Source organism: Methyloglobulus sp. (assembly GCF_040079455.1).
GTDB lineage: Bacteria > Pseudomonadota > Gammaproteobacteria > Methylococcales > Methylomonadaceae > Methyloglobulus.
Genome location: NZ_JBEBKJ010000020.1, coordinates 1 through 44,546, shown reverse-complemented (window position 1 = coordinate 44,546; position 44,546 = coordinate 1). Strand labels below are relative to the sequence as shown.

Here is a 44,546-nt window from a genome sequence, read left to right as displayed (position 1 = left end):
GTCATTAGGGGGCCAGGCTCCATGCTTTATGGTGGCGATGCCACCACGGGGGTCATTAATATTATCCTTAAAACCGGCAAAGAGCTTAAAGGCGGCAGCGTCGGTAGCTTTTTGGGTAGCGATGACACCTACGAAGGCTGGGCGCAAGTTGGCCAGAAAACAGACGATTGGGAATATTCATTTTCCGCGCAAGGCGGCACAACCAATGGCAGCCGAGGATTGATTGAGCGCGATGCCCAGTCATTCTTGGATAATCAGTTTGGAACACAAGTCTCCAATGCACCTGGATTTACCAACAATGGCCGGGATGACATTGATGCCAGAATGGACGTGGCCTATAAGGACTGGCTTCGGCTAAGGCTTGGCTACCAACGCTTTAATGATGTCCATACTGGGCAAGGTGCGGCACTCGCACTCGATAAATCAGGCACGACCAACGAAGATGTTTACAACATTGATTTATCGGCTAACCATAAATTCACCAATGACTTGGCGTTAGAATCAAAAGCTTATTTCGTAGGCCAAGATACAAGTTGGAATTGGGGCTTATTGCCGCCAGGGACATTAGGCGGGTTGTTGCCCCAAGGCGCAAAAGTACAAACCACGAATTTCCAGGGAACCACGGGCGTAACCACCCAATTTAATTACACTGGCGTAAAAGATCACAACGTCACCTTGGGAACCGGTATCATTTACAATTGGATCAACAATATCAGCGATAAGCTCAACTATCTCATTACGCCTGGTTTTATCCAACAAATTCCCTTTACAGAACTGTCTGCAATAACGATTGACCCAAACTTAAAATCAAGAAACCGCACCAATTTTTACGCACTATTCCAAGACGAATGGAATTTTGCAACCGATTTTTATCTGACGACAGGGTTACGATACGATTTTTACTCGGATACGGCTGATGGTTTCAGCCCACGAATTTCGTTAGTGTGGAATGCTACCAATAACCTGACCACCAAGCTGCTCTATAGCCGTGCATTTCGGCCACCCTCATTTTTAGAAAAAAACCTGACCGCCACCTCAACGACCATTCTTAAACCGGAAATCATGGATACCGTTGAGTTTCAGGTCGAAAATAAATGGTCAGCACAACTGACTACCTCTGCGAATGCCTATTGGTTTCAATTGGACAACCTGATAACCTCAGCCAGCCAATCCATAGTGACGACAGTGCAACCATTCCCTACCGCGTTTTCTAACGCAAGCAAGATTAACGGGGTTGGCGTTGAATTGGAAGGGCGATTTACCTACAATGACAATTTAAATATATCCTTGAACTACAGCTATCATGGCGTAAGTAACAGTAATAATACCGGCCTCTTGCCGGAACACATGGCAAAAGCACTCATCGACTGGGAGTTTGCCAAAGACTGGGTGATTGGTAGCCAACTGAGTTGGGTGGGCGAAAGGAAACGCCCAGCCAATGACCCAAGGCCAAACCTTGGCAATTACTTTATTGCGGGAGTTACCCTGTCAACCAAGATTGCCAAGCCAGTTGAGTTCACCTTAAGGGTTAACAACATATTCGGAACAAACGCCAAAGAACCCAGTGTTGCACCAACACTTTTGCCGGGTGACTTACCGGTCAATGACCGTTCAGTATTAGGGCAAATCAAGTGGTCGTTTTAAGTACCCACCTCAAACAGCTTAAGGAACAATCCATTATTGTTCCTTTTCTGGAATCAATCAGAAGACCGCACGAAGCATTAATTAACATACACCAAACGCACGGCGATTTAGTCTTAGCCAGTTTTTTCGGCAAAAAAATTCTGTGTGTTTGCCACCCAGATTACATAGAAGAGATTTTTATTCAGGAAGCTAAAGGCTTACTCAACAGAGATTTTCTTTATGAGGCAAAAAGATCGTTCTTTGCCGATAGCTTGTTCAATAGCAAGGCTGATACCTGGGTTAAGCAAAGGCGGATAATGCAACATTTGTTCACCAAGGAAGCGGTGAGCCAATGGCAAGCTATTTTTAAAAGCGAGGCTGAAACCACTAGAGAAAGGCTTAAAGCTACAGTGCCTGCCGAAATTAACCTTTCTTATGAAATTAAAAGATTGGTGCAACGGATCGTAATCAAGGCACTCATGGGGCGTTCCGCCGATACGATCCCCAATAGCGAAGAGATGATACGCACGGTCGAAACCATTAGCCAAAACCTATTGCCGCAACTGGTTACCCAGATAATAAGCGGCGGGAAATTAATGTGGTTGATGCCCATCAAAAAAAGGCGTTACGAAGCTGCCGTTGCAAAACTGGCTGATTTTGTCAGCCAAGAAATAGTGCAAAAGCGCGGGAATCTTGGCCACGATCTTATTTCACAGATGATGCAAGCCACCGACAGTAAGTCTGGCTACACCATGACCCAAGCATTGCTGCACGATGAAGCGGTTAATTTATTTTTCGCTGGTCAAGACACCACGATTAACACATTGGCCTGGTTTTTTTATTTGTTGGGTAAACATGAGGATGTGCATAAGCAAGTGACTGCCGAAATCATAAAATTTAAGGATGATGCATTAACCCCGTCCAACCTTGAAAAGCTCATTGTCACCAAAGCAGCTCTCAACGAAACGCTACGCCTTTATCCGCCATCAGGGGGCATTACAACCCAAGCTGTCGACGATATTTTTGTAGGCGGATATAACATAAGAAAAGGTACAACAATCATTCTCAGCTTATACGTCACCCATCGCCATGCCGAGTTCTGGGAACGCCCCAACGAATTTTACCCGGAGCATTTTTTAAACTCACAAGCAAATGTAGGACGCAGCAAATATGCTTTTTTTCCGTTCGGCAGCGGCTTACATAATTGTCTTGGTCGTCATTTTGCCGAACTTGAAATGATGAGTGTTATTGTCACCCTATTACGAGAATTTGCTTTTAAAACCGATGCCGACATTAATGAAGCCATCAGTGTCACCCTTAAACCGGCGCGTGATCTGGTTATGTCAATAACGCCGTTATGCCAAATTCATCAATAATGTTCGATATGATCATCTTCCTAAATGCTAGACCCATATTGTTAATCAAAAGCAGAATTTAACCCATCATGGAGTAAAGACAATGAAATTACTCGTCGCATCCAGTTTTTCAAGAACTACAAAAGCCATACAAAAAAGTTTATCCAAATTGGGCATCAACAGCGATGACATAACCGTTGTCAGCACCGTTGATGATCTCCTCAACGAACTGAAAACCGATAGCTATCATTTTATTATTACCCAATACTGTATTGATGGCGCGGACATCTGGCAATTGTCCAAACTGGTCAACTCAGCACAATTTTCCGCGCACAGCTTGCCGATTTATTTACTGGAGGAAAGCTGCGAGACCGATATTCCACCGATCTTGGCCAAGGAGCATTCATTTAAAGTCGTTGCATTGGAACATCTTGGAGAGACCTTAACAGCCGCCCATGCCCAGAATGAAATAGCCGGATACCGGCGTGGACGCGAAAATTCTTGTAAAAACAGATTGCTGATTATTGATGATGACGAAGATGCCGCCTTTTTTGCCTGTCACTCACTTAAAGACGAGTATGAAGTTGAGATTGCGTATGACGGACTAACCGGTTACAAGCTTTGGGAAAATAAACGCCATGAACTGGTTTTATTGGACTTGATGTTGCCTGTCATGATGGGTGACATCGTACTTGAAAAAATCATGGAGATTGATGAAAACCAACCGATTATCATCATTACCGGACACGATAAACCCGACAATCACAAAGAATTTTTACTGAATGGCGCAAGCGAATACCTTTGTAAACCCTATACGATGGCCGACCTAAAAGTACATTGCCGGACTATTCTGAACCGGGCAAAACTAATTTACCAAACCCATTACTTAAGAGCTAAATTAGAATCATTAGGGACTTTATTTTGGCAGCTTGACAAAGCCATTACGCATAATGATGATGAAAAAACTGAACAAATCATGACAGCTATAAAGGCAGTCCATCCTTGCAATCTATCCGATGACTATATGCTTAAGTTACAAGTTACGGATGAATATAGAGCTCAAAACAGCCACAGTTGCGATTAAAATCCACGATTGATTGCTGATTTTGAAACTGCATTGACCGTGTTCATCGTATGTAATATATCTTGTATACAGCCATATTTTGTTACGTACGATAGCGTCGGATAGACAAAAGTCAACTAGATTAATAGGTTGCTACTGAACACAATACAATTTCTTTACTCAAAAAACTGAAAACCTTGGAAATACCGAGTTACGGTTAAAATCAATTCATGCGTTCTAAATAGAAAGCAGTTACCAGTTAGTTTTAAATGAGTTAAAGTGGTTCTCCTATATTTAATGTTTGTCCTCGGTCGAATACTGTCGATCCCGATTAAGATCGGCTTTGATTATTGCGGTTACTATATATGTGAAATCAGCTAAAATTTAACGTGGATATTATTTATAGCTGAAATAACTTGAGGATAATGGTGGGGATATGGCTTCAGGTGCATTGTTAAGACAACTTATAAAGTCTGGTTCTGAGGGTGATTCAGAATCTTTTCGTCGTGTTTCGGAAAAAGTTATTCAGGAAGAGCGGGATAAGCAACACCATTTACTTGCCAATGATTTGGAAAAAATTCTGTATGGTCGGCGTAACGCTTTGGAACAACCAAAGCGTCTTATATTTTCGAAATTGCCTGAAGACAAAGAGCGTGGTTTGGCTCTTTTACAGATAAAAGAACCCCTACGCAGTATTGACGATGTTATTTTGTCCGATGAAAATCGCTCGTTACTTGATGAGATTTTGGAAGAGCATCATCGTTTAGAAATTCTTAAATCTAATGGCTTATTTCCTGCCGACAGGCTGCTTTTCTGTGGGCCTCCTGGGTGCGGCAAAACCTTATCTGCGGAAGTTGTTGCAAGCGAATTAGGCTTACCTTTGGCAATTGTCCGGATTGATAGCGTTGTGTCTTCCTTTTTGGGGGAAACTGCGGCAAATCTGCGTAAAGTTTTCGATTTTATAGCATCCGTCCCTATGGTTGTCTTATTCGACGAATTTGATGCTTTAGCAAAAGAGCGAGCTGACAGTGCTGAACATGGTGAGTTAAAACGTGTTGTTAATGCATTTCTACAAATGTTGGATGCTTATGATGGTAAAAGCTTGCTAATCGCTGCCACCAATCACGAAGGGATGCTCGATTCCGCAATTTGGCGACGCTTTGACGAAGTGTTAGTGTTTGAAGCCCCTAATTTGGAACAGCTTAAACGCTTACTTACTATCAAACTTAAAGGTGTACGCAGAGAGTTCGACATCGATAGCAGTAAAATTTCTGGATTGTTTAAAGGCATGTCACATGCTGATGTCGAACGAGTTTTACGTCGTGCTATCAAAGAAAAAGTCTTATCGGGTAAAGAGTTTTTGACCGAGCGGCATATTCAATCCGCTATCCGCCGTGAGGATGCAAGAAGGAATCGGGTTGCTAAACAGGAATAGGTTTTCATGACATCGAGTTATCCACATTTACCATTACAGCGTGAAGAACCAATAACCGAGAAAAGACCAGGAAATTATTTTCCACCTCAACCACCAGCAGATCCGTCAGCTCATGGCAGGGATCTGGGTTTGAAGCTTAAGGAAACTATACGACAAACCGATCAGGATATTGGTGGTTTCGATGACCGCAGGTTATTACGTTTCCTAGTGGATAAAGGCTTTAATCCCGACGAATTAAAAAAAATTTCACGAGAAATAGAATTTGTTAGTCAAGAGGACGACGAAGTTGTGGTGGCGTTTGTTAGCCAATCAGCTTTACAGTCGTTTGAAGCCATTTTGGCATCAATGGGAAAAGGTGAGAGCATCACCAACAAGCAAGTCTATTATGCCTTAAAGGGCATGAGCGGTTGGACTTCTGACGATAGGACTGGTTGGTCATTAAGGCAGGAAGGGTTTCCTGAAACAGACACATTCTATCTCGACATTGAACTGTGGCCGATTGAGGACAATCCCCAAGAACGCCAGCAGCTTTGGAGTAAGTTTGAGTCTTGGCTGAAAGAAAATGGTATCGAATTTCCTGACAGCGTTAAACAGTCTGGGCTGACTATCTATCGTGTCCGTTGTGACCGTGCTCAGGCTGAAAAGCTACTTCGACATCGGGATGTACGGCTTATTGATTTACCTCCGCGTTTTGGCATTAATATAGAACATCTCGCCCCAGATATTCAACAATTCCCAATTATTCAGTCACCGCCACCTTCGGCATCTGGTGTTGTGGTTCTTGATAGTGGGCTTGCGAGTGGACATCCATTGCTGGGGTCTGCGGTAGGTGATGCCCAAAGTTTTTTACCGGGTCATATGGCTGCTGATGAAAGTGGTCATGGTACGCACGTCGCTGGTATTGCACTCTACGGTGATTTGGAAAAATCTATAGAAACTGGCTCATTCATTCCTGAATTGCGTCTTTTTAGTGGGCGTATTTTAGATAGCAATAACGAAAATGACGGCCTGATTGAAAACCATATAGACGCTGCTGTCCGTTATTTTGTCTCCGAATACAGTTGCCGTGTTTTTAATCTATCTTTTGGTGATAGCAGAAAACCTTATCGTAGTGGACATGTTCGCGGCTTGGCATTTACATTGGATAGGCTGTCGCGTGAATTGGGTGTTTTATTTGTCGTTTCGGCTGGCAATGTATTGCCTAGCCAGCTTGATGGCCTAGCTTGGAGACAAGACTATCCAAAGTATTTAATTCATGATGATTGGTCGATAATCGATCCCGCCACAGCGATTAACGCAATAACTGTGGGTAGTTTAGCGCGTTGGGAGGCCAGTTTTAATGCTCTGCGTTATACTTATGACCCTGCTGAATTACCTATAGCTAAAATAAACCAGCCTTCTCCATTTACGAGGCATGGCCCAACTGTTGGTGGGGCTATAAAGCCTGAACTGGTAGCCTTTGGTGGAAATTGGGTATTAAATGTAAGGAACGGTGCAAATCATATTCACGATCAAGGTCTCGGCGAGCTATCGACCAATCTCAATTTCGCTCAAGGTTATCTGTTGGGACTAAAATGCGGTACTAGTTTTGCTGCGCCACATATTACTCATTTGGCTGGAAAAATCTTATCAGAACATCCTGATGCCAGCTCTAATTTAATACGGGCTTTGCTAGTAGCCCATGCAACAATACCGAATTCGTCATCAGAAATTTTTGAAGATGATGATTCAGTAAGAAAAGTATTGGGGTACGGTTTTGTTGATGTGCGAGCATTGCTTAAATCATTGGAAAATGAAGTTACCTTGATTGCCGAAGGAAAAATTGAAAACAAGCGTCACCACTTTTACGAATTGTTGTTACCTGATGATTTTATTTCGTCAGGCAGAAGAAACCGCGAAATAGCTGTCAGTCTAGCACATACCCCTCCGGTAAGGTCAACGCGTGTCACTTACAAAGCTATGCGTTTGGATTACCGTTTAGTCACAGCTCCCGACCTTAGCCATGCGGTCAAAATGTTCAACAAAGCAACTAGCAAAGAAAATTTTGAAAATATCCCTGAATTATCAGGTGCTAGTATTAGCAGAAGTCTTAGAAGTAAAGGCACAGTTCAGGCTGCCAATTGGCAATTCAAACAGTTCAACAGTAATTCCAAATTAAAAAACGAAAAGTTGTTTGTTGTCGTTACCAGAAATGATTACCCCTGGGGTGAGACTGAAACAAAAACCACCGAGGAGTACTCGCTTGTAGTTTGCTTACGTGACCGTGAGAATCAACAAGCTAAACTATACAGCCAAATTCAAAACCGTTTGCAACAGCGTCAACGGGCTAGAGCAAAAGTGTAGTAGAGCCTTTCAAAAGAAATGGTCGGTTGTTTATGGCTAGAAAAGCTTAAGCGAGATGCGTCGTTTATCGGTCAAAGGACTTAGGAATATCCATTTGGTGGACAAGTTTAACAGTAATGATGCAATAATATAAAAATAGTCGCACAGTGAGTATTCAAGTGCTCCTTAACTAGTTGAAATCTAATTGCAATACGCAGGTTTTTAGCTGTTAAAAAATTTTCATGAACTTACACAAATGTTACACATTGTATATATTAATTAAATATATGTTTTATTTCAATTATATATACTAACGGTAGCTATTGAATGGGTGTAGTTACAACATAGCTGCCAAAGTACCACTTTTGCAGAATACGGTACATTGTGATGCAAAACGATGTTAAGTACCGTCCCATTGCGATTGGTTCAAACTACTGTCACTTTCTGAACATGCAATTCGGAATTTTGACCATAAAAACACTGCCTTTCCCCTCACAAGAAGCAACTGAAATATCGCCTCCTAATAATTCGACAAACTGCTTAGTAACCGTAAGCCCAAGTCCTGTCCCACCATATTTGCGACTCATGCTCATATCGACCTGCCAGAACGAATCAAATATCTTGTCGTGGAACTGTTCAGGTATCCCGCAGCCGGTATCGGCCACCTGTAGGGTCAGCCCAGATTCGTCCAGCCACCAATCCAAAGTGATTTCACCATCAACAGTAAACTTGCAGGCATTACTTAACAGGTTATTGACGATGTGGCTTAACAATTCCGCATCAGAGATAATCGAACATTCCTTGTCTCTTAGCTTAAGCCCATTGTTTTTACGTAGCAAGTAGGGGCTTATCTTATCCGCACACGCTTGCATTAACGGAAGTATATCCAAAGGCATGAGTTTAACCGCAACGCTTTTCGCTTCCAATTTACCCTGGAGTAGAATGTTGTTGATCAGGTTATTCAAATCGGCAGTCCTCATCAATGCCCGTTGATGAAATTCCCGCATCAGTTCATTTTCGGAGGTTTCTGGTAACGCCTCTAATGATGTCGCCAAACAATTTTGAATGATGTGCAGTGGCGTTTTCATTTCATGGGAGACGGTCGCCACGATTTGGGTTTTGTATTGGTTGGCGGCCTCGCTGTTTGCGAGGGCAACCTTAAGCTCACTGGTACGGTCGGCAATTTTCTGTTCCAAAATCCGCTCGTTCATCTCGATACGAGATAGCATGTCGTTAAAAGTTTCGCCCATCGCTGTGAGTTCGCTCGAACCGGAGAATGAAACACGACCTCCTGGATTGCCATGAGCAAAACTGTCCAGCTCCCTTATAATTTCAACCAAGGGTTGAGTGAATGTTCCGGAAAATCGCTTCACGCCATTGAATATAATGACCAAAAACACGAAAACGATTATGCCGGACACTGCCAGGATTTGATGTAACAAGGTCGTCAATTCGGTTTTGGATACCACCAATTCGACATAGCCTAAGTACAGGGGCGGTGTTGATTTTGTATCTGCCGATTTTTGTTCATAGCCTCCGGTTGGGCTATCTTGGTAAACAGGCTCATAAAAACACCAATGGTTGTTTGCTTCAACTACAAATGGCCGGGTGAATGCTTGCTTGCTGGTTTTACAATCAACATTGTTGCCAGAGTCGGCTAATAAAGCTTGTTGGTTGGTGTAAATAGCCGCTTTTAGCACGTTCTTGTCGGCAGCAAAGCTATTGGCAATGGCCTCAGACTTTGTTTTTGCGCCCAAGGTGACACTGTATTCAACCGAATGAGCAAAGATGCCGGTATGCTCCTGCCAATAGTGGTTGGTGTACTCGTTGGCATAGTTTTCAATGGCAAGATATAAACATAACATTAACAGGCAACCGGCAACGCCTAAGGTAATAAAAACGATCAGGTTATAGCGTTGCCGTAAGTCAAGCTGGTTGAGTGCATTCATTTTAACTTTACCGAAAATTGATTCAGCACGGATGCTTCAATCCCAATATTAAGATGCTGGGCAACCCGCTGGTTTAAGCCTGCATTGACCGATTGAAGGTTTTCGAAACCGGGTTTGCTGCAAGTGGCTAGGCTGCCAAGTTGCTCACCTAACTTTTCTTCGTCAGGATAAAACACCATCAACACACCACTTTCCAGGTGCGATAAATTGGTGGAGAGCAGGATGATTTTTCGATCCCAGGCAATTTTGGTTATTTCGAACAGAATGTTGCCCGGTAAATTTGCCGGAACAAGGATGGCATCGCTGTTCGTGGCATCCTGTTCCACTAACTGACCAAGCAATCGGATAGTGCTGACCATATCGCCGCCTTCCTTGATGATGATCGGCGGGGTAGTGATTGGCATATCAGCAGAATGAAGTGTTATTGCCGGATGGCTGCTTTCTTGGACGGCATAGACTTTTTTTATAAAGGGGGCTAATTGGGATAATCGTTTAGCTAACCCTTGGCTATCTAAAGCTAAGCTAACACCGGGAGATTCGTCAGGATTGGAATACACCATGCCGACCAAGGTTTGTTTCCGGTAGGTGGTTTTTAGGGTGGCATCGGCGACCCGCTTGCCGAGTGCAATTATTTTATCGGGGTGGTTTCGTTCAAGGTCGCCTTGAAGGTTTTTGGTGCCCTCCGGCACTTCAAGGTGTTCGGTGTGGCTGACTTTTTTTTCAATGCCTTTGATGACTGAAGCGTAAATGCTGTGCAGCGGTTCTTCGACCGCAGGGTAGGCGATCAGGACAAGCGGTTCTTTGGCATGAGCGATGAAACAAATACCAAATAAGAAAAGTAAGAAGAGTTTATAAATCCCTTTGGCCATCAATATGCTTTGCCCGTTTCATTTCCCGGATATAAGGCATATGGTCTATTCCTGTCACCAATTTCCTGCGCCAAAACAAAGGCGAATCATAGCCTTCTTCCCAAAGGGTGATGGATTGGATGGTTTTCCGGCATAGTTCAATCGACAACAATGACGGCATCGCCCGGTCATCAATACGATGGCGTTCAATTGTCCTTATCAACCCGGCAACGGGGTCTTCCACTCCGGGTTTGCGTTCACCTTGCCGGTTATTTACACGGGTAAAATACTCCTTTAAGTCCCGATGTGTTCCCAACATAATTAACGCACCCGCCAACACGCCAGTGACAAAAATATCGGGCTTTGGGTTTAAGCTATCAATGAACATTAATTCGTTACTGAACAGCTTGATGGCTTTCTTGAGATCGATGTCTTCCCGTTCATGGCTCAACCGTTTGTCCTGCAAGGCTCGCGGCCTTCCTCGTAAGGCAATGTTGAGTGCTTCATAGATAAAGCCGCTCTTGATGCGTTCGGAGGTAAACTCCAAGCCCAATTCCTGATAAATCCCTTGGATGATTTCATTGATTGGTAGGGTCTGAAGTCGGTTAGCCTGTGCCTCGGTATTTAAGGCAGTAAAATCAGCCGAAGTTATTACGAATATTTGGGCTTTTAAGGTTTCTGGTGCTTGCAACCTACCGGATTGCCATAGGGCTTTTCGGGTTTTACCGTCATATTTATACAATTCATCGTCCACCTTCATTAATGAAACCAGGTGTGAATAGGGTGATAGGCAAGTCGTTTGTTGTAGGAACAACCAATGGTTGTCATCCTGGTCTGCTATCTGCTCAAAAAATAAAGGTTCTTTGGCTTCAACCCACTCGGTATAGGTCATCTCAACTAAAGAATAATCCGTATCAGGGGAATAATAAAGTGTTTTCATATTACGCATTAATTTTACGTTTACTTATGATTATATCCAATTGATTATATTGTTATTATTAATATATTATTATTTGTTATTGTAACTTAATGTAAATAATGCTTTATTTTTACAAACTGTTGTGGTATTTTAACAGCTAAGCATTCAACTTTAGCAATTTTTACCCGAAGTGAGCAACTTCACGGCGCTAATTGGGAGTTTACACCATGACTGAACTTTCCCTTGTAGGATCAGAACCGGGATATAAAGACAGGGTCATTGTCAAACTGGAGCGGGACTTGGGCCCGGTCATCCTGAAAGCCTTGCGCGAACCCAAAACCATCGAGGTGATGGTGAACGCCGACGGCAACATCTGGCAAGAGCAACTGGGCTTGCCGATGGCCTGCATCGGCACACTTGCCCCCTCCCAGACTGAAGCTATTATCAAGACCGTCTCTGGTTACCATAGCAAAGAAGTCACCCGACTGAAACCCGTCATCGAAGGCGAACTCCCCATCCAAACTGCCTCCCGGTCGCTGCCGCGTTTTGCAGGCTCCTTACCGCCGGTTGTCCCCGAACCGGTCTTTGCCATCCGCATCGGCGCATCGGCCATTTTTTCGTTGGCGGATTATGTTGCTCAGGACATCATGACGCAGCAACAGGCGGAGGGTATTCAAACTGCCATTAAAGATCATCGCAATATTCTGGTCACGGGCGGTACGGGGTCTGGCAAGACCACCCTCATTAATGCCATCATCCAGGCGATGGTGGTTCATGACCCGTCAGAACGCATCGTCATCATCGAAGATACCGGCGAAATACAATGTTCGGCAACCAACTTTGTACAGTTCCACACCACTTTCGATGTCAACATGGCGATGTTGTTAAAAACCACGCTCAGGATGCGGCCTGACCGTATTTTAGTTGGCGAGGTGCGCGGGGCTGAGGCGTTAGACCTGTTGATGGCCTGGAACACCGGCCATGAAGGTGGGGCGGCAACCCTACATGCCAATAATGCCAGAGCCGGGTTGATCCGGTTGGCGATGCTGATCAGCATGAACCCGGATTCGCCTAGGCCAATAGAACCCTTGATCGGCGAGGCCATGCACCTGATTATCCATATTGCCAAGACCCCGAAAGGACGCAAAATCACGGAAATCATTGAAATCTCAGGCTACGACGGTAGCCAGTACCGGATCAGAACCCTATGTGAGCCTTAAATCCTTCAGGAGGTAAGCAGAATATGCTATTCCTATCGTTAAACATAAAGCTGGTTGTCTTGTTAATCTTACTGGTATTTTCAGTATCGTATTTACCGGAAGCCCTCGCCAGTACTGCTGGTGGCGCAAAACCCATGCCCTATGTGGCTTGGTTGGATAATTTACGGGCATCAACCTCTGGTCCTGTTGCCTATACCCTTTCATTGATCGGCATTATCGTCTCCGGCGGCATTCTGATCTTCGGTGGGGATTTGAATGGTTTTTTCCGAACGCTAATCTTTATTGTTTTGGTCACTGCACTGATTGTTGCCGCCGACAATACCTTACGTACCTTACAAGCCGGTGCAGAAATTACCCCACCACCCCTTTTAAGCAGGCCAGTGCTACCTCAGGCGTTGTTGTCCCGTCCCCCTGGTGACGCAACGCCGCTTTTTTGCCCTGGTTTTGAAGGTAAGGTGTCATGGCTCTAAATCCTATCCCAATCCGAAAAAGCGGCAACCGCGATAACTTATTTCTTGGCGGTGACCGGGAAATGGTGATGTTTTCCGGCTTATGCGCCTTTGCTCTCATCATCACCGCCCAAGAATGGACGGCATTTTTTGTGGGGACGTTTATCTGGTTCGGGGCGATCTTTGCACTTCGGCTCATGGCTAAGGCTGATCCCAAGCTGCGCTGGGTGTATTTGCGACATCGCCTGTACAAACGCTTTTACCCGCCCCAAAGCACCCCGTTCCGTGACAACACCGACAGCCAGGGGAGATGTTACCGATGATCCCGCTCATTATTGGCATCGCGGCATTAGGGTTAGTATTCCTGGCAACCTTGGGCAAGCAAGTCTTCGACTTGAACAACCAAGCCAGCTTAAAACGGCACCGTTCCAAGGAAGCCGGACTTGCCGACCTGTTAATGTACTCGGCCTTGGTCGCTGACGACGTAGTAGTTTGTAAAAACGGCTCGTTTATGATGGCCTGGATTTTCCAATGCGCCGATGCGGGCAGCAGCACGGACGAACAAAAAGAGTCTGTTAGGCTTCGTATTAATACCGCGTTAGCCAAGCTCGGCAACGGTTGGGTGTTACATATTGATGCCGTCCGTCGTGTCGCAACTAACTATTCGGACAAAGCGGCCTCGCATTTCCCGGATCTTATAACCGAAGCCATCGATGAAGAACGCCGCCGCCTGTTTGAAAGCATCGGCACAATGTATGAAGGTTACTTTGTGCTGACGGCAACCTATTTTCCGCCTTTATTGGCGCAACAGAAGTTTGTCGAACTGATGTTTGACGACGACAACAAAAAAACCGATAAATCCGCATTAACCCAGGATTTAATCAAGTCCTTCCGGCATGAGTGCGAAAGCCTGGAATCGCGGTTGTCCCTGGCATTTTCATTAGATCGGCTCAAAGGCAGGTCGCAAGTGCAAGAGGATGGCAGTATTAGTATTGAACATGATTTCCTGCGCTGGCTGCACTATTGCGTGACCGGACTCAGCCACCCGATCCAATTGCCCAAAAACCCAATTTACCTGGACAAGCTGATTGGCGGCAAGGAGTGCTGGATGGGGGTCATCCCCAAAATCGGCATACACTTTATAGGCGTTGTCGCGATTGACGGTTTTCCCTTTGATTCCACCCCCGGCATGTTGAATGCCCTGACCGAAATCAACTCCGAATACCGCTGGTCGAGCCGGTTTATCTTTATGGATGGCCATGAAGCCGTCGCCCACCTGGAAAAATACCGCAAGAAATGGCGGCAGAAGGTGCGTGGCTTTTTTGACCAGGTGTTTAACCTCAATTCCGGCCATATTGACCAGGATGCCGCCGCGATGGTGGCCGATGCCGAAGCCGCCATCGGCGAGACCAACAGCGGCTTGGTAGGGCAAGGCTACTATACCAGTGTGGTGGTCTTGATGAACGAAGACCGTGGGCAACTGCTAAAAGACCAGCGCATCGTCGAAAAACTCATCAATAAATTGGGCTTTTCGGCACGGATCGAAAGCATCAATGCGATGGATGCCTTTTTCGGCAGTTTGCCCGGTCATGCCGTGGAAAATGTCCGCAGACCCATCGTCAATTCCCTGAACCTCGCCGACTTGATGCCGAGCAGTTCAATCTGGACGGGGCTTAATACGTGCCCCTGCCCGCTGTACCCGCCCAGTTCACCGCCGTTGATGTCCTGTGTCACCCACGGTTCAACCCCGTTCAGGTTAAACCTCCATGTCAGGGATGTCGGCCACACCATCATGTTCGGCCCTACCGGTTCAGGCAAATCGACCCATTTGGCCTTGTTGGTGGCGCAATTGCGCCGTTATCAAGGCATGACGATCTATGCCTTCGATAAGAGTATGTCGTTGTATCCGCTTACAGCGGCTATCCGGGCGGTCACCCGTGGCAATAGCGGCAAGCATTTCGATATCGCCTCCGATGACGAGTCATTATCCTTCTGCCCCCTGCAATTCCTCGACAGCAAAAGTGACCGGGCGTGGGCGATGGAATGGATAGACAATTTATTAGCGTTAAACGGTGTCGATACCACCCCCGACCAACGTAACGAAATTGCCCTGGCGATCCTCAACATGCACCAGAGCGGCTCTAAAACCCTGTCCGAATTTACGGTGACGATCCAGGATGAGAAAATCCGCTCTGCCATGGCGCAATATATGGTCGACGGCAGCATGGGAACTCTCCTGGATGCCGAATCTGATGGGCTGGAGTTGTCTGACCTCACTGTTTTTGAAATAGAAACCTTGCTGAGTTTAGGTGACCGCACTGCCTTGCCTGTGTTGCTGTATCTATTCCGCCGTATTGAAAAAAGCCTGACCGGTCAGCCTGCCGTTATACTCCTGGATGAAGCCTGGATCATGTTGGGACATCCAGTCTTCCGGAACAAAATCCAGGAATGGCTTAAAGTCATGCGGAAAGCCAACTGTCTGGTGTTGATGGCAACGCAGAGTTTAAGCGATGCCGCCAACTCTGGCATCCTCGATAATATCCTGGAAGCGACGGCAACTAAGCTATTTTTGCCTAACCTCTATGCCAGGGACGAGGATACCAGCGCCTTATACCGGCGCATGGGCTTGAACAACCGCCAAATTGAAATCCTGGCAACAGCTATCCCCAAAAGGCAGTATTACTATGTTTCAGAATCAGGTCGTCGCCTTTATGACTTGGCTCTGGGTTCATTCGCCTTGGCGTTTGTGGGTTCATCCGATAAAGAATCCGTGGCTACGATCAAGCAACTGGAAGCCAAACATGGCGACCAATGGATTGATGAGTGGTTGGCGCGTAAAAACGTAAGCCATCAACAGTTGTTATCTATCCGGGAGGTTACCCCATGAACTATTTTACAAAAAAACCGTTAACCTCACCCACCATCACCAGGGAAAAGCTGACCGACAACCCTTATTTCAATGCCCGACGATCTTGGAACGATAACCTTATATCCCTTGCTGTCGAACGGCAAACTATTATCCTGCTGGCATTATTGGCCTTGTTGGTGGGTTTGGCGGGGGTGGGCGGGATTATTTATATCGGTAGCCAGACCAAATTTGTGCCGCATATTATCGAGGTCGATAAACTGGGGCAACCATTGGCTATCGGGTCTGCCGAAGGCCTGAACGATGCTAATAAGCAATTGGTCATCCGGTCAAGGCTGGCATCCCTGGTCAGCGATGCCCGGATGGTGACCCCGGATGCCCAGCTCCAGACCGATGCCATTTATCGTGTCTATGCCTCGATCACCCGAAGCGATCCCGCCATGGAAAAGATGAACCAGTGGTACAACGGCACTGACAAGTCCACGCCCTTTGTGCGGGCGCAAAAGGAAACGGTGTCGGTACAAATTGATTCGGCGCTCCCCTTGAGCGAAGAAACCTGGCAACTCGATTGGACGGAAACCACCCGTGACCGCCAAGGTTCTGAAGCCAAACCGCCGGAAAAATGGCGGGCGCTCATTACCGTCTACCTGGTCGCACCGACACCTGAAACGACTGAGGAACAGCTCTTTAAGAATCCATTAGGGATTTATATCAAGGATTTTTCCTGGAGCAAACAATTAGGAGGGCAATCTTAATGGTCAAAATGCCTTTCTTTATGGCTTTGTATGCACTTTCGTTAACTGCTCAAGCCCAAAGCCCAGGACTACCGCCACTACCATCGGACATTGTTAACGACTACGGCAACCTGCCTGATGTCTATCTAGGGGAGAAAAACCCGGTGCTGTCGCCCCTGGAAAAACAAGCCTTAGAGATAGGTAATCAATGGCGAAATCCTGGCAAACACCACGGTGTCGCCCCAAGCCAGGGAAAACAGGGTTTTATCCAGTTTGTGTTCGGGGCAAGCCAACCCCGGGTCGTTTGCGCGGTACTCCAGGTTTGTGATATTGCCTTACAACCGGGCGAACAGATTTCCGGGGTGAATATGGGCGATACCGCAAGATGGTTATTAGAACCAGCCGTAGCTGGTCATGGAATCAATGAAATCCAGCATATTATTGTTAAACCCTTGGCCATAAATCTCAATACCAACATGGTCGTCACCACTGACCGCAGGACTTATAACATCCAGCTACGCTCACACCGGAGCGAATACATGGCACAAATATCGTTTATTTACCCGGAAGAGGCCCTGGAGAAATGGAAACATTTGCACCAAAGGGCAGAAAAAACAAAAGATCAGCAAACCCTGCCAGAAACCGGCGAATACCTGGGCAACCTTAACTTTGGCTACAGCGTTAGCGGCGATACGGCTTGGAAACCGGTTCGGGTTTTTAACGATGGCGTAAAAACGGTCATCCAAATGCCGGAAACGATGGCACAAACCGAAGCCCCGACGTTATTGGCGATCCGTGAGAAAAGTGGCCTGTTTACCGATGATGAGCAAGTCCTGGTCAATTACCGGGTGCAGTCGAACCGTTATATCGTCGATGGCCTGCCCGATAAGGTTATCTTGGTGGCTGGCGTAGGCAGCGACCAGGATAAGATCACTATTGAACGGGAGCATTAGCCATGAAGCCTATGTTAATAACCGCGAATGCTTTGTACCTATTGTTGCTCTCGGCCTGTGCTAATCAATCTCTCGTGCTACCCTTGCCTGAAACCGCATTCACAACCATAGCCAAAGACGCTACCGGACAACTGGCAACTTTATATCCCCCCGCACAAACCCATTTTGTGCTGGAATCGGGTGAGGGGAATGTATTTAACAAACGGTTTAAAACCCAACTTCGTAACAGTGGTTATGCGTTGCATGAAACCGAGGATGCCGCTAACCATAATTCTGGTGGCAAACAACTATCCTACGTCCTGGATGCCCTAACGGATGTCTCGCAGTACGGCTATTACCGCTTGACGCTGAATATTGGCGATGAACAACTGAGCCGCCTGTACGATGCGAATGATTTAGGCAAACCTAACTATTGGTCTTATCGCAGATGAACGACAACCTTTCTGATGATTTCGGGCTGGACGACGACCTTGAAGTAGGGGCTGGCGTTCGCCGAGTCAATAACGTGCCTTTATACATTATTATTGCGGTTTCGGTTGTGTTTGTTTTAACGATGATGTTGGTTATGTACCATCGCAGCCAGAATCAATTACGGCAGGAAAAAGTTGACCAAGAACATCCCAGCGAATCCACTGAGCAAGCAAGCCAAATAATTGGCAATCATCGAGCCGGTTTTATCCCCTCCGCCAAGCCGACGCTCGTCATGCCGGAACAACTGCCGCTGCCAAAATCAAAGGGAAACCAAGCCCAACCTTTTCCGCCCACACCTAATGACGTTCCTTTCAAAGATGAAAAACAGGCAGCATTGGAAGCTGAACTGCAAGGGCTTCGTAGCGCCAAACTTGAGCAAACCAAGACGGCAATTAGTTCAAAATCAGTCGTACCAATAGCTTCCGTTGAAACTCATAAAGTTGAGAATACCTTAGCAGAACAACTCGACGGTTTGAAAAACGAGATAGACAATAACAGCGTTTTATCACGAGACCCCATCGAACGTTATAAACAAACCATTGCCAACTTAAAGTCCGCTGGAATCATCCCAACGGTAACCGGACAAGGACTTGCTAATAATGATAGCTATCGAACTTTCGACAATGTAGATGGTTTTAATCGTTGGAAGTCGTCGTCGCAACTCGAACCACCCGAATCACGCTATGAAGTACGCGCCGGTTTTGTGATCCCTGGTACTTTAATAGGCGGCATTAATTCCGACAGTCCCGGCCAAATCGTGGCGCAAGTAGGGCAAAATGTCTATGACACGGCTACTGGACGCTTTTTATTGATCCCTTTGGGTTCAAGGTTAGTGGGCAGCTATGACAGTGATGTCACCTATGGTCAAGAAAGGTTGATGGTTGCTTGGCAACGTATTATTTTTCCAGACGGCAAAGCCCTCGATATTGGTGCGATGCCGGGGGCTGACAGTTCAGGCTATTCAGGCTTTAACGACCAAACCAACCATCATTTTGTCCGCACTTTCGGTTCGGCCTTCCTAATGTCTGCGGTTATTGCGGCTACTTCCCTGTCACAGTTAAACGGCAACAACGCTGGTGGCAATAATGGCCAATATTACAATCAACAAACCACCGCTGGTGCTTTGAACCAAGCCTTAGGCCAGCAATTGGGGCAAGTCACCGCACAAATGATCGCCAAAAACCTGGATATTGCCCCAACCCTTCAAATCCGCCCTGGCTTCCGCTTTAACGTGGTGGTCACCAAAGACCTCAACTTCACCAAGCCATACCAGGCTTTTGATTATTCGTTACAGGAGTGAACTGATGAAAACCTTACAGCTATTGCTATTCCTGATTACTGTCACCCTGACAATGCCGGTACGCGCTATTTTTGGTGTGGGCGATATTGTCTACGACCCGAGCAACTTTGCCCAAAACATTACTGCCGCAATATCGGAGGTGACCCAGGAACTCAAGCAGGTCGAGCAATACACCACCCAGCTACGCGAATTGATGACTGCAAAGCAGCAACTTGACGACATGGTGCAAAACACCAAGCAACTTACCCATTTTAATTGGGACGATGCCCAAGGTACGCTGTCGCAATTATTGGGCGTGACCAATACCATTGACACTTATAAAAACCAACTGGGCAGTTTCGATAGCTTCCTAGGTAAATTCCAGACAATTGACTATTACCGGAACTTGCCCTGTATTGGCAGCAACACCTGCACGGCTACCGACCGTGCCAGCCTAGCTGAAAGCGATCGCTTAAGCTCGGATTCGAGAAAAAAGGCGAACGATGCGCTCTTCAGGGGTATTGACTTGCAACAACAAACCCTGCAAAAAGACTCTGAACATTTGCAGGAATTGCAACAAGCCGCCCAATCATCGACAGGCCGTTTACAAGTCCTGCAAGCCGCCAACGAACTGGCCAGCGAACAAACTAACCAATTGCTCCAAATTCGGGGACTATTGTTAGCACAACAAAATGCCTTGGCTACCCAAATGGAAGTCCAGAACGACAAGGAAGCCAGGGCGATGGCCTTGGAGGAAAAGTTTAAGAGCGGCAAATACATGCCTGCCAAAGAAACGGGGTATTAATGTTATGAAAACTATCATCCTATTATTTCGTCAAAACCGAATGGCCAGCATTGTTGTGCTGCTGGTTTTAATTCTAGCCGTCTTGGTGATTGTGATTAACCAGAAAGGTGAACAAAACCTTTTGCAACACCATGTAGCTACAGAACAAAAAACCAAGATGGATAAATTCAAAAGCGGGACTTACAAACCCGCAAAGGAAATTGGTTATTAGTGCCATGAACTTCTTATCCATCATCATCCAGCATAAATTGAAAGCCGCCATTATTGTCTTGTTAAGCCTGGTTATGTGCGGGCTAGCCGTCGTTTATCGTCAACAGGCAGAAACCCAAATAGTTTTGAACCAGTTAGTAAGCAATGAAGTAAACAAGCATCAGACAGGTCAGGAGATAGAACAGCTTATCTCTATTCTAAAAAGCATCCAGGCCACGCAAGCAGAGCAAAGTACATTGCTTGCTAAATTGGCCGCTACCCACCCTGAGCCCAATAAAATACCCGCCTCCAAAATGAAAAAGTTTAAACAAGGTGCTTACAAACCCGCAAAGGCGACCGGGTACTAGGTGAAAACATGCCAAGCAGAAAAAACGTCGGTATTATTTTGGTGTTATGCCTATCGCTAATGGTAGCCAATGAGGTGTCTGCCGCTGCACTGGATGCCGATGCTTTTAATCAAGTGATGGCCAAATACCAAACGGCGGCAACTGGCTGGGAAAGCACGATCAAAAAACACGCCTACCAATTATTTTGGGGTTTGACGCTCATCAGTATGGTATGGACATTTGGCATATTGGCCCTTAAAAAAGCCGACATTTCAGATTTCTTTGTTGAATTGATCCGCTTTTTGGGTTTCACCGGGTTTTATTTATGGTTGCTGGACAACGGCCCACAGATGGCAATGGCATTTATCGATTCCTTGAAAGGGATTGCTGGTGAAGCCGCACATGTTTCCAGTGTGGTAACACCGGGAACAGTCATCAATATGGCACTGGATTTTTTTACCAAAATAATCGATGCCACGGATTTCTCAATCGGGTCGATGGCGCAGGCCATCGTCGCCACCGGGATTGCCTTGGTCATTTTGGCGTTGTTCGGCTTGATTGCTGTCAACATGATGTTGCTCACAATCGCAGGCTGGATTTTGGCGTATGCCGGAATATTCTTTTTAGGCTTTGGCGGTTCACGGTGGACTTCCGATATTGCCATTGCTTTCTATAAGAATGTGTTGATGGTGGGTACGCAGTTGATGGTCATGATCTTAATTGTCGGCATTGGTCAAACTTTCTTGAGTGATTTAATCAATACCTTATCTGCTGAGGTAGTATTAAAAGAACTGGGCGTTATCCTGCTGGCCACCATTGCCTTGTATAGCTTGGCGAATAAAGTGCCAACGATGGTGTCTTCCATCGTCACTGGGCATATCAATACTGGCCATATTGGGCAAGCAGGAACGGGCGCATTGCTGGCCGGTGCCGCAACAGCCGCAGCGGTTGCAAACCAAGCCGCCCAAGCAGCTATTTCAACAGCACAATCGATGTCAGGTGGCGTTATGGCAATTCAAGCAGCCATGAAGAGTTCAAGCGGAGATAACCAAACTGCTTCCAACACGTCATCCATGTTAGGAAATAGCGGAAGCAATACCAATAATTCAGGCAGCAACTCACTCGCATCGGCGATGGGGGATGCGGTCGGCAGCATCGGTGGTATTGGAAACACAAGCCCATTAACTTCCAGTGAAAACCAGACTGAACAACAAGCCAGTAGTTCAAGCCCGTCTTCATCAGTTTCCAGCCAAAAAGGCGGCGGTGAATCGATGGGCAAAGCCCTGGCCAGGGGTATTGGCGAGTTGGCGAAAGATAAAATCGCCCAAACAAAGCAGAATATCCGTGAAAACACCTTTGGCGGCAAATTGGCGACGGCGATTGTCAATCCGGGGGCATTAGCACAACAACGTGGAGGCATGAAAACCAGCAAAGAAATTCCTGACTTTAATGCTGAAGTCGCTACTTTCCGGGATAAAAAGACGAAAATTGGGTAAACAAGCCATGCAAGCGGATATTCCAGCACATTACCAAGAAGAACGGATTGAATGTTCAATCCAAGCGGCGAACCATTACCAAATCCCTCCCTTGGTCTTGCTGGCAGTGGCAGAACAGGAAGGCGGAAAGCCGGGACAAAAAGTACGCAACAACAATGGTACGTATGATTATGGGACAATGCAAATCAACACGGTTTCACTAATGGATTTACGGAAATACGGCATCCGCGAACACCATGTCTTGGCCAAAGGCTGTTACCCCTATTTATTGGCTGCATGGCGGCTTGCTGGCCATCTCCAATATGACAAGGGCGACATCTGGCAACGCGCCGCAAATTACCACTCCAGGACACCTTACTACAATAGCACCTATCGCTTAAAACTCATTCGACGGGCGGCCAAAATTGCCGACCGTTCAGACGCCAAGCAAACTGCGCCTGAATTATTAGTTCATTTGCCACCACAATCGGCAAAGCCGTTTAAACAAGGGAAATCCACCCAATACCGACAACAATTCTCGGCCTATTCTGCACCGATAAGGGTCAAAGGCTTCGACAAGCTTAATGCCTATCCGCTCCAATTCAAACAACGTGGCTGGTTTGGGGAAACACCAGCCACTGCAGGATGGTAACCGGATGGCAGTGCAATACATCATTCAGGGCAAGAAAATATCTTTGGACGACAAAGACTTCCAAGCATCCTTGAAAACGGCCTATCCCCAAAAGGTACGACCATTATGCACCTGTAAACAACCACCCGTTGCGATGTATATCGCCCAGGTGAACGGCCATTTGATTGTCAAGCGTATGCCCAACACGGGCAGCGACCACGACCTTGAGTGCGGCTCTTACGAAATACCAGTAGGCTTGTCGGGCTTAGGCCAAGTGTTGGGATCGGCCATTAAGGAAAATAGCGCGGATGGCCTGACAGCGCTCAAGTTCGGGTTCTCCTTGTCGAAAGGCCCGACTCGGACAATCCCCACCGGCAATGGCGAGGAAAAGGGCAGCGTCAAGACCGACGGCAACAAACTGAGCTTGCGGGGCACGTTGCATTACCTGTGGGAACAGGCCGGATTCAATAAATGGTCATCCGGTATGGCTGGTAAACGGAATTGGTATGTCATCCGTAAATACCTTTATGAAGCAGCCAAGGATAAAACAGCCAAAAATGTTTCGCTAGATACCCTACTTTATATCCCTGAAACTTTTAAGCTTGACCAGAAAGACGAACTAACCCAAAGACGGCTTGCCGGCATCCATTCGTTAAGAAACGGTGACAATAAATATAAGCAGCTTATGCTTATGGTGGGCGAGGTGAAAGAAATCACTTCGGCTCGATTTGGCTACAAAATGGTTGTCAAGCACTTGCCGGATTTTCCTATTATGTTGAACGATGACATTTATCACCGCGTGTGTAAGCGATTCAATGTTGAACTTGAGTTATGGTCGGCCAATGAAAACGGGCATTTGATGGTTATCGGGACGTTTGGGATCAATGATTCTGGCATTCCTTCCTTTGAAGAAATCGCCTTGATGATGGTGACTGAAAACTGGATACCCTATGACAATGCCGATGAACTTAGGTTGATCAATTCATTGACGCAAGCCAACCAGCGCTTTATCAAATGTTTGCGGTATAACTTGCCGTCAACTGTTCCTACGGCAAGCGTACTCTTGTCCGGTAAGGACAAGAGTATAACCGCATTGTTTATCTGCCCTGCATCAGCCACTGAAATTTATAGGCATGATCTAAGTGAGTTAATCGGCAACAGCGACATTAATACTTGGCTCTGGGATGCTGGGCATGATGTGTTGCCCAAGTTTCCATTTCAACTAAATTCATTGAATTGAAATTGACGTTTGACAGTCAGGTCGATAGGTCAACTACAGATTGTAAGCGAGAAATATTGGATTTGAATAAAAGGATAAGTTTTATTCTAACTCAGCTTTTGTGATTCGAGGGCAGAGGGGGCAAACAAACTATGATTCTGACTAAAAAGCTTATCTCAGACATTCTGCGAGGATATGATATGAAACTACAGGAACTGTCCTTAGATCTAGACACGCTAACCGACACCGAAGGTGCATCGAACTTGCTAGCCATTCCGACGGCAACTTTGATTAAATGGCGTTCAACTGGTGAAGTACGTATTCCCTACGTTCGGATTGGGCGACAAATTAAATACCGTACCAGCGACCTAAAAGCGTTTATTGAAACCAGTACTATCAAATAATTATTTCATTTGAACTTTTACAAAAAATGTTTTTAAGCATGTTTTTCTGATCATTCATCGAACAATTTAGACTGTGGCTTATTAATCAATAACGAAAAATTTAAGACTTTTCTGGTTGGACATGCACATGAATATAATCTGCAATTTTGTATGTTGCCGCCCTTAATGTTTTAGCCTCAGCATTGATATAGCCACCCGTCACATCGATGTCGGTTTTGTGGTTTGCTAGGGCTTTAAGTAACGAGAAGGGAACCATGGTCGCTTCACCAATAGTTAAGAAGGTCCTCTTTAGATCATGACTGCTAAACACAATCCCAGTTTCCTTAGTTACCTGTGCTATGGGTTTACGCGGTATTCCCATCACGCCGTCTTTGTGTTCACCGGGAAAAACATAACAGCTTTCTCCAGTTATTTTTTGCAAACTTTTCAGGTAATGTATTATTTGTGGGGCAATGTAAGCTGTAAAATCAGTATGGTTTTTAGTGTCTCGCGCAATAAAACAGTTATTCTTCAAATCCACGTCTTGCCATTCCAGATAACGGATATCTTGATCCCTAAGACCAGTATGCAATAACAGTAATAAATACACCATGGCTTTTTCATTGTTCAAATTCAATACGGCTTGAAACCAGTCCTTCAAGTTGTCACTTTGTATCATGCGGGTTTTACGTTTAGGCCGTGCCCATAAGCCACCGTCACGGATCACATCAACTGGATTTTCGTCTAACGCTTTGAGCGTTACTACGGCATAACGCATCAACAGGCGCAATACCCGCATTTTATTGTCACGTGCACCGGTGAATTGTTTTCGACGTGCCAACACCATCTCACGGGAAATACTGTTAATCGGCTTATCAAGCCAGTCCGAAAAGCCGGTCTTTAACTGTTGCCGGTAATCTTTAATGGATGCTTCCCTGAGATCGGACTTATCCGAGATATAACGATCAAGCAATTCTTGCAAAGTCAGGCTGCGGTGTCGCTGCTTGCGCTTTTCCTCGGTGGGATTGATGCCAGTTACCAGGTCACCCAGAATTTTATCATGCTGTTTTCGCGCTTCGCTGACGGTCACATCAGGAAAACGGCCTATGGTAACTCGCTGCGCCGATTTTCCGTTCCATTTCAGCACAACAAATGACTTTACCCCGGTAGAGCTTACCCGACATGTTAAGCGGGTTTTGTCGGTGTCGTAATAATCCAACCGGCCTGATTTCGGTATGGGTAAGTTTTCAATCTTGGTTTGGGTGAAGTTGAGTTTTTCGGGCATAGGTACTACCGCCACTTGTGCAAATACAAAATCAGATGTTCTTTGGGGTCAATTCTGGGTCAATGCCGGGTCAAGGATTGAGTGCTGTTTTGGGTATTCTAACGAAAGCTGGAGAAATGTAAAGAAATGTATAATCGCAATAATATCAATATATTAATATATAAGTGCTATGAGATTCAAATGCTTAAAAACCTAGGGACAACTAATTTGTAATCAGTAGGTCGTGGGTTCGACTCCCATCATTGTCTCCATGTTATCAATAACTTAAAAAACAAGTTCTTTCTGCGTTGAGTTTTAATAAGCACATAATAAGCAGTTGGGATAAAACCGCCTCAAAATAAGCAACGATCAGGCACAAAAAAACCGCATGGCTGGCGGTAACGGTCGGTTGTTTTCAAGAAATAATCGCCCCTTAATTAAGGGCATTGGGCACGGAAAGAAAACGGGCCAACCTTGGCGTTCATAAACATCCTTGGGGCATTGCTTGCACCAGTTTGGGCGACAAGTTCTCGTCGAACAATAACTTCATCCGCCGATTATACGGGTATGACGATCCCTGTCCGCCGCGAAGGCAAAGCAGGCCAAGATGTCCTCGTGGGTCAAATAGTCGAAGTCATCCAGAATCTCTTGCTCTGTCATACCCGCCGCGAAATACCAAAGGACATCATCGACAGTGATTCGCTAGCCCCTGATGCAAGGCTTGCCGCCCCGTTCCCCGGGTTCAATGGTGATAATTTGTTGGTAGCCCATCTTTATGCAGCACTCCACGCATTGCTTGTCGTTAAGCCAATATTATAACCCCAGTGTCTTTTAACGTCTTTTACGGTGTTTTATCCAGCACGGGACTGTGGTAATATCTTATCCCCCTTCGATTTGCGGACTGTGGCTCTGCCCCTTTTTGGGATGCGGCAAGTATTTTGAACGCTGCCGTGGGGGAATGCCCTTGTGGAGCGGGTCAGAAGTCAGCCAAGCGTGGCCTGCTTGGTGTTGGAGCTACCAACGGTGCGCGAGCATTTGGGAAGCAAGGGCGTTATTGGCTACACTGGCTCTACGGGTTCGTAGCCCGGAAACTGAGAGGTGTTGCAGTAAGCCTGACCGTGGCGGAGTGCTGTTTCGCACATATCCAAGAGCTTTCGAGCCGTCCGCGTACACGGCAGGTTGCAATAAGCCCACGTCCCAGCGTAGGGGCAGGAAAGACTTCGAGTTTATGCGGCTGAAAAGTGACGCGCCTGTTGAGTTGGGGTGTAGGTGTTTTAAGCCCCGAAAGGAGTGGGACGAGGCGCTTTTAGATGCCGACTCCATACACATCGGGTGTTTTAACCCGATTCTGAATTGAACCACACGCGGTTTTCAGATTCGCACCAAACTCAGGTTTACCTGAGCCGTCGTAATTAGGAATTGGGTGTTTTAACCATTGGCAGCGTTGAGGCTTGCCCGGTCTTGGCTTATTCCGGGCAAGCAGTAAAGCCGCTATGCCGCCAAGGGCATTTGAAACGGGTTCGCTCCGTTTTAGTGGATGTTGTAAGCCAGCCTACCGAACGTTTCGGACGTTTCAGCGGGGGACTCGAAAGAGGTGCATCACGCGCGGTGGGTGGTTAAGGCTGGAACTCGCCATGGAAAATAATCTTGGAAAGAGCCAGCGGGCGCGTATGTCCGCATTGTAGGCATACAACCTTAGCAGTTTGCCAAATTGCCACTACCCAGTGTCCCGTTTGGATGGCCTCCACCGATTGTATTGGGGGCAGGTTCGCAAAGGGTGTCTGGTTATCGGTACCGGATGGGATTGTCGCGGACTTTCCCTTGTGGCAAGTGCTTGGAGCCAGTTATAGGCCGTTCCGCCTCGTTTGGCCGGGGTGGATTTGGATATCGCACTGACTGGCTATTTTATCCATTGCTTGTGAGGTATTGCCCATGTGGAAACCATTTCCCGAAACCCTGCCAGATACCGCCAAGCCAAACCCTAACGCACGTAAAAGCTTTGCCTTTGTGGATTGCCTCGACCGTGATATATGGCCGATACAGGTCTATATCGGAAGCGGAAAATGGGCTTGTATGGGTGAGAAACGATGGATGTTGGTCACCGAAATCGACGGTCATATCCATTGGATGGAAATAACTGATCCGAGCAATACGGCTGAGTTTATTGATAAGCAAACCAATTACGATGAAGATGATTTCAGCGATTGCGAATTGCTTTGGCAGGGGGAGCCTGGTGGTTTTGTCTCCAAATAAAACGATCACCATCATGGCCGAAAACGGAATAGGTGATTATGGTTGGATTAAAGAAGCATCAGAACAAACGCGTTATGTCGGCAGTAACATTGCTGGCGTTTATGGTTTTCCTGACGATTACGAAATTAGCGATTTGCTGACAGCCCAGTTTAAGGACTGGATATTGGATTTTGAGAGACACTGCGGTGAACCTGGTTTTGACTGGGAAGCATTCAACGCCAAAGGCAAGCAACTGGCCGAAAGCTTGTCTGTCGAACTGGAGGGAAAATACCACGTCCTTTACCGTGCAGTTTATAGCTAGGCAAGCGGTGACAATCCTTACTAATTATGAACATCTACCACATCTACTGGGAACAATTCAGGCTCCACCCTGACGGTGTTTTAGATGGCATCTACGAGCTTGATGCGGTCGTCATCGCAGAAAACGAGAAAGACGCACTGGCACAAATCACATTTGTCGAAACCCACGATATGAATATCCGTGCCAAGTTGCTGGGCATCTGCACGGACGGCACGGACAAGCCGCGTCTGGTGGTTTTTTCGGATTAGCCTTCGTTAACCCCGACAAGCCCCATAAACAACCCGACATACTCCTCCACCAATTCACCGTTGCCGTACTTGTCAGGGGTGTATTCATCTTCGCATCGGGCATGTTTCTTCACCGCCAGCACATCAATATTGAGCTTGGCACATACTTCATGCAAGGCGCATTCCATCGCTATCAGTGCGTCCAAAAATTCAAAAGCAGCTTTTTGGTCGGCTTCGTCGCCGCGCTCGTTGTACTTGCTGCCTACCACCGCCAAACAAGTACGGGTTTTCCAGTAGATCAGCGCGTAATAGCTGGCTAGGGTCGTCAAGCCCAATAAACGCGACCTAAAATCCCAGTGGGTACATCGGTAGTCTTTGTGTTCGACACTGCCGACAATCATTTCTCTCCCGCCATCGTCGTTATTGGCAATGGCCTCAAACGCCAGTGCCGCTTGCTCGTGCGGCGTAAGTTTTGAGTAGAGCTTATCCATTTGAGCGGCCTTCATAGGTTCACCATGTTGATAAACAGCTCAGTATATTCTGCAACGATTTCTGGGTCGGCATCATCGCCAAAGGCAATTTCGCCTTTGCAATCAGCAAGTGTTTTGATCGCTTCAACATCGACTTTGATTCGGCTGCATACATTATTCAAAGCTACCTCCATCCCCCTAATTTGGGCGGCTGCTTGCAAGAAAATAAAAGCCGTTTCCTTATTGCCCTTGTCATAAACACTCATCGCCCGGATAAACAATTCTCGGTGCTTCCAGTAGCTAACACCGTAAGTCATAGCCAATGTCATAAGCCCCTCCTTCCTGAATGTGTACTCCGGATTCCAAATACGGTAGGTGCGCTTTTCAAGGCTATTGACGATAACCTCCATTTCGTCATCGTCATTACGCGCAATGGCTTCAACGACAAGGTTTGCTTGTTCAACAGGAGTTAATTTGTTATACAGTTTTTCAACTTGTGCGTGTTGCATCATTTCCTCGCTGACAATTGTTTCTCGATACGCGCCAGCCTGTCCGACATCTCTTCCAAATCAACCAGCTTGCCTTGGTTGGACAATGCCGTTATCAATTGTGCGCCAATGTCTGGTGGGATTTGCCCTGTTAGCGTAGCCTGAATAACGGCATTGCCTTGGTCAACCAGTCCGCCACTAAAGGGTAGATTGATAGGCAAGGCTACTGACTTTATCGTCGGGCAAACCCTGTCCAGGATCAGCTTACAGGCCGCCATATCGCCGGATTGTGCTGCCTTTACTACGGTTTTCAGAATGCTAGGCAAGGATTCTTGGATTTCGTGCCGGATTTTATTCGCCGTTGTTAACCCAGGCGGTCGGCCACTTGGATTGCCCGATTCACCTTCTTTGAATTTACCCATCTGTTATTTCCTGCTTTTATCAGGCATTTTGTCATAGCAAGAGAACTATCGGTAGTTCCGCTTTCCATTTAGCTTTGTGTGGCTTAGGTCGCATTTAGCCTATTTATTTTTTAAAAGTTGAATTTACATCACAGTATCTTTTATCGGCTTTTATTAAGTTAGCTATACTTTGTTTGTCCTTACTTTTTATGGCATGATTAGCCAATCCAACAAGGCTTACATATCAACATTCAGCCGCACCAACTGAGGAATCAAGAACCTACTCTCATGAACTGGCTAACAGATTGGATATTTGGCAGTGACGCACCCGCAAAACCAACCGCGCCAAAACCTCAACCATCCCAAGCAGAGCGCGAAGCCCGTTACGTGCGCGATACCTTGGCGTTTGCCAAACAACAACACAAAGACTTACGCCATAAACAAAATGAGCATGAACGCTGGCAGCAGCATTATGGTTCTGTGCAGGTTAACGAGTTGGCAAAGCTCACGGGTACGGAGTTTGAAGGCTATCTCGCCGGATTGTTCAAAAGCCACGGCTATCACGTAGAAACCACGCCCATAACCGGGGACTATGGCGCAGACCTGCTCCTGCACAAAGACAAACAGAAAATTGCCGTCCAGGCCAAACGTTGGGTTGGCAGTGTTGGCGTAGGCGCAGTGCAAGAAGCCTTATCTGGCATGGCGTATTACCGCTGCAATAGTGCCTGGGTTGTTACCACCGGCAATTACACGCCCAACGCGTTAGAACTCGCCAAACAATCCAATGTAAACCTGCTAGGGCGCAAAGAAATCGGCAAACTCATCATGCAGATGCCAAAGCCAAACCGCCCCCAAACATGGCTGACCAACTGCCGCAGATTACCGAAAGCCGTGCCGTCAATGCCACTGCAACGCCCACTTCCAGCCTGATCGGTCGTGCTTTAATTGCCATTCAGAATAAAGAAATTGGGATTGCACGGACTGAACTGGATGCCCCTTACCGGAAAGCACGGAATATTTATAATCGAATAACTAATGATGGTAATCAGGATTGCACTGGTAATTGTTGGGCTGACGAAGAACTAGCTGAATTAGCTGAAGTTTTTGAAACCTTTAAAACATTGGCTGATTATGGATATGGCAAAGCCTATTTCCCTATTTCACAGTTTTATAAAGGCAAACAAAGCGTACCTGAAAATAACCACCTTTCCCGATTTTATTCTAAATTGGCATTTGCTTTTTGTTTTGATAACCGTAAACAAAATGACCCTGATATTTGGAACGATTTAGGTACTTTATACCGCCTTGGGGAAGCAGTCGAACTTGACTATAAACTTGCACTGCATTGGTATCAAACGGCTGCTGGCATCGGTGATGCGACTGGCATGTTCAATGTTTCCTGTATGTACGAATTTGGTTTAGGCGTTGAACAAGATTACGACGAGGCACTAAGCTGGCAAATGGAGGCTGCTGTGGCTGGTCATACAAATGCCCAATTTGGTATTGGTTATCAATACGAACATGACACTGGCTTGCTAGAACAAGATGACGAATTAGCCTTTTACTGGTATTTGCAAGCTGCTGAAAGAGGACATAAAAAAGCTAAATTTTGTGTCGCTCAGTATTCATGGGAAGGTCTAGGGTTTCCAGAAGATGATGAGCTTGCTTTTGGCTGGTATCTTGAGCAGGCTAACGCTGGTGAAGTTTGGGCGCAATGGTTTTTGGCAGTAGCCTACAAAAATGGTCATGGCATAAATCAAGACGATAAACTTTCTCTATTTTGGTATCGCAAAGCGGCTGAACAGGGCAACCCGAATGCCCAAAATTTATTAGGCGATATTCTTGATGATGGTTGCGGTATCGCAAGAGACCGAAAAGAAGCGTACTACTGGTACAGCAAAGCGGCAGAGAGTGGATTGGAGGCTGCACAAATAAATCTAGCCTTATATTACTATCACGGTTATGGCGATGTTGTTCAAAGCTATGAAAAGGCCGCATTCTGGAACAAAAAAGCTGGTCAACACACTAATTTTATTCAAGCTTATCGAAAAGCACTCGTTGCAGAATCGGATGAAAAACGAGTGTTCAATTTGTCGAAGCAATATGCGGAGCAAGATGTTGCGGAAGCCCAATTTGATTTAGGCTGGATGTATCAATATGGACACGGTGTAGAACAAAATTTCAAAGAAGCTGCATATTGGTATACACAAGCTGCCGAACAGAGTCATAGGGCGGCACAATGGAATTTAGGCTGGATGTATAGTTTGGGTGATGGCGTAAATGAAAACCATATGACATCCGTGTTCTGGCTAGAGAAAGCTATAGACCCTAAATATAAATACCCTCTAAAAAATATGCCCTTATATGGCCGTCGAATAGAAAAAGAACTGTATGAAGAAGGTAAGCTAGAATCATGGTATCGACATCAAGCTGAAAGTGGTGATGAAGATGCTAAATGGTATTTAGGCAAGCTATATAGCCCCGATTTTATTAGGAAGTCAGTTCCTAACAACTTAGGACATAATCTTTCAGCCCATGAAAGATTTGAAGCTTTAGCTAGTCATTGGATTTTAAACGGCAGACGAACCGAAGATTTACTCAAAGGATCGCCTTTATCCAGTTTTTATTGTTGGACGACGAGCGCCGGAGGAAAAGCAGACGGTATCTCAAAATTGTCCATGAGTTTTTAGCGGCTTCTCTAGCTGAACAACCCCAAGATTGGTGGGATGATCGTATGTGGGAACGTGATTACTGCGACTCATGCGGAGTAGGATGGAAATTTGAAAATATCATGATATGCACAGATTGCCAGCGAACTTGTGGGTTATGTTGCACCCAGGGAAAAACCCGACATAAAAATGGTAATCTTGCGTGTTCATGTGGTGGTGAGCTAGTTGGCTAAAGTCGGTGAGTGGGCTACTTTCATTGATTTGTGTTGAAAATTGGAATATCTGCCACTGAATAACAGAAATATTTCAAGCTATAGCGGATTTAAAAACTTCGAAACAACTGGAACGAAACATAATGCTCCCCGAAGAACAAGAACTAACCCGCCTGGAAAGCGAACTGGCAACTCTGGAAGACCAAGTTGTTACCGCCGAAGAAACTCTGGAAACCCTCAAGGTAGAAACCGCCCAGTTTCAGTATCATTACTATCAAACCGTTGGAAGGTTGTTTGCGGAACTGGATCGGCTTATCGCACAAATCGCCAGGGTAGCCGCAGGGCTAGAACTGGACAATGCCGAAGCCCAAGCACAAGCCGAAGCCGCCGAACAACAAGCAAAAAAATCCGCCGAAGAAGCAGGGCTGGCAGAAAAACAGCCGCCACCGCCGCCAGAAATAACGCCGGAATTAAAGCAAGCCTTCCGGCAAGCGGCAAAGCTGATGCACCCTGACCGTGCCACTACCGATGCCGAACGCAACCGCCGAAATGCAATCATGGCAAAGGTCAATGTCGCCTATGAGAAAGGCGATAAGGCGGCAATCGAAAAGTTGATTATCGAATTCGGCCATGATCCCGAAGCCATAATAGGCGAAGACGTTTCCGCTCGACTGGTTAAAACCATTCGCCGCATAGCCCAATTACGCCGCCGACTGGATCAAGCCCAGCAAGAAATTGCTGCTCAAACAGCCCATGAATTGTACGAATTAAAACTCACCGTCACCGAAGCCGAAGCAATGGGCGGCAACCCGTTGGGCGATCTGGAACGCCAACTCAGGCAACAAATATCCGAAAAGCAAATTGAACTGGAAATGATCCGGCAACAAAGGGTTAGCGGTTGACTGGCTTTCGGCTCGTTAAATTTCTTAGCATGTTCCAAAGCGACTAGTCATTAAAGCCACGTTTGAAGGTTTCCAATAACTCAAGGCGTTGTTCAAATTGTTCCAAGTTACTCATGGCTTCTACTAACCGATAAATTTTCTGTTCGCCAGTTTCGGCGGCTAAGATATTTTGGATTAATTGTTTACTTTGCGCGGAAAGTATTTTTGCCATATCCCTGCCTAGAATCCTTGCTCCATCCAAATTATAATCATGATTTTCATCAGCGGCTAAATCCTCATAATATTCCCATAAAGAGCCTTCATTCCCTGCGTCCACATAATTTTGCAAAATAAATTCAATATCCAAAGCATCTTTTTGAGTTAAAGATTTACGTTCATCCCAAGCCATGATTTTTAAAACCATCAGCCCAGCAGGTGTTACCACAAACATATCTAACTCAGGGTTTTCTCTTAGCCTGACTAGTTGGGTGTTGTCGTAAACATCTTGAAAACCCGTTACGTTCATTTCGATGTCGTTTTCAGGCGGCCAGCTAATAATGCCCTCACTTTCGATTGTCCCGAACGGCACAATATCCACTGGGATATTGTTTTGGTACATCAACCTTTGTACCATTTTGGTGCTGCCAAACTGCCCCGTCGCAATGAGCTGATCTTTTAGCCGTTGAAACTCATGCCATGTGGCAACCTGTACCGCCAGATCAATGTCCCGCGTGGCTCTTGGTGCTTTTATACCGTAAGCGTGTTCAAAGATTATGTCCCTTGCCGATGCACCTATGATAAAGAATTGCGTATCGTTCTGGTTAGCAACCTCAGCAATCAATTCATAGATTTTGACTATCGGTTCGCTAATCTTCCCGGAAATGTTCAGCAAGTTCTTGGTCATAAATGATTTGCGCCGTTTCGATATTTCTAGGATCACCGCTTGCTATCAAGTCGGCGTAGATTAGTATGGGGTTTACCAGTGATGGTTTGTTTGTGGCATCGTTAATGTCCCAAAAGGTTTTGAGCAATTCAATTTCACCCGCTGGGTCTTTCCGCAGTCTATTTTTGATAAAAAATTTAGTTTTCTGCTGTTCCGGTAAGTAAATGGTGATTATCTCTGGTTTTAAATAGTGGGTAAGTTTGTCGGCGGCAACTTCACCGCCCCAAAGTGCTTGAAAATCATGTAAATCCACTGTCTGCAACCAATTAGGCAGGGGGGCTTTATATCGGGCTATTTCAAGTCTAGGGCGCAATTTTTCAGGATAGGCAATGACCCAACGCTCAAGCAATCTCCGCTTATCCCTTAATCGACGCCCCCCGCGTCCCATATCGACAATAAAACCAAGTTGCGTGAGGTCTGTCATCACCCAGCCTACCGTGCCTAGAGCAACGTCTGCTGTTTGGGCAATTTCACGATAAGGCGCATTGACGAGTTCAGGATTACACAAAAGGGCATAGACGACCTTAAGCCCTGTAATTTGAAAAGCTCTGCTTATTGGGCGCGTCGCTGGTTTTTCTAGTGGCTTATTGCCTTTGACGTAGATATAGATTGGGTTGTGATTGATGTAGGCATTTCCTGCGGCATCAAGAAACCAAATGCCTTGTTCCTTTAGGCGTTCAGCAATAACCGGATTTACATAATTAGCAACCAAAAGCAATTGTTTGTAACTATTTTTTGGCTTTAATAGCCCCGCTGAGACTGTGATTAAATGCGCTTTAATCTTTATTGCAAGCGGAATATCCACGCTATCTGTAGTCAAAGTTCCTGTGGCATCAATTTCTGGATAATCATTGAAATAATGCTCTATGTTAATGTTAACATTGCCAATTTTAGCAAGGGCTTCTATTGCCTTATCTAATAGCTCTATCTCTAAGTCCTTCACTTTTCAACCCTTTTGATGTCCGTGTACATTATTTTAGTCTGTTCATTAATAATGTACAGGTCAAAATAATGAACAAACTACTCATAACCCACTAACGAATTTCGAGCTATCCAAAAGATATGCTCAGAAAAAGGTTGTAGACTATTTGTCAGTTTGTCAGGCTTAGCCTGTAAGCCGCATGATTACTGGGATTGTGTCCTGACAATAGCCTGACGAAATGCTTTATAAATGTCATGAATGGTACTCACTTTGTCAGGAAAACGAATTGTAAAATATTCCCCACCTGACAAAACAAACCCGCCCCTGACAAACTACTGACAAAATAAAAGCCAACTTGTCAGGGATAAGCTGCTGATTGTTAGAGCCAAAACCTCAAGCCTGACGTTCTGACAAATCATTTAAACATTTTTTCTTGCGTGTAGTTTTTTTCAAGCATCTGGCCGTCATCTTTCTTGCTTTTTTCAAAACCCAATGCCACCATGCCCTTGCTGAAATTGGTACGGCCTAAGGGTTTTTTACCTGCCTCTACACAAAACTCCTTGTACTCTTTATGGGCATTGGTAACAGACTTGAAATAGATATTGCCTTTCAGGTCTTCCAAAATATTGTCTTCAAACATAGCCACGGAATCCGTCTCACGAATAAACTGTTGCTTGAATTTAAGGCATTCATCGGAAATAAAAATATCGCGATTTTCTATAACCTGCCTCGCGCCCTCAATTATCCAGTTCAAAAAGCCAGCACGATCAACAAGGATTTTCTTGTGTAAGTCCTTATCCTGCTTGTCATCAGCAATGGTTTGGTTAAACGGTATCACTAACAGCCGCCTGTAGAAACCGTGGGTATGCTCAATATTGGCCGAATCCATTTTGTTGACGTTGAAAATAAACTTGGCGTAATCGTTCATGATGAACGGGTCACGGTACGGCAACCTCGCCTCGATAGGTTCACCAGAAGCCAGCGTTTTTAACTTACCTGCATCAATTCGGGTTAGGCGAATGTCTGTGCCGTAATTCACGATTTTGTCCTTAATCATGGCGCGGCTGTAACCCTTATCGTCGGTGAGTGATTCCAGGGAATAGTTGCTGATATTGTTGATGCCGATCACGCCACTTAGCACTTCAAAAAATACCGACTTACCGTTAGCCCCAAAGCCAAACAAGAAAATAACCTTTTCCATCTTCAAATCTTTTACAAACAAATAGCCAGCCACTTGCTGTAAGGTCTTGCGTGTGTCCTGGTTTGGCAGCACTTGTTCCAGGTAAGTCAGGAATGTTTGATTAACGGCCTTAGGGTCATAATTAAAGTTCAGTTGGTGAGTCAAAAAATCTCGGTAATCAAACGACTTTATGTTAATGCCTTTGTCATCTAACACCAGCGATCCGTTCTTCAAGTTGATGATGGACTGCTTCGCGTAGTTTTTTTCACTGAAAAAACCATCTTGCTCAGCCTGTTTAAACAAGTTGTCCACAAACTTTGAGTCACGGCATTCAATCTCGATGTAACCCATCTTGATAGCGGCGTTTTTAAGAAGCTGCTTCACTTCCGGGTCTTCCAGTGCCACCCAGTACGCGCCATTGAAAATATAAAAAAAGCCCGTATCGAAAATAACATGCCAATGATGTTTTTTGGCAACTTGAACCAGCGTATGCACAATGGCAACTTTGTAATGCTTCTGGCTCGGCAGTTTTTCGCCGTCTTTTCTCCAGCCAAGCGATTCGCAAACTTTGGTCAAGTCAACCCACTCAACATTAGCCAGCAAAGCCTTTGTTGCCTTGAGCTTGGGTGATTTCTCGTTTAAATCTTCAACGGCTGTTTGTTGCCTGATTGATGTTACCGCACCTGTTAATCTGTCATCCAAGGATTTCATCTTCGCACCTCGCACAACAAATCAATGACCGTGCTGTAAGCCCGTTGGACACGTTCTTGGTCGGCTTCTGACACGTTGCCAATAACAAGCAGGTCATTCCACCCTAACGCCAAAATTCCGGCTTCGCTTATGGCTATGTCGAACAATTCTGATCGGTTGAATCGTGGGACGGGTTTCGGCTTCTCATAAGGACTTGGGATTTTGTCAGGAAATAGCGCACAGGCATCAAGGCCGATTGCCGCCAGTACGTCCAAGTAGCCACATCCGGCAAAACATCGGATTAAAATGCGGTCGTCAACCTGCTTGATGCTAAGACTTGGTGAACGGTCATCATGGCTCGGACACAAAGCTAACCACTTGTCGCGCCCAGTGTTTTTAACGCCATTAAGCCGCGATAACAGTTGTTCTGTCTTTGGTTCAATGGGCTGATAGGCCGCAAAAGAGGCGAGATTACCCATCGTTGCCACCATTCAATAAGACGTATCGAGCTACACGATGCTTGGCTTTGCCAGTGTCTACGGTTTGCCAAAAAGTGATAATGTTATGCCCAAGCTCGCGTAATTCCTGAATTCGCGCCGCTGGATGCATTATGTCCAGAATTTGCCGTGCTTCGGTAGTCGTGATGGGGGAAGCAAGTAGATAAGCCAGCAAGCGTAACTGCTGGTGTTTGGTGTTGGTCGATAATATTGTCATGGTCAAATCCTTCATAGTCGGATAGGCCAGGCGGACAGATGCAATCCATATGAAATTCGGTTAAAATAACCATACTGTTGTTAGATTGGTCACAGAAAGCCTAGCTCTTGTCGTTGAGTGCTAGGCTTTTTTTATGCAGCGACGCTTTTGGTTTCGCTCGTCGATTGGCGCGGCTGGTGTTGGTTCAGCCAGTTCAGTACATCGCCTTTCCGGTACTTTACCTGCCTGCCAATTTTTATAAATGGAATGCCCGTGCCAGCCCATCGGTCGCGTTCGAGTTTTGCTTTTGAGCAGTCGATAACGTCAGCTATGACGGTTTGCCCGTATAGCGATTCGTCTGGCGCTGAATAAAAATCTTGGAGCGATTTGGTACGGTTATCTTCGATAGTCATTTAATTAATCCTCAGTTGTTTTCTTAACTCGGATTAAATTTGAACATACCTGACTAGGGGGCAATCAAGACGGCAAAGGTAGGCATTTTTATCGCTTTTATTGCCCCCTTTTGCCCCCTTTTTGAGATATATAGTTTTCTTTGTTACGCACCTTGACCAGCCTCCTCGTGTTCATTTCAGACCAAGTATGTTCAAAGCTGGCATCGGTAAACCCTGTGATATTAAGGCATTCGGCCTTGATTTTTACCACTCCACCGTACGGTATGTCCAGCAACTCAATTTCAAGGTTTGCCGCTACCTTTTTTACCGCTTTTATTTGTTCTTCACGATCACCTGCAACACTGTGTTTAACATTAGAATTATTTATCGGCTCTGATTTCTGCGGTTCATCATTTACAGTTTCCAGTTTTACTTCCTTATCCTCACTAACATTATCTGGGGGAAAGTATTGTTCGATTAGTGGCGAAATGCCCCATCCTTTTTCCCTTGCCCATTCAACCCACTGTTTAGGGGAAGTGCTACCAGCGGTCATGCGTCCCGCTTTAATCGCCCGCATAATCAAATCGGCTTCTTCACTATAATATTTCGGCAATTGGTGCAGCCGACACTTATCAGGAAAGCGGCCTTTCAACCAGCATAACGCTTCTTGCCATGTCCATGCGTCTTGCTTAATAGCGTCTTGATAATCTTCCGGTTTGGCGGCCAACCCAAACTCCCAGGTGTTATCAATGCTGATATGTTCTTCAACTTCCAACGCAACTATATTGCCGTTCCAATCAAGCCAAGGGAATTTCGGCTTGCCAGCATTATGATATGCCCGTGCAACATCATCACGGAAAAGAGTGTAGCCAACTTCATTCCCTACTGGCCTTAAAAAAGGTTTCCAAAACCAGAAATCGGTATCATCGAAGGCTTTATCCGCTTCTTGTTCTCGGTGCCGCAAAGCTATCAGCAAATCATTGGATGAAACAATGTTGCTATCAATCACCCCGTCATACACAACTAGCCCATGCGCTTCCACCAAACGATAAAATGTTGGTAGGGTCTCAAAACTATCAAGTTCATCACCTAAAATCTCATCGACAAAGCATCGCAATGAAACTGTTGGCGGACCCTTCTTTAGTATGCGTTCTTCCTGTGCTATTTTATCGGCTTTGGTCAGTGGGGTTTCGGGATTTGCTCCGGCAATTAATTCGCTAGCCATCAGGACATCAATCAGTTCGTTCCATTCCGCCCATTTTATTATGTCGGGATAAGCACAAGGGAATTCTAAGTTGATTTTGTCAGCATTCCTTTGATATGTCGCACACCTTTCATTTGTCATTGCCGTTTCTGGTAACATGGCGAAGATGCCCGCTTCGCTGATAGTGTAGTCCTCACGCAATGGCAAATGTCCTGAACCGAACAATATCGTAAACACCGCCAAATCAATGGGATTGTCCATTTGTCTACGATAGCCAGGTGTATCGAGTTGCCGCGCTATCTCAGCAATCGTTTTGTTTAATTGGCAGAGTTCATCATTTCTAGTGTCACTTATGGAATCTTCAAGCACCTTTATTCTCTTCTTCAAAATATCTAGCCAAACAAAACGTTTAACCCTTTCCTTAATACTTGAGCGCTCAGCCAACGGTGGCAAATAGCCTAGTAAGTCACTGGATGGCTTGCTAAACTCCGTTTTATATCTTGGGAACATGGCCGCTATTTTAGCAAAAGCGTTATATTTGGGTTCGCCTTGGTATTTTTGTCCTTTCAGTAGTAATTCGTAGAATTTTGTTTCTTCCCCGTCCGTCCAGCCGTCGTACCAGACCGCCAATTCTTGAATGTGGCCAAAAATGATGTCGTCCCTTTCGCCGTCCCAATCCTTAAAGATGTCAGCCGCTGGAAAATCATCACCTTTCGTGTACTTGTTGCGGTCTCTGCCATCCATCACGCACCCCGCTTAACAACTTGGCTAAAATCCACTATGTCAGCCTCCTTTATCCCTGCCGATTTCAACATAAAATCGGTGATGGTCTGCATGGGTTGCCTTAGCCGTTCCACGTTTAGCTGGATATAGCCCGAAGTTACGTCATCGCCTTGCTTGTGGTTCACCAACGCCTTGACCGAATAGGCCGATATGTCCAACGATTCCGCTATGGTGACAAATGTCCGCCGTAAGTCGTGCATGGTGAATGTCATCTCCGTTTGGGCGATAACCTTGGCTATTTGCCGCTTGGGTTCTTGCAGGTGTCCGCTAAAGCCATCGCCAGGGAACACGTACACGCTGGTGCTGTTTGCCTTGCGCTTAGTGAGCATAGCCGCCAAGTAATCGGACAAGGGCAATTGCATCGGTCGATGGTTTTTAGGGTCACGCAACACATAGCTACGGTCGGTCAGGTCAATATCTGCCCACTGCAATTTAGCGGCTTCGGCTTTGCGGCAACCCGTCAATATGACGAATAGCAGGTAATCCCGAATCGTGTCGTTGTCGATAGCCAGCACGGCACCGAACCACGCTTTCAGTTGGTGGGCTTTAAGGTGGCCTGTGCGAGGCTTAACTTTGTACCAGCTCCGCGTCTGGCTTATCCGCTTGATTGGGTTCTCTGGCAGTATCGACAAGCCTTTTCCGGTCTCGTACTTGGCAGAGGCATAGTTCAACACGCTGCGTAAGGTACGCGCCCCAAGGTTGGCATAAGCATGTCCCCGTTCCGTGCCTACCTTGTTATGGCGGCGTTCCACGGCATCACGGCTGATGTCGGTGATGGGCAGTTTTTGCCAGTCTGGGTAAATGTTGTTCATCACCCCCGTGTAATCCCTTACGGTCTTGGGTTTCAGTGTCCGTGATTTAAGGAACTCGGTAAAGACTTCGCCAAGGGTGACGGATTTAACCTTGTTTTCGCGCTTTACCTGCGTGGGATCAATGCCGCTAGCCAACTCGCCTATCTTTTTTTTGGCGGTGTTCCTTGCCCGTTCCGCCGTCATGGTGGGGTATTTCCCCAGTACGACACGCTTGGTCTTGTTCGCTATGCGCTGCTGGACACACCAAGTCTTAGCCGTCTTGCCGATGTACATGCCAAACCCAGGCAATTCATCATCCCAGTAGAACACTTGCCCCTTATCGGCAAAGGGAAGGGCATCAACTATGGTTTTGTTCAGCTTCACGAGCCACCCCAAAAATTAATAAGCAATTAATAAGCAGATTGAATCAAAGTAATTCAAAGACCGTCTGACTTATTATAACCTAAGTACTATGATAAACAAGGGTAATTAGTGCTTATTAAAAGCGGGTAAGAGTGGGTAAAACACGAGGGTTGCTAATTCATAATCAGTAGGTCGCTGGTTCGATTCCCGCCATTGGCTCCATAAAATCAGTAACTTATAATGATTTTTCAGAGTCGTTTTTATTGACCGTAGCTAAATCGTAGCTAGAATGTCCCGGTTTGGTCAGTTGGAATGCGGCCAATCGGTCCACATACCCGGACAAATGGTCGCTGGACAGGTGGCCATAGCGCCGCACCATCTCCGCCGATTCCCAACCGCCCAACTCCTGCAGCACATTCAAAGGTGTCCCGCTTTGCACATGCCAAGATGCCCAGGTGTGGCGCAGGTCATGCCAGCGAAAATCCTTGATGCCCGCCCGCCGTAACGCTTGCCGCCAAGCTTTGGTGTTCACTTGGATCACCGGCTTGCCCTGGTAGGTAAACACATAAGTCAAGTGCTTGCCCATCTGGGTGCGGATGATAGCGACTGCCGCTTGCGACAGCGGTACCGCAATCGCCCGCCTCGCTTTCGCTTGGTCGGGATGAATCCAGGCGCACCGCCGCGTCACATCCACTTGCGACCACTGCAATCCCGTCACATTGGCTTGTCGCAATCCCGTTTCCAGGCTAAAGCCCACCATCGCTTGCAAATGATCCGGCAATTCTGCCAGCAACCGTTGCGCTTCCACCGGTGTCAACCAACGTATCCGGCGGTTGGGTTCCGGCAGCAACCGAAACTTCGGCACCTTGTCCAGCCAGTCCCATTCCAAGGCGGCTTTCCGAAGGATGGAACGGATCAATGCCAGCATCCGGTTAACCGTGCCGTGGCTGACTTCATGCCCCAGCTTGGTTTGCACCAGCGTTGCCAAGCAATCGCGGTTGATCTCCTCCAGCGCCACACCTGCCAAATACGGGTCGAGCCAGCGCAAGTGCATTAAATCATCCTTGCGTGAAGCCTTGTGCTGCGTTTCATCCAGCCAACGCACCACCGCTTCATTCCAGGTATACTGCCGCTTAGCACCCAGCTTCGCTTGTTCCCAAAGCTGTGCCTTCAGTCGGTCATGGAATTCCTGCGCTTTTGCCCTGTGGGACGTGCCAGCGCTTTTTTGTACAATGCGTCCGTTGACGGTGACCTTGACCCACCAAACGGACGAGTCTTTGCGTTTAAAGAGTGACATAGGCTTATCTCCTGTTCACCCTGCAATGTTCGCCGACCATAGTTTGACCGGATATAGTCGACCAAGTCAACCTCGACAAATACCCAGCACTTGCCAGCCTTTGCGCCAGGAATAACCCCAGACTTGGCTTTGGACTGCAAGGTCACAGGGTGGATGTGCAGGAGGGCAGCGGCTTGTTGCAGGTCTAAAGTCTTCATGCAAGGCCTCACGTTGGAAGGTGACGGCAAAATCAGCCCCGCTGACTTTTTTTGCGGGTTAAAATTGCCTAAGTTGAACAATTTGCTGCTAAAACAGCATAATTATTCATTCAAATAAAGCAGTTATAACAATAAACAATAATATTAAATATTATTGCTATAATAAATTGATTAATATCAATAAGGTATTTGTACAAAAAAATTTATTATTATTCCAATGCATGAAAACACTCTATTCTTCCACTGAATCCGCTTATGCATTATTAGAGATTCCCTACCTTGATTGGTTAAGCATTAAGGAATCCCCAGTTTTTGACCTCAACCCCGACCAAGATGACAGCCATTGGCTGTTCCTACAGCAGTCACCATCATTATCCCAGTATTCAGGGTTAGTGTTGTTAGTGAAGGTCGGCGACGAATTGTACAAGTTTGACGGCAAGATCAGAAAGGCACTGTGGCAATCCGGCAAACTGCAACCACCTGTCACCTTGATGGCGCAGGTACTCGACTTATCAGAAGTCGAGTTCTCGGCGTTAAATGCCGAAGTGCAGGCCAAACGAATAAATACCCTACCAACCAATGAATTGATCCTGGTTATTTATGAAGAACTCGGCTTAAACTTTACCTCAGAACGCATCAAGAGTGGTTTCATTAGTGAAGCGATCAACATTGCCTTAAGGGGCAGGCCTCGCGCCTTGCAAGATAAACGGCTGAGCCATGAACGGGAAGATGTCGACCTCAAAAAAGCCATTAAGCTTTTCAGTAGAGAACTAGCTTTCATTGACAGCATTAATCCCAAGCCTGATATTTTTGTCACGGGTGTGTTGGCAGGGGCACTCATCATGCTGGGCACACACAGGGACTTGCAAGCGTTTTTTACCCGCGTGAACAACCGCCAAGGCGAAAACAAAAACAACCTGGAAGACCCGGTCGCCGGTCTGGTCAGGACTATCGAACGGCACCGTATCGACGACCGGTCGATGCCTGCTATGTTGTCGATCGAATTATGCCGGAAAACCATCCAAGCTGTCACTCTTTGGGAAGAAGGCGACGAGTCGCCCTTGTATTGGCGCAGGAAACTGGTCTCAGGCATCGACCATATGCCTTATATTCGGGAAATGAAGCGGGCTAAGCATATTGATGGGGAAAGGGATTTGTGAATCTGATTTTAACTATTTGCGCCTAACACTAAAGGTAGTGTAATTATGCTAAAGCAAGCAAAGCAATAGAAAGGAGATGTCACGGATTGCTTTCAAGCACAAAAAATCGCATCATTCGATGATAGTATTGGTGTAATGGTCAATATAAACCGGACACTTTTTTAGACAGCCTTCTTATAAAAATCCCACTCAAACTGCAACGGGGATTGATAGCCTAACTTTGAATGCGA

At 46.1% G+C, this 44,546-nt stretch carries 44 protein-coding genes and 2 pseudogenes; 28 read left to right on the top strand and 18 right to left on the bottom strand.

Annotated elements, in window-relative coordinates:
• From ABL924_RS06710 to ABL924_RS06690, 5 genes are all read left to right on the top strand, one after another.
• Window positions 1–1,644: TonB-dependent receptor (locus tag ABL924_RS06710; protein ID WP_349026304.1), on the top strand; the 1,644-nt coding region annotated here is incomplete at its 5' end.
• Window positions 1,632–2,999 carry a cytochrome P450 gene (locus ABL924_RS06705; RefSeq protein WP_349026303.1) on the top strand — a complete coding sequence of 456 codons (1,368 nt, stop codon included), beginning with the start codon at window positions 1,632–1,634 and terminating at the stop codon, window positions 2,997–2,999. The genes ABL924_RS06710 and ABL924_RS06705, both read left to right, overlap by 13 nt.
• Window positions 3,000–3,081: 82 nt before the next feature.
• Window positions 3,082–4,062, top strand: a complete 981-nt coding sequence (locus ABL924_RS06700; RefSeq protein WP_349026302.1) for a response regulator — start codon at window positions 3,082–3,084, stop codon at window positions 4,060–4,062.
• Between the two features lie 415 nt (window positions 4,063–4,477).
• Window positions 4,478–5,476 carry an AAA family ATPase gene (locus ABL924_RS06695; RefSeq protein WP_349026301.1) on the top strand — a complete coding sequence of 333 codons (999 nt, stop codon included), beginning with the start codon at window positions 4,478–4,480 and terminating at the stop codon, window positions 5,474–5,476.
• Window positions 5,477–5,482: 6 nt separating this feature from the next.
• Window positions 5,483–7,819, top strand: a complete 2,337-nt coding sequence (locus ABL924_RS06690; protein ID WP_349026300.1) for a S8 family peptidase — start codon at window positions 5,483–5,485, stop codon at window positions 7,817–7,819.
• Between the two features lie 416 nt (window positions 7,820–8,235).
• Here the strand turns inward: ABL924_RS06690 and ABL924_RS06685 are convergent, their stop codons facing one another.
• From ABL924_RS06685 to ABL924_RS06675, 3 genes are read right to left on the bottom strand one after another with little or no spacing between them, the layout of a single operon-like run.
• Window positions 8,236–9,747, bottom strand: a complete 1,512-nt coding sequence (locus ABL924_RS06685; RefSeq protein ID WP_349026299.1) for an ATP-binding protein — start codon at window positions 9,745–9,747, stop codon at window positions 8,236–8,238.
• Window positions 9,744–10,616, bottom strand: coding sequence for a hypothetical protein (locus ABL924_RS06680; RefSeq protein ID WP_349026298.1), 873 nt, complete (start codon window positions 10,614–10,616; stop codon window positions 9,744–9,746). The genes ABL924_RS06685 and ABL924_RS06680 overlap by 4 nt, the downstream gene beginning before the upstream one ends.
• Window positions 10,597–11,535 carry a hypothetical protein gene (locus tag ABL924_RS06675; protein WP_349026297.1) on the bottom strand — a complete coding sequence of 313 codons (939 nt, stop codon included), beginning with the start codon at window positions 11,533–11,535 and terminating at the stop codon, window positions 10,597–10,599. The genes ABL924_RS06680 and ABL924_RS06675 overlap by 20 nt, the downstream gene beginning before the upstream one ends.
• A gap of 206 nt (window positions 11,536–11,741) precedes the next feature.
• Between ABL924_RS06675 and trbB the strand changes: the two genes are divergently transcribed.
• From trbB to ABL924_RS06600, 15 genes are all read left to right on the top strand, one after another.
• Window positions 11,742–12,734, top strand: a complete 993-nt coding sequence (gene trbB, locus ABL924_RS06670) for a P-type conjugative transfer ATPase TrbB (protein ID WP_349026296.1) — start codon at window positions 11,742–11,744, stop codon at window positions 12,732–12,734.
• Window positions 12,735–12,757: 23 nt separating this feature from the next.
• Window positions 12,758–13,204 carry a TrbC/VirB2 family protein gene (locus ABL924_RS06665; RefSeq protein WP_349026295.1) on the top strand — a complete coding sequence of 149 codons (447 nt, stop codon included), beginning with the start codon at window positions 12,758–12,760 and terminating at the stop codon, window positions 13,202–13,204.
• A complete protein-coding gene (locus ABL924_RS06660) occupies window positions 13,195–13,506 on the top strand; it encodes a conjugal transfer protein TrbD (protein ID WP_349026294.1) in 312 nt (103 codons plus the stop codon). Before ABL924_RS06665 ends, ABL924_RS06660 begins: the two co-directional genes overlap by 10 nt.
• Entirely contained in the window at window positions 13,503–16,070 is a 2,568-nt protein-coding gene (locus ABL924_RS06655; protein WP_349026293.1) for a VirB4 family type IV secretion/conjugal transfer ATPase, read from the top strand. Before ABL924_RS06660 ends, ABL924_RS06655 begins: the two co-directional genes overlap by 4 nt.
• On the top strand, window positions 16,067–16,804 hold the full coding sequence (locus ABL924_RS06650) for a VirB8/TrbF family protein (RefSeq protein ID WP_349026292.1): 738 nt from the start codon (window positions 16,067–16,069) through the stop codon (window positions 16,802–16,804). The genes ABL924_RS06655 and ABL924_RS06650 overlap by 4 nt, the downstream gene beginning before the upstream one ends.
• Window positions 16,804–17,736, top strand: coding sequence for a P-type conjugative transfer protein TrbG (gene trbG, locus ABL924_RS06645; RefSeq protein ID WP_349026291.1), 933 nt, complete (start codon window positions 16,804–16,806; stop codon window positions 17,734–17,736). The genes ABL924_RS06650 and trbG overlap by 1 nt, the downstream gene beginning before the upstream one ends.
• Window positions 17,737–17,738: 2 nt before the next feature.
• A complete protein-coding gene (locus ABL924_RS06640) occupies window positions 17,739–18,167 on the top strand; it encodes a hypothetical protein (protein WP_349026290.1) in 429 nt (142 codons plus the stop codon).
• Window positions 18,164–19,507: a TrbI/VirB10 family protein gene (locus ABL924_RS06635; RefSeq protein WP_349026289.1), complete on the top strand. Its 1,344-nt coding sequence runs from the start codon at window positions 18,164–18,166 to the stop codon at window positions 19,505–19,507. The genes ABL924_RS06640 and ABL924_RS06635 overlap by 4 nt, the downstream gene beginning before the upstream one ends.
• A 4-nt stretch (window positions 19,508–19,511) precedes the next feature.
• Window positions 19,512–20,291 (top strand): P-type conjugative transfer protein TrbJ, encoded by a 780-nt coding sequence (trbJ, locus tag ABL924_RS06630; protein WP_349026288.1) that lies wholly within the window; start codon window positions 19,512–19,514, stop codon window positions 20,289–20,291.
• Window positions 20,292–20,295: 4 nt separating this feature from the next.
• Window positions 20,296–20,502, top strand: coding sequence for a hypothetical protein (locus ABL924_RS06625; RefSeq protein WP_349026287.1), 207 nt, complete (start codon window positions 20,296–20,298; stop codon window positions 20,500–20,502).
• A 4-nt stretch (window positions 20,503–20,506) separates the two neighbouring features.
• The gene (locus ABL924_RS06620) at window positions 20,507–20,848 is read left to right on the top strand and encodes a hypothetical protein (RefSeq protein WP_349026286.1); all 342 of its coding nucleotides are present in this window, start codon (window positions 20,507–20,509) and stop codon (window positions 20,846–20,848) included.
• An 8-nt stretch (window positions 20,849–20,856) separates the two neighbouring features.
• Window positions 20,857–22,323, top strand: a complete 1,467-nt coding sequence (trbL, locus tag ABL924_RS06615) for a P-type conjugative transfer protein TrbL (RefSeq protein ID WP_349026285.1) — start codon at window positions 20,857–20,859, stop codon at window positions 22,321–22,323.
• Window positions 22,316–22,954 carry a muramidase gene (locus ABL924_RS06610; RefSeq protein WP_349026284.1) on the top strand — a complete coding sequence of 213 codons (639 nt, stop codon included), beginning with the start codon at window positions 22,316–22,318 and terminating at the stop codon, window positions 22,952–22,954. Before trbL ends, ABL924_RS06610 begins: the two co-directional genes overlap by 8 nt.
• A 4-nt stretch (window positions 22,955–22,958) precedes the next feature.
• Window positions 22,959–24,173 (top strand): DUF1173 domain-containing protein, encoded by a 1,215-nt coding sequence (locus ABL924_RS06605; RefSeq protein WP_349026283.1) that lies wholly within the window; start codon window positions 22,959–22,961, stop codon window positions 24,171–24,173.
• Window positions 24,174–24,352: 179 nt separating this feature from the next.
• Window positions 24,353–24,556: a helix-turn-helix domain-containing protein gene (locus ABL924_RS06600; RefSeq protein WP_349026282.1), complete on the top strand. Its 204-nt coding sequence runs from the start codon at window positions 24,353–24,355 to the stop codon at window positions 24,554–24,556.
• A 100-nt stretch (window positions 24,557–24,656) separates the two neighbouring features.
• Here the strand turns inward: ABL924_RS06600 and ABL924_RS06595 are convergent, their stop codons facing one another.
• Together ABL924_RS06595 and ABL924_RS06590 are read right to left on the bottom strand one after the other, a co-directional pair.
• Window positions 24,657–25,820, bottom strand: a complete 1,164-nt coding sequence (locus ABL924_RS06595; protein WP_349026281.1) for an integrase arm-type DNA-binding domain-containing protein — start codon at window positions 25,818–25,820, stop codon at window positions 24,657–24,659.
• A 525-nt stretch (window positions 25,821–26,345) separates the two neighbouring features.
• A pseudogene (locus tag ABL924_RS06590) lies at window positions 26,346–26,570 on the bottom strand (DUF433 domain-containing protein).
• A gap of 648 nt (window positions 26,571–27,218) precedes the next feature.
• On the opposite strand from ABL924_RS06590, the gene ABL924_RS06585 reads away from it, so the two are divergent.
• From ABL924_RS06585 to ABL924_RS06570, 4 genes are all read left to right on the top strand, one after another.
• Window positions 27,219–27,419, top strand: a complete 201-nt coding sequence (locus ABL924_RS06585; protein WP_349026280.1) for a hypothetical protein — start codon at window positions 27,219–27,221, stop codon at window positions 27,417–27,419.
• A 312-nt stretch (window positions 27,420–27,731) separates the two neighbouring features.
• Complete coding sequence (locus ABL924_RS06580) at window positions 27,732–28,052, top strand: hypothetical protein (RefSeq protein WP_349026279.1); 321 nt, start codon at window positions 27,732–27,734, stop codon at window positions 28,050–28,052.
• 13 nt (window positions 28,053–28,065) lie between these two features.
• Complete coding sequence (locus ABL924_RS06575) at window positions 28,066–28,353, top strand: hypothetical protein (protein ID WP_349026278.1); 288 nt, start codon at window positions 28,066–28,068, stop codon at window positions 28,351–28,353.
• Window positions 28,354–28,379: 26 nt separating this feature from the next.
• Window positions 28,380–28,601, top strand: coding sequence for a hypothetical protein (locus tag ABL924_RS06570; RefSeq protein WP_349026277.1), 222 nt, complete (start codon window positions 28,380–28,382; stop codon window positions 28,599–28,601).
• Here ABL924_RS06570 and ABL924_RS06565 read toward each other — a convergent pair.
• The 3 genes from ABL924_RS06565 to ABL924_RS06555 are packed head-to-tail and all read right to left on the bottom strand — an operon-like array spanning window position 28,598 to window position 29,960.
• The gene (locus ABL924_RS06565; protein ID WP_349026276.1) at window positions 28,598–29,086 is read right to left on the bottom strand and encodes a hypothetical protein; all 489 of its coding nucleotides are present in this window, start codon (window positions 29,084–29,086) and stop codon (window positions 28,598–28,600) included. The genes ABL924_RS06570 and ABL924_RS06565 overlap by 4 nt on opposite strands.
• Entirely contained in the window at window positions 29,083–29,559 is a 477-nt protein-coding gene (locus ABL924_RS06560; RefSeq protein WP_349026275.1) for a hypothetical protein, read from the bottom strand. Before ABL924_RS06560 ends, ABL924_RS06565 begins: the two co-directional genes overlap by 4 nt.
• On the bottom strand, window positions 29,559–29,960 hold the full coding sequence (locus ABL924_RS06555; RefSeq protein WP_349026274.1) for a DUF5681 domain-containing protein: 402 nt from the start codon (window positions 29,958–29,960) through the stop codon (window positions 29,559–29,561). Before ABL924_RS06555 ends, ABL924_RS06560 begins: the two co-directional genes overlap by 1 nt.
• Before the next feature lie 267 nt (window positions 29,961–30,227).
• Here ABL924_RS06555 and ABL924_RS06550 point away from each other — a divergent pair, with 267 nt between their 5' ends.
• The 3 genes from ABL924_RS06550 to ABL924_RS06540 all read left to right on the top strand — a co-directional run bounded on the left by ABL924_RS06550 (window position 30,228) and on the right by ABL924_RS06540 (window position 33,722).
• The gene (locus ABL924_RS06550) at window positions 30,228–30,869 is read left to right on the top strand and encodes a restriction endonuclease (RefSeq protein ID WP_349026273.1); all 642 of its coding nucleotides are present in this window, start codon (window positions 30,228–30,230) and stop codon (window positions 30,867–30,869) included.
• Window positions 30,797–32,629 carry a tetratricopeptide repeat protein gene (locus tag ABL924_RS06545; protein WP_349026272.1) on the top strand — a complete coding sequence of 611 codons (1,833 nt, stop codon included), beginning with the start codon at window positions 30,797–30,799 and terminating at the stop codon, window positions 32,627–32,629. Before ABL924_RS06550 ends, ABL924_RS06545 begins: the two co-directional genes overlap by 73 nt.
• 334 nt (window positions 32,630–32,963) lie before the next feature.
• Window positions 32,964–33,722 (top strand): J domain-containing protein, encoded by a 759-nt coding sequence (locus tag ABL924_RS06540; RefSeq protein ID WP_349026271.1) that lies wholly within the window; start codon window positions 32,964–32,966, stop codon window positions 33,720–33,722.
• Between the two features lie 43 nt (window positions 33,723–33,765).
• Here the strand turns inward: ABL924_RS06540 and ABL924_RS06535 are convergent, their stop codons facing one another.
• The 10 genes and pseudogenes from ABL924_RS06535 to ABL924_RS06490 all read right to left on the bottom strand — a co-directional run.
• The gene (locus tag ABL924_RS06535) at window positions 33,766–34,605 is read right to left on the bottom strand and encodes a nucleotidyl transferase AbiEii/AbiGii toxin family protein (protein ID WP_349026270.1); all 840 of its coding nucleotides are present in this window, start codon (window positions 34,603–34,605) and stop codon (window positions 33,766–33,768) included.
• Window positions 34,568–35,587: a type IV toxin-antitoxin system AbiEi family antitoxin gene (locus ABL924_RS06530; RefSeq protein ID WP_349026269.1), complete on the bottom strand. Its 1,020-nt coding sequence runs from the start codon at window positions 35,585–35,587 to the stop codon at window positions 34,568–34,570. The genes ABL924_RS06535 and ABL924_RS06530 overlap by 38 nt, the downstream gene beginning before the upstream one ends.
• 394 nt (window positions 35,588–35,981) lie before the next feature.
• On the bottom strand, window positions 35,982–37,457 hold the full coding sequence (locus ABL924_RS06525) for a phage/plasmid primase, P4 family (protein ID WP_349026268.1): 1,476 nt from the start codon (window positions 37,455–37,457) through the stop codon (window positions 35,982–35,984).
• Window positions 37,454–37,915 carry a DNA primase gene (locus tag ABL924_RS06520; RefSeq protein WP_349026267.1) on the bottom strand — a complete coding sequence of 154 codons (462 nt, stop codon included), beginning with the start codon at window positions 37,913–37,915 and terminating at the stop codon, window positions 37,454–37,456. The genes ABL924_RS06525 and ABL924_RS06520 overlap by 4 nt, the downstream gene beginning before the upstream one ends.
• A complete protein-coding gene (locus ABL924_RS06515; RefSeq protein ID WP_349026266.1) occupies window positions 37,908–38,150 on the bottom strand; it encodes a helix-turn-helix domain-containing protein in 243 nt (80 codons plus the stop codon). The genes ABL924_RS06520 and ABL924_RS06515 overlap by 8 nt, the downstream gene beginning before the upstream one ends.
• Window positions 38,151–38,281: 131 nt before the next feature.
• Window positions 38,282–38,542: a hypothetical protein gene (locus ABL924_RS06510; protein ID WP_349026265.1), complete on the bottom strand. Its 261-nt coding sequence runs from the start codon at window positions 38,540–38,542 to the stop codon at window positions 38,282–38,284.
• Window positions 38,543–38,639: 97 nt separating this feature from the next.
• Window positions 38,640–40,469, bottom strand: a complete 1,830-nt coding sequence (locus ABL924_RS06505; RefSeq protein WP_349026264.1) for a hypothetical protein — start codon at window positions 40,467–40,469, stop codon at window positions 38,640–38,642.
• Complete coding sequence (locus ABL924_RS06500) at window positions 40,469–41,683, bottom strand: integrase family protein (RefSeq protein ID WP_349026263.1); 1,215 nt, start codon at window positions 41,681–41,683, stop codon at window positions 40,469–40,471. Before ABL924_RS06500 ends, ABL924_RS06505 begins: the two co-directional genes overlap by 1 nt.
• Window positions 41,684–41,897: 214 nt before the next feature.
• Window positions 41,898–42,959: a site-specific integrase gene (locus ABL924_RS06495; RefSeq protein WP_349026262.1), complete on the bottom strand. Its 1,062-nt coding sequence runs from the start codon at window positions 42,957–42,959 to the stop codon at window positions 41,898–41,900.
• 53 nt (window positions 42,960–43,012) lie between these two features.
• Window positions 43,013–43,156 (bottom strand): annotated as a pseudogene (locus ABL924_RS06490) (helix-turn-helix domain-containing protein); the annotation flags it as partial.
• A 221-nt stretch (window positions 43,157–43,377) separates the two neighbouring features.
• Here ABL924_RS06490 and ABL924_RS06485 point away from each other — a divergent pair.
• The gene (locus tag ABL924_RS06485) at window positions 43,378–44,316 is read left to right on the top strand and encodes a hypothetical protein (protein WP_349026261.1); all 939 of its coding nucleotides are present in this window, start codon (window positions 43,378–43,380) and stop codon (window positions 44,314–44,316) included.
• The last annotated feature ends 230 nt before the right edge of the window (window positions 44,317–44,546 follow it).

Excerpts from the sequence above, each read along its gene's own strand:
- ABL924_RS06700 (WP_349026302.1), top strand. The coding sequence starts at position 3,082 with ATGAAATTACTCGTCGCATCCAGTTTTTCAAGAACTACAAAAGCCATA.
- ABL924_RS06695 (WP_349026301.1), top strand. The coding sequence starts at position 4,478 with ATGGCTTCAGGTGCATTGTTAAGACAACTTATAAAGTCTGGTTCTGAG.
- ABL924_RS06690 (WP_349026300.1), top strand. The coding sequence starts at position 5,483 with ATGACATCGAGTTATCCACATTTACCATTACAGCGTGAAGAACCAATA.
- ABL924_RS06685 (WP_349026299.1), bottom strand. The coding sequence starts at position 9,747 with ATGAATGCACTCAACCAGCTTGACTTACGGCAACGCTATAACCTGATC.
- ABL924_RS06680 (WP_349026298.1), bottom strand. The coding sequence starts at position 10,616 with ATGGCCAAAGGGATTTATAAACTCTTCTTACTTTTCTTATTTGGTATT.
- ABL924_RS06675 (WP_349026297.1), bottom strand. The coding sequence starts at position 11,535 with ATGAAAACACTTTATTATTCCCCTGATACGGATTATTCTTTAGTTGAG.
- trbB (WP_349026296.1), top strand. The coding sequence starts at position 11,742 with ATGACTGAACTTTCCCTTGTAGGATCAGAACCGGGATATAAAGACAGG.
- ABL924_RS06665 (WP_349026295.1), top strand. The coding sequence starts at position 12,758 with ATGCTATTCCTATCGTTAAACATAAAGCTGGTTGTCTTGTTAATCTTA.
- ABL924_RS06660 (WP_349026294.1), top strand. The coding sequence starts at position 13,195 with ATGGCTCTAAATCCTATCCCAATCCGAAAAAGCGGCAACCGCGATAAC.
- ABL924_RS06655 (WP_349026293.1), top strand. The coding sequence starts at position 13,503 with ATGATCCCGCTCATTATTGGCATCGCGGCATTAGGGTTAGTATTCCTG.
- ABL924_RS06650 (WP_349026292.1), top strand. The coding sequence starts at position 16,067 with ATGAACTATTTTACAAAAAAACCGTTAACCTCACCCACCATCACCAGG.
- trbG (WP_349026291.1), top strand. The coding sequence starts at position 16,804 with ATGGTCAAAATGCCTTTCTTTATGGCTTTGTATGCACTTTCGTTAACT.
- ABL924_RS06640 (WP_349026290.1), top strand. The coding sequence starts at position 17,739 with ATGAAGCCTATGTTAATAACCGCGAATGCTTTGTACCTATTGTTGCTC.
- ABL924_RS06635 (WP_349026289.1), top strand. The coding sequence starts at position 18,164 with ATGAACGACAACCTTTCTGATGATTTCGGGCTGGACGACGACCTTGAA.
- trbJ (WP_349026288.1), top strand. The coding sequence starts at position 19,512 with ATGAAAACCTTACAGCTATTGCTATTCCTGATTACTGTCACCCTGACA.
- ABL924_RS06625 (WP_349026287.1), top strand. The coding sequence starts at position 20,296 with ATGAAAACTATCATCCTATTATTTCGTCAAAACCGAATGGCCAGCATT.
- ABL924_RS06620 (WP_349026286.1), top strand. The coding sequence starts at position 20,507 with ATGAACTTCTTATCCATCATCATCCAGCATAAATTGAAAGCCGCCATT.
- trbL (WP_349026285.1), top strand. The coding sequence starts at position 20,857 with ATGCCAAGCAGAAAAAACGTCGGTATTATTTTGGTGTTATGCCTATCG.
- ABL924_RS06605 (WP_349026283.1), top strand. The coding sequence starts at position 22,959 with ATGGCAGTGCAATACATCATTCAGGGCAAGAAAATATCTTTGGACGAC.
- ABL924_RS06600 (WP_349026282.1), top strand. The coding sequence starts at position 24,353 with ATGAAACTACAGGAACTGTCCTTAGATCTAGACACGCTAACCGACACC.
- ABL924_RS06595 (WP_349026281.1), bottom strand. The coding sequence starts at position 25,820 with ATGCCCGAAAAACTCAACTTCACCCAAACCAAGATTGAAAACTTACCC.
- ABL924_RS06580 (WP_349026279.1), top strand. The coding sequence starts at position 27,732 with ATGTGGAAACCATTTCCCGAAACCCTGCCAGATACCGCCAAGCCAAAC.
- ABL924_RS06575 (WP_349026278.1), top strand. The coding sequence starts at position 28,066 with ATGGCCGAAAACGGAATAGGTGATTATGGTTGGATTAAAGAAGCATCA.
- ABL924_RS06570 (WP_349026277.1), top strand. The coding sequence starts at position 28,380 with ATGAACATCTACCACATCTACTGGGAACAATTCAGGCTCCACCCTGAC.
- ABL924_RS06565 (WP_349026276.1), bottom strand. The coding sequence starts at position 29,086 with ATGAAGGCCGCTCAAATGGATAAGCTCTACTCAAAACTTACGCCGCAC.
- ABL924_RS06560 (WP_349026275.1), bottom strand. The coding sequence starts at position 29,559 with ATGCAACACGCACAAGTTGAAAAACTGTATAACAAATTAACTCCTGTT.
- ABL924_RS06555 (WP_349026274.1), bottom strand. The coding sequence starts at position 29,960 with ATGGGTAAATTCAAAGAAGGTGAATCGGGCAATCCAAGTGGCCGACCG.
- ABL924_RS06550 (WP_349026273.1), top strand. The coding sequence starts at position 30,228 with ATGAACTGGCTAACAGATTGGATATTTGGCAGTGACGCACCCGCAAAA.
- ABL924_RS06545 (WP_349026272.1), top strand. The coding sequence starts at position 30,797 with ATGGCTGACCAACTGCCGCAGATTACCGAAAGCCGTGCCGTCAATGCC.
- ABL924_RS06540 (WP_349026271.1), top strand. The coding sequence starts at position 32,964 with ATGCTCCCCGAAGAACAAGAACTAACCCGCCTGGAAAGCGAACTGGCA.
- ABL924_RS06535 (WP_349026270.1), bottom strand. The coding sequence starts at position 34,605 with ATGACCAAGAACTTGCTGAACATTTCCGGGAAGATTAGCGAACCGATA.
- ABL924_RS06525 (WP_349026268.1), bottom strand. The coding sequence starts at position 37,457 with ATGAAATCCTTGGATGACAGATTAACAGGTGCGGTAACATCAATCAGG.
- ABL924_RS06520 (WP_349026267.1), bottom strand. The coding sequence starts at position 37,915 with ATGGGTAATCTCGCCTCTTTTGCGGCCTATCAGCCCATTGAACCAAAG.
- ABL924_RS06515 (WP_349026266.1), bottom strand. The coding sequence starts at position 38,150 with ATGACAATATTATCGACCAACACCAAACACCAGCAGTTACGCTTGCTG.
- ABL924_RS06510 (WP_349026265.1), bottom strand. The coding sequence starts at position 38,542 with ATGACTATCGAAGATAACCGTACCAAATCGCTCCAAGATTTTTATTCA.
- ABL924_RS06505 (WP_349026264.1), bottom strand. The coding sequence starts at position 40,469 with ATGGATGGCAGAGACCGCAACAAGTACACGAAAGGTGATGATTTTCCA.
- ABL924_RS06495 (WP_349026262.1), bottom strand. The coding sequence starts at position 42,959 with ATGTCACTCTTTAAACGCAAAGACTCGTCCGTTTGGTGGGTCAAGGTC.
- ABL924_RS06485 (WP_349026261.1), top strand. The coding sequence starts at position 43,378 with ATGAAAACACTCTATTCTTCCACTGAATCCGCTTATGCATTATTAGAG.